Origin of the sequence: Streptomyces flaveolus, assembly GCF_000716535.1 — a bacterium.
GTDB classification, from domain to species: domain Bacteria; phylum Actinomycetota; class Actinomycetes; order Streptomycetales; family Streptomycetaceae; genus Streptomyces; species Streptomyces flaveolus_A.
In genome coordinates this window covers 1-55813 of the sequence record NZ_JNWV01000018.1, presented here as the reverse complement: position 1 = coordinate 55813, position 55813 = coordinate 1, and the positions used below count along the sequence as shown (strand labels likewise).

Annotated in this window: 55 protein-coding genes, 1 tRNA gene, 2 pseudogenes and 1 riboswitch (1 of these 59 cut by a window edge); of the genes and pseudogenes, 18 read left to right on the top strand and 40 right to left on the bottom strand. The window is 72.4% G+C overall.

The window, feature by feature from the left end:
* The 5 genes from OO52_RS20260 to OO52_RS20240 form a co-directional block, all read left to right on the top strand.
* Positions 1-87, top strand: the 3' portion of a protein-coding gene (locus tag OO52_RS20260; RefSeq protein ID WP_030646884.1) for an alpha/beta hydrolase. 723 nt of this gene lie to the left of the window's left edge; the window shows 87 of its 810 coding nt (coding positions 724-810); its start codon lies off the left edge, out of view; it ends in the stop codon at positions 85-87.
* 83 nt (positions 88-170) lie between these two features.
* Positions 171-662 (top strand): Dps family protein, encoded by a 492-nt coding sequence (locus OO52_RS20255; protein ID WP_030646881.1) that lies wholly within the window; start codon positions 171-173, stop codon positions 660-662.
* Between the two features lie 50 nt (positions 663-712).
* Positions 713-1057 carry a DUF3140 domain-containing protein gene (locus tag OO52_RS20250; protein WP_030646879.1) on the top strand — a complete coding sequence of 115 codons (345 nt, stop codon included), beginning with the start codon at positions 713-715 and terminating at the stop codon, positions 1055-1057.
* A gap of 13 nt (positions 1058-1070) precedes the next feature.
* Entirely contained in the window at positions 1071-1718 is a 648-nt protein-coding gene (locus tag OO52_RS20245; RefSeq protein WP_030646877.1) for an endonuclease, read from the top strand.
* 66 nt (positions 1719-1784) lie between these two features.
* On the top strand, positions 1785-2582 hold the full coding sequence (locus OO52_RS20240) for an SAM-dependent methyltransferase (protein ID WP_030646875.1): 798 nt from the start codon (positions 1785-1787) through the stop codon (positions 2580-2582).
* On the opposite strand, the gene OO52_RS20235 is transcribed toward OO52_RS20240, so the two are convergent.
* A complete protein-coding gene (locus tag OO52_RS20235; protein WP_030646872.1) occupies positions 2572-3456 on the bottom strand; it encodes a Cof-type HAD-IIB family hydrolase in 885 nt (294 codons plus the stop codon). The two genes, OO52_RS20240 and OO52_RS20235, sit on opposite strands and share 11 nt — an antisense overlap.
* Positions 3457-3674: 218 nt before the next feature.
* Between OO52_RS20235 and OO52_RS20230 the strand changes: the two genes are divergently transcribed.
* From OO52_RS20230 to OO52_RS20215, 4 genes are read left to right on the top strand one after another with little or no spacing between them, the layout of a single operon-like run.
* Positions 3675-4487, top strand: coding sequence for an SAM-dependent methyltransferase (locus tag OO52_RS20230; protein ID WP_030646870.1), 813 nt, complete (start codon positions 3675-3677; stop codon positions 4485-4487).
* Positions 4488-4526: 39 nt separating this feature from the next.
* Positions 4527-5930, top strand: a complete 1404-nt coding sequence (locus OO52_RS20225) for a glutamine synthetase family protein (RefSeq protein ID WP_030646868.1) — start codon at positions 4527-4529, stop codon at positions 5928-5930.
* 1 nt (position 5931) lies between these two features.
* Positions 5932-7107 (top strand): amidohydrolase family protein, encoded by a 1176-nt coding sequence (locus OO52_RS20220; RefSeq protein ID WP_030646866.1) that lies wholly within the window; start codon positions 5932-5934, stop codon positions 7105-7107.
* A 16-nt stretch (positions 7108-7123) separates the two neighbouring features.
* Positions 7124-7651, top strand: a complete 528-nt coding sequence (locus OO52_RS20215; protein ID WP_030646864.1) for an NUDIX hydrolase family protein — start codon at positions 7124-7126, stop codon at positions 7649-7651.
* A 303-nt stretch (positions 7652-7954) separates the two neighbouring features.
* Here the strand turns inward: OO52_RS20215 and OO52_RS20210 are convergent.
* Positions 7955-8028: transfer RNA gene (locus OO52_RS20210), tRNA-Pro, on the bottom strand.
* 125 nt (positions 8029-8153) lie between these two features.
* Here OO52_RS20210 and OO52_RS20205 point away from each other — a divergent pair.
* Both OO52_RS20205 and OO52_RS20200 read left to right on the top strand, forming a co-directional pair.
* Positions 8154-8861 carry a transketolase gene (locus OO52_RS20205; RefSeq protein ID WP_030646862.1) on the top strand — a complete coding sequence of 236 codons (708 nt, stop codon included), beginning with the start codon at positions 8154-8156 and terminating at the stop codon, positions 8859-8861.
* 22 nt (positions 8862-8883) lie between these two features.
* Positions 8884-9807: a transketolase family protein gene (locus OO52_RS20200; RefSeq protein ID WP_030646860.1), complete on the top strand. Its 924-nt coding sequence runs from the start codon at positions 8884-8886 to the stop codon at positions 9805-9807.
* A gap of 541 nt (positions 9808-10348) precedes the next feature.
* Here OO52_RS20200 and OO52_RS20195 read toward each other — a convergent pair.
* The 12 genes from OO52_RS20195 to OO52_RS20140 all read right to left on the bottom strand — a co-directional run bounded on the left by OO52_RS20195 (position 10349) and on the right by OO52_RS20140 (position 21335).
* Positions 10349-11641, bottom strand: a complete 1293-nt coding sequence (locus OO52_RS20195) for an MFS transporter (RefSeq protein WP_030646858.1) — start codon at positions 11639-11641, stop codon at positions 10349-10351.
* 141 nt (positions 11642-11782) lie between these two features.
* The gene (locus OO52_RS20190) at positions 11783-12142 is read right to left on the bottom strand and encodes an MmcQ/YjbR family DNA-binding protein (protein WP_030646856.1); all 360 of its coding nucleotides are present in this window, start codon (positions 12140-12142) and stop codon (positions 11783-11785) included.
* Between the two features lie 74 nt (positions 12143-12216).
* On the bottom strand, positions 12217-12762 hold the full coding sequence (locus tag OO52_RS20185) for a GNAT family N-acetyltransferase (protein ID WP_234337849.1): 546 nt from the start codon (positions 12760-12762) through the stop codon (positions 12217-12219).
* Complete coding sequence (locus OO52_RS20180) at positions 12759-13325, bottom strand: helix-turn-helix domain-containing protein (RefSeq protein WP_030646852.1); 567 nt, start codon at positions 13323-13325, stop codon at positions 12759-12761. Before OO52_RS20180 ends, OO52_RS20185 begins: the two co-directional genes overlap by 4 nt.
* A 46-nt stretch (positions 13326-13371) precedes the next feature.
* Entirely contained in the window at positions 13372-14274 is a 903-nt protein-coding gene (locus OO52_RS20175; RefSeq protein ID WP_030646850.1) for a LysR family transcriptional regulator, read from the bottom strand.
* 30 nt (positions 14275-14304) lie between these two features.
* On the bottom strand, positions 14305-15498 hold the full coding sequence (locus OO52_RS20170) for a glycine C-acetyltransferase (RefSeq protein WP_030646849.1): 1194 nt from the start codon (positions 15496-15498) through the stop codon (positions 14305-14307).
* Between the two features lie 44 nt (positions 15499-15542).
* Positions 15543-16571, bottom strand: coding sequence for an L-threonine 3-dehydrogenase (tdh, locus tag OO52_RS20165; RefSeq protein WP_030646848.1), 1029 nt, complete (start codon positions 16569-16571; stop codon positions 15543-15545).
* A 198-nt stretch (positions 16572-16769) separates the two neighbouring features.
* Positions 16770-17345, bottom strand: coding sequence for a GAF domain-containing protein (locus tag OO52_RS20160; protein ID WP_030646847.1), 576 nt, complete (start codon positions 17343-17345; stop codon positions 16770-16772).
* A 61-nt stretch (positions 17346-17406) separates the two neighbouring features.
* Complete coding sequence (locus OO52_RS20155) at positions 17407-18006, bottom strand: GTP-binding protein (protein WP_030646846.1); 600 nt, start codon at positions 18004-18006, stop codon at positions 17407-17409.
* Complete coding sequence (locus OO52_RS20150; protein ID WP_030646844.1) at positions 17984-18355, bottom strand: DUF742 domain-containing protein; 372 nt, start codon at positions 18353-18355, stop codon at positions 17984-17986. The genes OO52_RS20155 and OO52_RS20150 overlap by 23 nt, the downstream gene beginning before the upstream one ends.
* A 2-nt stretch (positions 18356-18357) precedes the next feature.
* On the bottom strand, positions 18358-18792 hold the full coding sequence (locus OO52_RS20145; RefSeq protein ID WP_030646842.1) for a roadblock/LC7 domain-containing protein: 435 nt from the start codon (positions 18790-18792) through the stop codon (positions 18358-18360).
* Between the two features lie 89 nt (positions 18793-18881).
* On the bottom strand, positions 18882-21335 hold the full coding sequence (locus OO52_RS20140; protein WP_432422517.1) for a sensor histidine kinase: 2454 nt from the start codon (positions 21333-21335) through the stop codon (positions 18882-18884).
* Positions 21336-21917: 582 nt separating this feature from the next.
* On the opposite strand from OO52_RS20140, the gene OO52_RS20135 reads away from it, so the two are divergent.
* The 3 genes from OO52_RS20135 to OO52_RS20125 are packed head-to-tail and all read left to right on the top strand — an operon-like array spanning position 21918 to position 24385.
* Positions 21918-22190 carry an ABC transporter permease gene (locus OO52_RS20135; protein ID WP_030646838.1) on the top strand — a complete coding sequence of 91 codons (273 nt, stop codon included), beginning with the start codon at positions 21918-21920 and terminating at the stop codon, positions 22188-22190.
* Between the two features lie 35 nt (positions 22191-22225).
* Positions 22226-22984 (top strand): hypothetical protein, encoded by a 759-nt coding sequence (locus OO52_RS20130; RefSeq protein WP_030646836.1) that lies wholly within the window; start codon positions 22226-22228, stop codon positions 22982-22984.
* 6 nt (positions 22985-22990) lie between these two features.
* Positions 22991-24385: a hypothetical protein gene (locus tag OO52_RS20125; RefSeq protein WP_030646833.1), complete on the top strand. Its 1395-nt coding sequence runs from the start codon at positions 22991-22993 to the stop codon at positions 24383-24385.
* A 79-nt stretch (positions 24386-24464) separates the two neighbouring features.
* Here OO52_RS20125 and OO52_RS20120 read toward each other — a convergent pair whose 3' ends face one another.
* From OO52_RS20120 to OO52_RS20105, 4 genes are all read right to left on the bottom strand, one after another.
* The gene (locus OO52_RS20120) at positions 24465-25538 is read right to left on the bottom strand and encodes a M14 family metallopeptidase (RefSeq protein WP_030646831.1); all 1074 of its coding nucleotides are present in this window, start codon (positions 25536-25538) and stop codon (positions 24465-24467) included.
* An 18-nt stretch (positions 25539-25556) separates the two neighbouring features.
* The gene (locus OO52_RS20115; protein ID WP_030646830.1) at positions 25557-25865 is read right to left on the bottom strand and encodes a hypothetical protein; all 309 of its coding nucleotides are present in this window, start codon (positions 25863-25865) and stop codon (positions 25557-25559) included.
* 126 nt (positions 25866-25991) lie between these two features.
* Positions 25992-26726, bottom strand: coding sequence for a TetR/AcrR family transcriptional regulator (locus OO52_RS20110; RefSeq protein WP_030992737.1), 735 nt, complete (start codon positions 26724-26726; stop codon positions 25992-25994).
* A 109-nt stretch (positions 26727-26835) separates the two neighbouring features.
* Complete coding sequence (locus tag OO52_RS20105; protein WP_420711399.1) at positions 26836-28044, bottom strand: MBL fold metallo-hydrolase; 1209 nt, start codon at positions 28042-28044, stop codon at positions 26836-26838.
* Positions 28045-28217: 173 nt separating this feature from the next.
* On the opposite strand from OO52_RS20105, the gene OO52_RS20100 reads away from it, so the two are divergent.
* The 3 genes and pseudogenes from OO52_RS20100 to OO52_RS54615 form a co-directional block, all read left to right on the top strand.
* Positions 28218-29396, top strand: coding sequence for a Glu/Leu/Phe/Val dehydrogenase dimerization domain-containing protein (locus OO52_RS20100; RefSeq protein WP_030646825.1), 1179 nt, complete (start codon positions 28218-28220; stop codon positions 29394-29396).
* 56 nt (positions 29397-29452) lie between these two features.
* Positions 29453-30073, top strand: coding sequence for a TetR/AcrR family transcriptional regulator (locus tag OO52_RS20095; RefSeq protein WP_106972026.1), 621 nt, complete (start codon positions 29453-29455; stop codon positions 30071-30073).
* 136 nt (positions 30074-30209) lie between these two features.
* Positions 30210-30353: pseudogene (locus tag OO52_RS54615) on the top strand (AraC family transcriptional regulator N-terminal domain-containing protein); the annotation flags it as partial.
* A gap of 317 nt (positions 30354-30670) precedes the next feature.
* On the opposite strand, the gene OO52_RS20090 reads toward OO52_RS54615, so the two are convergent.
* The 3 genes from OO52_RS20090 to OO52_RS20080 form a co-directional block, all read right to left on the bottom strand.
* Positions 30671-31456: an SGNH/GDSL hydrolase family protein gene (locus OO52_RS20090; RefSeq protein WP_030646820.1), complete on the bottom strand. Its 786-nt coding sequence runs from the start codon at positions 31454-31456 to the stop codon at positions 30671-30673.
* Positions 31457-31691: 235 nt separating this feature from the next.
* A complete protein-coding gene (locus OO52_RS20085; protein WP_030646818.1) occupies positions 31692-32603 on the bottom strand; it encodes a M23 family metallopeptidase in 912 nt (303 codons plus the stop codon).
* Between the two features lie 5 nt (positions 32604-32608).
* Positions 32609-32761, bottom strand: a riboswitch (cyclic di-AMP (ydaO/yuaA leader).
* 309 nt (positions 32762-33070) lie between these two features.
* Complete coding sequence (locus OO52_RS20080; RefSeq protein WP_030646816.1) at positions 33071-35146, bottom strand: alpha-galactosidase; 2076 nt, start codon at positions 35144-35146, stop codon at positions 33071-33073.
* 172 nt (positions 35147-35318) lie between these two features.
* Between OO52_RS20080 and OO52_RS20075 the strand changes: the two genes are divergently transcribed.
* Entirely contained in the window at positions 35319-36116 is a 798-nt protein-coding gene (locus OO52_RS20075) for a tyrosine-protein phosphatase (RefSeq protein ID WP_030646813.1), read from the top strand.
* Positions 36117-36814: 698 nt separating this feature from the next.
* Here OO52_RS20075 and OO52_RS20065 read toward each other — a convergent pair.
* The 19 genes and pseudogenes from OO52_RS20065 to OO52_RS19980 form a co-directional block, all read right to left on the bottom strand.
* Positions 36815-36937 carry a DUF6126 family protein gene (locus OO52_RS20065; protein ID WP_037629463.1) on the bottom strand — a complete coding sequence of 41 codons (123 nt, stop codon included), beginning with the start codon at positions 36935-36937 and terminating at the stop codon, positions 36815-36817.
* On the bottom strand, positions 36934-37563 hold the full coding sequence (locus tag OO52_RS20060; RefSeq protein ID WP_030646811.1) for a helix-turn-helix domain-containing protein: 630 nt from the start codon (positions 37561-37563) through the stop codon (positions 36934-36936). Before OO52_RS20060 ends, OO52_RS20065 begins: the two co-directional genes overlap by 4 nt.
* A 91-nt stretch (positions 37564-37654) precedes the next feature.
* Positions 37655-39040 carry an aspartate aminotransferase family protein gene (locus OO52_RS20055; protein WP_030646809.1) on the bottom strand — a complete coding sequence of 462 codons (1386 nt, stop codon included), beginning with the start codon at positions 39038-39040 and terminating at the stop codon, positions 37655-37657.
* A complete protein-coding gene (gene dxs, locus OO52_RS20050; protein WP_030646807.1) occupies positions 39037-40935 on the bottom strand; it encodes a 1-deoxy-D-xylulose-5-phosphate synthase in 1899 nt (632 codons plus the stop codon). Before dxs ends, OO52_RS20055 begins: the two co-directional genes overlap by 4 nt.
* A 36-nt stretch (positions 40936-40971) precedes the next feature.
* On the bottom strand, positions 40972-42099 hold the full coding sequence (gene ispG / locus OO52_RS20045) for a flavodoxin-dependent (E)-4-hydroxy-3-methylbut-2-enyl-diphosphate synthase (protein ID WP_030646805.1): 1128 nt from the start codon (positions 42097-42099) through the stop codon (positions 40972-40974).
* Between the two features lie 4 nt (positions 42100-42103).
* Positions 42104-43126 (bottom strand): adenosyl-hopene transferase HpnH, encoded by a 1023-nt coding sequence (gene hpnH, locus OO52_RS20040; protein ID WP_030646803.1) that lies wholly within the window; start codon positions 43124-43126, stop codon positions 42104-42106.
* A 5-nt stretch (positions 43127-43131) separates the two neighbouring features.
* Positions 43132-43773 (bottom strand): hypothetical protein, encoded by a 642-nt coding sequence (locus OO52_RS20035; RefSeq protein WP_030646801.1) that lies wholly within the window; start codon positions 43771-43773, stop codon positions 43132-43134.
* A 1-nt stretch (position 43774) separates the two neighbouring features.
* Positions 43775-45805 (bottom strand): squalene--hopene cyclase, encoded by a 2031-nt coding sequence (shc, locus tag OO52_RS20030; RefSeq protein ID WP_030646799.1) that lies wholly within the window; start codon positions 45803-45805, stop codon positions 43775-43777.
* Positions 45806-45924: 119 nt separating this feature from the next.
* Positions 45925-47058 (bottom strand): polyprenyl synthetase family protein, encoded by a 1134-nt coding sequence (locus OO52_RS20025; RefSeq protein ID WP_030646797.1) that lies wholly within the window; start codon positions 47056-47058, stop codon positions 45925-45927.
* Positions 47058-48485, bottom strand: a complete 1428-nt coding sequence (hpnE, locus tag OO52_RS20020) for a hydroxysqualene dehydroxylase HpnE (RefSeq protein WP_030646795.1) — start codon at positions 48483-48485, stop codon at positions 47058-47060. The genes OO52_RS20025 and hpnE overlap by 1 nt, the downstream gene beginning before the upstream one ends.
* The gene (locus tag OO52_RS54610; protein WP_356196847.1) at positions 48482-48700 is read right to left on the bottom strand and encodes a DUF6380 family protein; all 219 of its coding nucleotides are present in this window, start codon (positions 48698-48700) and stop codon (positions 48482-48484) included. The genes hpnE and OO52_RS54610 overlap by 4 nt, the downstream gene beginning before the upstream one ends.
* Positions 48701-48738: 38 nt before the next feature.
* A complete protein-coding gene (hpnD, locus tag OO52_RS20015; RefSeq protein ID WP_030646792.1) occupies positions 48739-49701 on the bottom strand; it encodes a presqualene diphosphate synthase HpnD in 963 nt (320 codons plus the stop codon).
* A complete protein-coding gene (gene hpnC / locus OO52_RS20010; RefSeq protein WP_030646790.1) occupies positions 49698-50594 on the bottom strand; it encodes a squalene synthase HpnC in 897 nt (298 codons plus the stop codon). Before hpnC ends, hpnD begins: the two co-directional genes overlap by 4 nt.
* 360 nt (positions 50595-50954) lie before the next feature.
* Positions 50955-51743, bottom strand: coding sequence for an ABC transporter ATP-binding protein (locus tag OO52_RS20005; protein ID WP_030646787.1), 789 nt, complete (start codon positions 51741-51743; stop codon positions 50955-50957).
* Positions 51736-52665 (bottom strand): ABC transporter permease, encoded by a 930-nt coding sequence (locus tag OO52_RS20000; RefSeq protein WP_030646785.1) that lies wholly within the window; start codon positions 52663-52665, stop codon positions 51736-51738. The genes OO52_RS20005 and OO52_RS20000 overlap by 8 nt, the downstream gene beginning before the upstream one ends.
* Positions 52666-52754: 89 nt before the next feature.
* A complete protein-coding gene (locus tag OO52_RS19995) occupies positions 52755-53627 on the bottom strand; it encodes a glycosyltransferase family 2 protein (protein WP_030646784.1) in 873 nt (290 codons plus the stop codon).
* Between the two features lie 8 nt (positions 53628-53635).
* Positions 53636-54415: a CDP-alcohol phosphatidyltransferase family protein gene (locus tag OO52_RS19990; RefSeq protein WP_078630061.1), complete on the bottom strand. Its 780-nt coding sequence runs from the start codon at positions 54413-54415 to the stop codon at positions 53636-53638.
* Complete coding sequence (locus tag OO52_RS19985; protein ID WP_030646779.1) at positions 54393-55454, bottom strand: iron-containing alcohol dehydrogenase family protein; 1062 nt, start codon at positions 55452-55454, stop codon at positions 54393-54395. The genes OO52_RS19990 and OO52_RS19985 overlap by 23 nt, the downstream gene beginning before the upstream one ends.
* A pseudogene (locus OO52_RS19980) lies at positions 55442-55813 on the bottom strand (phosphocholine cytidylyltransferase family protein); the annotation flags it as partial. The gene OO52_RS19985 and the pseudogene OO52_RS19980, both read right to left, overlap by 13 nt.

Sequence of the window (55813 nt, the reverse complement as noted above, 5' to 3'; positions counted from 1 at the left end):
GCGCGGCACGAGGTGTTCCACGAGACGTGCCAGGAGGACGTCTTCGCGGAACTGCTGGGCTTCCTGGACCGGGTACTGCCCCGCTGATCAGCCGGTTTGCTCCCCCACGCAGCGGGCACCCGCCCTGTCGGACATGACCGTGGAAGCTGCCGAAAGGGGATATACGGACCATGACCGTGGTCAAGAGCACGCTGCCCGAGGAGGCGCTCGGCGTCACCGGGACCGCCCTGCAGGAGACCCTCGTCGACCTGCTCGGGCTGTCGCTGATCGGCAAGCAGGCGCACTGGAACGTCGTGGGCCCGCGGTTCCGGTCGATCCACCTCCAACTGGACGAGGTGGTCGCCACGGCCCGGAGCCACTCGGACACGGTGGCCGAGCGTGCCGCCGCGCTGGGCGTGCCGCCGGACGGCCGGCCGGAGACCATCGCCGCGTCCTTCGCGCTGCCCGGCGCCAAGGACGGCTGGCTGCGCGACACCGAGGCGGTGGAGCTGATGGTGTCGGCGTTGGAGGCGGCCATCGGCCGGCTGCGCGAGCGGATCGAGGCGACCGAGAAGGCCGACCCGGTCACCCAGGACCTGCTGATCTCCGTCACCGCCGACCTGGAGAAGCAGCGCTGGATGTTCGAGGCGGAGAACCACCCGCGCGACGGCGCCGCCGACTAGTACGCCCACTCCCGCCAGTACACCCACTCCCGCACGGAAGGGGGAGACCCGTGGCCGACGCCCTGGAGATCGAGGCGCTGTGGGAGGACTTCCACCGCGTGGTGAACATGACCTCGGCGGAACTCGCGGCCTGGCTGAAGGTCCGGGACGCCGACGAGGAGACGGAACCGCTGCCGGAGGAGGCGGGCACGCCCACCGGGCAGCACGTCCTCGCCATCCTGCAGAAGCGCCGTACCGACCTCACCGACGACGACGTCCGGGTCATGCACAAGGTCGTCGACACGGTCGATGACCTGGTCGACATGGAGAACGAACCCGAGCCGGAGAGCACGCCGGAGGACACCCGGCGCCGGCACCGGCTGATGACGCTGGGCCACGACCCGCTCAAGCCCTAGCCGGAACCGCGTCATGGACCGGGACGAACGGGTCGTGCGCGAGCTGGTGTCCGAGTACGGGCGGACGTACGCCGAGGAGGCGGGCATCCGCCTGAAGGACACCCCGCAGCCGCTGTACCGGCTGCTCGTGCTGTCCCTGCTGCTCAGCGCCCGGATCCGGGCCTCCGTCGCGGTGGCCGCCGCCCGGGCCCTGCACGAGGACCACCTGGACAGCCCCCGCCGGATGGCCGAGGCCGGCTGGCAGCAGCGGGTGGACGCGCTCGGCCGGGGCGGCTACCGCCGGTACGACGAGCGCACCGCCACTCAGCTCGGGGACGGCGCCGAACTGCTGACCGAGCGCTGGGGAGGCGACCTGCGCCGGCTGCACCGGGAGGCGCACGGAGACACCGGCGAGTTGAAGCGGCTGCTCCAGGAGGAGCCGGGCATCGGCCCGGCCGGCGCCGACATCTTCCTGCGCGAGGCGCAGCGGGTGTGGCCGGACGTCGCGCCCTACCTGGACGCCAAGGCGCTGTCCGGGGCCGGGCGGCTCGGCCTGCCGAAGGACCCGGAGAAGCTGACCGAGCTGGCCGGGGACACCCAACCGGCCGTCCTGGCCGCCGCGTTGGTCCGGGCGGCGCTCGACGGACAGGTGGCCGAAGACTGTCTGCGCCGGGCCGCTTGATCGTGTCAGACTGCTCCCGCACGTCCCGGAGCGACCACCGGGACCGAACGGGTCGAGGAGCAGCACGTGACGGGGACCGGGCCGGAGACGCAGGACGTCATCGACACCACCCGGCCGCATCCGGCCCGGGTGTACGACTGGTTCCTCGGCGGCAAGGACAACTATCCGGTCGACGAGGAGCTGGGCCGGCGGATCTCGGAGATCGACGGGGGCGCCCCGAAGGCCGCCCGCGCCAACCGGGCGTTCATGCGCCGCGGCACGCGGGTGCTGGCCACGGAGTTGGGGATCCGCCAGTTCCTGGACATCGGCACCGGCATACCGACCGAGCCCAACCTGCACCAGATCGCCCAGTCCGTGGCCCCGGACGCCCGCGTGGTGTACGTCGACTACGACCCCATCGTGCTGGCTCACGCGAACGCGCTGCTGCGCGGCACCCCGGAGGGCGTGACGGAGTACGTGCAGGCGGACGCCCGGGATCCGCGCGCGATCCTCGAACAGGCCGCCCGCGTCCTGGACCTCGACCGCCCGGTGGCCCTCTCCCTCATCGCCCTGCTGCACTTCATCGCCGACGAGGACGGCGCCCACGACCTGGTGTCCAACCTGGTCGGCGCGCTGGCGCCGGGCAGTTGTCTGGTGCTGTCGACCATGACGGCCGACTTCGAACCGGAGAACGTCCAGCGGGGCATCGCGGCCTACGCGGCCGGCGGAGTCACCCTGGTGGCGCGTTCGCACGCCGAAGTGGGCACCTTCTTCGCTGGACTCCGGCTGCTGGAGCCCGGGATCGTGTCGGTGGCCGAGTGGCGGCCCGAGGGTGCGCCCGACGGGCCGGTCTCGCTGTACGGCGGGGTCGCGGTCAAGCCCTGACGCCGTCGTACGGCAGGTCCAGCACGCGGGCGACGGTCCGCAGTACGCCGTCGTCGTTGTTGGACGGGGCCAGGTGGCGGGCCCGCCGGATCACCTCGGGGTGGGCACCCTCCATGGCGAAGGACCACTCGGCGGCGTCGAGCATCTCCAGGTCGTTCAGGTAGTCCCCGAACACCATGGTCTGCGCGGGTGTGATGCCGAGCGCCCGCTGGAGGCCGCGCAGGGCGGCCCCCTTGTCGGCGGTGCGGTTCATCACGTCCACCCAGTGCTCGCCGGAGACGACGACCTGGTGGGTGGCGGCGAACGCGGCGAGGGCCGGGGCGGTGGTGTGCTCGGCGGACCCGAAGTCGAACAGCGCCACCTTGATCACCTCGTCGTCCACGGCGGTGACGTCCTCGACGATCCGGTGCTCGACGTAGTACTTGCGCACCTCCGCCAGGAACGGCTCGTCGGTCCGCTCGACGTACGCCGCCCGCTTGCCGCAGACGACCGCGCCGACGTCCGCGCCGTCCGCGCCGTCCGCGACCAGCCGCCGTACCGTCCGGGCGACCCCGGCGGCGACGGACCGGTCCAGCGGGTCGGAACTCAGCTCCACGCCGTCGCGGACCACGTACGTACCGTTCTCCGCGATGAACACCATGCCCTCGGCGACCGCCTCGAACTGCCGGAAGAGGGTGGCGTACTGGCGTCCGCTCGCCGGACTGAACAGCACTCCGCGGCGGCGCAGTTCGGCGAGCATCGGCCACAGCCCGTCGGGGATCCGCTTGGCGTCGTCCAGCAGCGTGCCGTCCATGTCGGTGACGATCAGCCGGATGTCGGCGGGGCCGGCGGGCAGTCCGGAGGCGTCGAGGAGGGGCGTGGGCGTGGCGGGCATGTCCTTCTTCCGGTCGGGGGCGGGATACCGGTCCAGTGTTCCTCATGCGCCTCGCGGGCCCGGAACCGCCCGGAGGGCCGGGGCGCACGGCTGCCCGGGACCTCCCGGGGCGGCCCGCAAGCCTGCCCGGAACCGCCCACCGTGCCCGTTTCCCGGGACAGCGCGATCACCGGGGGGCACAATGACGGCGGAGAACCGCACGTGAGAAGGGCGGACAGGTGAGCGAGGTCGACTCCCCGGGGGCCGGATCGGCACGGCTGGACACCACCGTGGCGCACAACGCCCGGGTCTGGAACTACTGGATCGGCGGCAAGGACCACTACGAGGTCGACCAGCGGGTGGGCGAACAGATCGCCGGGATGTTCCCGGTGATCCGGGCGGTGGCGCGCGCGGACCGGGAGTTCCTGGGGCGGGCGGTGCGCTTCCTGGCCGCCGAGCGGGGCATCCGGCAGTTCCTCGACATCGGCACCGGCCTGCCGACCGCCGACAACACGCACGAGATCGCGCAGCGGATCGCCCCCGAGTCCCGGATCGTGTACGTCGACAACGACCCGATCGTGCTCGTGCACGCCCGCTCGCTGCTCACCAGCTCCCCCGAGGGCGTCACGGACTACGTCGACGCCGACGCGCACGACCCGGACCGCATCCTGGAGCGGGCCGCCGAGACCCTGGACCTGACCCGGCCGGTCGCGGTGCTGATGCTGGGCATCCTCAACTTCGTGCTGGACACCGCCGAGGCCCGGGACATCGTGCGCCGGCTGCTGGCGGCGCTGCCCGCGGGCAGCCACCTGGTCCTCACCCATCCGACGTACGACCCCGACGTGGGCGGCGAGGGCAACGTGGCCGCCATGGAGTTCTGGAACGCCCACGCCACCCCGCCGATCACCGCGCGTGGCCGCGCCGAGATCGCCGGGTTCCTGGAGGGCCTGGACCTGGTGGAGCCGGGCCTGGTGCCGTGCTCGCAGTGGCGCGCCGAGTCGGCCTCCGCCGCCCCGGTGCCGCAGTTCGGCGCGGTGGCCGTGAAACCCTGACCCCGGCCGCGCGCGGGCCGGGCCCGCCGAGGAGGACGTATGACGACTTTTGCCGACCCCGTGCCCGGCGGCCGTCCCGGAGACCTGCGCCGGGTCGCCGGTCTCACCGCCGACCTGACCGCGCGGGGCGTGCACGGCGTCGTGCTGGCGTACGTGGACACCGCGGGCGTCGGCCGGGTGAAGACGATCCCCACGGCGCGGCTGGAGGCGGCCGTGTCCTGGGGCGTCGGCATGTCCCCGGTGTTCGACACCTTTCTCGCCGACGACTCGATCGTCACCACCGACGCGCTCGGCTCCCCCGACGGCGACCTCAGGCTCTACCCGGACCTGGACCGGCTGGTGCCGCTCGCCGGCCAGCCCGGCTGGGCGTGGGCGCCGGTGGACCGGATCACCCAGGAGGGCGCCCGGCACCCCGGCTGTGCCCGGACGTTCCTGCGCCGGACCGTCACGGACGCCGCCGAACGGCACGGCCTCGCCTTCAAGGCGGCGATCGAGATCGAGTGGTCCGTCGGGCTGGGCTCGGCGCCCGCCGGGGAGTTCGTACCGGCCGTCTCCGGCCCGGCGTACGGCGCGATCCGGCAGGTCGGCCTGAGCGACTACACCGCCGATCTGCTGGCCGCGTGCGCCGCGCAGGGCGTGGACGTCGACCAGCTGCACCCCGAGTACGCGCCCGGACAGTTCGAGATCTCGGTGGGCGCCCGGGATCCGGTGACGGCGGCCGACCTCAGTGTGCTGGTCCGCCAGACGATCCGGGCGGTGGCCCAGCGGCACGGCCTGCGGGTCTCGTTCGCGCCCGCGGTGTCCGCCGAGGGCGTCGGCAACGGCGGCCATCTGCACCTGTCCTGCTGGCGCGACGGCGTGAACCTGCACGCCGGCGGCGAGCGCCGGTACGGCATGACGGCCGAGGCGGAGTCCTTCGCGGCCGGGGTCCTCGCCCACCTCCCGGCCCTGACGGCGGTCACCGCCCCCAGCCCGGCCAGCTATCTCCGGCTGAAGCCCTCCCAGTGGGCCGGGGTCTTCACCGCCTGGGGCCGCGAGACCCGGGAGGCCGCCCTGCGGATGATCACGGGCACGGCGGGCCGCCACGACCAGGACGCCAACATGGAGGTCAAACCGGTCGACCTGGCCGCCAATCCGTATCTGGCCCTCGGCTGCGTGATCGCCGCGGGACTCGACGGCGTCACGGCGTCCCGCGCCCTGCCCGACGAGATCACCGGCGATCCGGCCCGCTTCGGCGCCGACGAGGCGGCGGCCCTGGGCGTACGGCGGCTGCCGCGGTCGCTGCCGGAGGCGGTCGAGGAGTTCCGCGCGGACCCGGTGCCGCGGGCCGCGCTCGGCCCGGTCCTCGCGGACGCGGTGATCGCCGTACGGCTCGGCGAGGCGGCGGCCGTCGAGGGGCTCGGCCCCGACCAGGTGGCGGCGGCCTACCGCTGGGCGTACTGAGATGGCCGCCTCCGGACCGGTCCACGAGGCCCTCGCCGCGCTGCCGCTCGTCGACCACCACTGCCACGGCGCGGTCACGGCCGACCTGAGCGGCACGGAGTTCGCGTCCCTGATCACCGAGGGCGCGGCCTGGCCGGGCGTCTCGCCCTTCGACAGCCCCGTCGGCCTGGCCGTACGCCGCCACTGCGCTCCCCTGCTGGACCTCCCCCGGCACGCGCCGCCCGCCGACTACGTGGCCCGGCGCGCGCAGCTCGGCTGGCGGGAGGTCAACCGCCGCTTCCTGACGGCGGCCGGAGCCGGGGTGTTCTGCGTGGACACCGGCTACGCCCCGCACCCGGTCACCACCCCCGCCGAGCTGGCGGCGGCGTCCGGCTCGGCCGCCCGCGAGGTCGTACGGCTGGAGCAGGTCGCCGAGTCGGTGGCGGCACGGGGCGTGGATGCGGGCGAGTACGCGGCCGTGTTCCGCGCCGCCGCCGAGGAGGCCGTACGGCGGCCGGACGTGGTGGCGGTGAAGTCGGTCGCGGCCTACCGCACGGGGTTCGCCCTGGACCCGGAGCGCCCGGCGGAGGCCGAGGTGACGGAGGCCGCCCGGCACTGGCTGGCACGGGGCGGACGCCTCACGGACCCGGTCCTGGTCCGGCACGTGCTGTGGACCGCCGTCGAACTGGGACTGCCGCTGCAACTGCACACCGGCTTCGGCGACGCGGACGTACGGCTGCACCGCGCGGACCCCGCCCTGCTCACCGACTGGCTGCACCGGACCGCCGGCACGATCCCGGTGCTGCTGCTGCACTGCTGGCCGTACCACCGCCAGGCCGCCTATCTGGCCGCGGTGTTCGAGCAGGTGTACCTGGACGTCGGACTCGCCCTGCACTACACCGGCCCGGCCCGCTGCCGGGCGGTACTGGAGGAGGCGCTGGAGATCACTCCGTTCCGCAAACTGCTGTACAGCTCCGACGCCTATGGTGTGGCCGAGTTCCACCACCTGGGTGCCCTGTGCTTCCGGCAGGGTCTCGCCGATCTGCTGCAAGAACGCGTGGACGCCGACGAGTTGAGCCTTGCCGACGCCCTGCGGATCGCATCCTGGACGGGCCGCGACAACGCCCGCCGACTGTACGGACCGTCCGTATCCGAACCGGCCCGCGATTCCAGCGGGCGCCCCACCCGGAAAGTATGATCAAGCAATGTCTGACATGACCGAAACCACGCCCGGCTGGCTGACCACGGACGAGCTGGAGATGGCCAGGGCCCGGATGCCGATCCTGTACGTCGAAGCCGTGCCCGTGCGCGTGGACGACAGCGGTGAAGTCACCAGCATCGGACTGCTGCTGCGCATCGGCCCCGACGGCACGGTCAGCCGGACCCTGGTCTCCGGCCGGGTGCTGCACCACGAGCGGGTCCGCGACGCGCTGCTGCGCCACTTGGAGAAGGACCTCGGTCCGGTCGCCCTGCCGCGCGTCCCGGCCTCGCTCCAGCCGTTCACGGTCGCGGAGTACTTCCCGACGGCGGGCATCACGCCGTATCACGACCCGCGTCAGCACGCGGTGTCCCTGGCCTACGTCGTGCCGGTGACCGGCGACTGCCGGCCCCGCCAGGACGCGCTGGACCTCGTCTGGTTCAGCCCCCAGGAGGCCGCCTCCCCGGCGGTGCAGAACGAGATGCCGGGCGGACACGGGGTCCTGCTGAAGCAGGCGCTGGCGCACGTGGGGCTGGCCTTGTGACCGGCCGTCAGCAACGCCCCGCCGCACGGGAAGAGGAAGCGGCTACTCCATAATTCCCGGGAAAGCGGACTTCCACGGCGGCCGTCACGAGGTGAGAGTGCGGCCGCCCCAGGAAATGCAGCGGATTTCCCGGGACCGTTCGAGGGGCGGAGCGCGGACCAGGTGGCCGCCGAGGCGGTGACCGCCACCCGGAACGCCGCGTCGCCGCGCATGCCGGCAAGGTCGAAAGGCGGACCGTTCGACACGATCGAGGGCCGGTTCCGGATGTCTCCGGAACCGGCCCTCACCGGCGACTCTCACAAGTCGGGACGACAGGATTTGAACCTGCGACCCCTTGACCCCCAGTCAAGTGCGCTACCAAGCTGCGCCACGTCCCGGTGCCGTCTGACCTGGGGTTTCCCCCGGCCGAACGCGCAGGGAAACAATACCGCACTCGGGTCGGTGGTCGCGCGCCCCTTTTCCTGTTGACCTCGACTTTGGTTGAGGTTGCACGATCGTCGGCATGACGCTCGCAACGGACCAGAGCCGTACGTACGGCTACGACGACCTGCCCCGGCTCATGGGGCTGATGACCGGCGACGAGAAGCACGGACCGGCCGCCACCTCGACACTCGACGCGCTGTGGGTGCTCTACGACCGGGTGCTCCGGGTCACTCCGGAGCGGCGGGACGACCCGGCCCGGGACCGCTTCCTGCTGAGCAAGGGACACGGGCCCATGGCGTACTACGCCGTGCTGGCCGCGAAGGGGTTCCTGCCCGTCGAGTGGCTGCCCGGCTTCGGCTCCTACGACTCCCCGCTCGGACACCACCCGGACCGGGTGCTGGTGCCGGGGGCCGAGATCGGCAGCGGATCGCTCGGGCACGGGCTGCCGATCGCCGTGGGCACCGCGCTGGGCCTGCGGGCACAGGGCCGGCCCGAGCCGGCGGTCTGGGTGCTGATCGGGGACGCCGAGCTGGACGAGGGCAGCAACCACGAGGCGATCGCCTTCGCGGGCCCCGCCGGGCTGGACCGGCTGCACACCGTCGTGATCGACAACTCCTCCGCCAGCCACGCGCTGCCCGGCGGTATCGCCGCCCGGTTCAAGGCCGCGGGCTGGTCCGCGGTGACCGTCGACGGGCGCGACCACGAGGCGCTGTACGCCGCGTTCACCGCTCCGCATCCCGGCCGGCCGCATGTCGTCGTGGCCCGCGTCGGGCCGAAGAACGCCTGACTTCCCGGAAAGGGTCTTTTCGATGGACACCATGCGTGACCGTTTCGCCCCCGTCGTCTCCCGGCTGCTGGACGAGGACCCCCGGGTCGCGGTCGTCCTCGCCGAGATCGGCCGGGACGGGTTCCGCGAGGCCGAACGCCGGCACCCCGACCGGGTGATCAACGTCGGCATCCGTGAACAGTTGCTGGTCGGCACGGCGGCGGGGCTGGCGCTCACCGGGCTTCGGCCGATCGTGCACACCTTCGCCAGCTTCCTCGTGGAGCGGCCGTTCGAGCAGGTCAAGCTGGATCTGGGGCATCAGGACACGGGCGCGGTGCTGGTGAGTGCCGCCGCCTCCTTCGACTGGCCGGCCGGCGGCTTCACCCACATGGCCCCCGGCGACGTGGCCCTCCTCGACACGCTGGACGGCTGGACCGTACATGTGCCCGGGCACCCGGACGAGGCCGAGACGCTGCTGCACCACGCGGCCGCGGCGGGCGACGACCGGGTGTACGTGCGGCTGTCCGTGCAGTCCAACCGGCAGGGCCGGGTGATCGACGGCCGGCACTTCGTCACGGTCCGCAAGGGCCGCTCGGGTGTGGTGCTCGCCGTGGGCCCGATGCTGGACGCGGTCCTCACGGCGACGGAGGGCCTGGACGTGACCGTGCTGTACGCGACGACCGTACGACCGTTCGACGCGGCCGGGCTGCGCCGGGCGACGGAGGCGGCGGGCACGGACGTCGTGCTGGTCGAGCCGTACCTGGCCGGGACGTCGACGGCCGCGGCGACCGAGGCACTGGCCGATGTCCCGCACCGGGTCCTCGGCCTCGGCGTCGCCCGCCGCGAACTTCGCCGCTACGGCACGATCGAGGAACATGTGGCCGCCCATGGTCTGGACGCGGCGACCTTGCGGGAGCGGATCGGCCACTTCATGGATGCGGGGCGGGTGACGGCGGGACGCGGCTGAGCGCCTGCCCTCCGGGTGGGGCGGCGGAGTGGGTCATGCCGGCACGCACGAACCAGGTCATGGGCGACGCTCCCCCGCCCAGGGTCCGGCGGAGCCGGCCCCGTCACCCCGGATCAGGTCCCCCCGCCCACGCGCACAAGGCACGGCCCGGCACGGTGGCACCGGCTCCCGCCGAATCACGCCCAGCCCTCGGCCCCCGTCTCGCGGAGGTGGTCCCGTCGCCCGGGATCACACCCGACCCTCGTAACCAGGGTCTGCCGGAACCGGTCCCCTCGTCCGGATCAGGTCACCCCCCGCCCGCGCGCACAAGACATGGCCCGGCACAGCGGCACCGGCTCCCCGGATCACGCCCGGCCCTTGCGCGCCATCACGCCCGACACTCGGCCCTCGTCTCGCGGAGCCGGTCCCCTCGTCCGGATCAGGTCACCCCCCGCCCGCGCGCACAAGGCACGGCCCGGCACGGTGGCACCGGCCCCCCGGATCACGCTCGGCCCTCGCACCCCGGGATGTTGCGGATGCGGTGCCGTCGACGCCGCCCAGGTCAGGGCGCGGTGGATGCCGTCGCGTCGGCTCGGGTCAAGTCGCGGATCGGGGGGATCGCCAGCAGGATGGCCGCCACCGCGAGGCTCACCACCGCCGCGGTCAGCAGGACGTGGTCGGCGCCCAGGGATCCGGCCGCCGGGCCCGCGAGGGCCTGGCCGACCGGCATCATGGCCAGGGAGCCGGCCACGTCGTAGGCGTGGATGCGGTTGAGGACGTCGGCCGGGACCTGGGTCTGCACGGTGGTCGCCCACATCACGCCCCAGAACGACATCCCGGCGCCCGCGACCGCGGCCCCGGCCGCCATCGCCGGTACGCCGAGGCCCGCTCCGACGGTCGCCGGGAAGCCGAAGAAGGCGAAGAGGGAGAGGGCGCCCGCGCGGAGCATGCGGCGGGGGCGCAGCCGCAGGGCGAGCAGGCCGCCGACCACCGTGCCCGCGCCGAGGGCCGAGTTGACCAGGCCGTAGGCGCCCGCGCCGTGGTGCCGGACCACCTCGGTGGCCACCAGGGGCACGGTCGGGCCCCATACGGCGATCATGTAGAGGCACCAGACGGCGATCACGCCCCACAGCCAGGCGCGGGAGCGGAACTCCCGCCAGCCGTCGACGAGATCGGCGCGGAAGGCGCGCAGGGCGGAGCCGGTGGCGGCGCGGGCGGCGACGGGGAGCGGGCGCAGCCGGAGGAGCAGCAGGCACAGCGCGCTGAGCGCGTAGGTGGCGGCGTGCGCGGCGAAGACCCCGCCGGGCGAGGCGAGGCCCACCAGGACGCCGGCCACGGCCGGACCGGCGAGCTGGGCGGCGGACTCGGCGATGCGGATGGCGCCGTTGGCGCCCTGGATGTCGGTGGCGAGGCGGGGCACGGTGCTGGCCACGCCGGGCTGGAAGACCGCGCCGGCCACGCCGTTGACGACGCCGATGGCGCAGATCTGCCACAGCACCACGTGCCCGGTGAAGAACAGGCCGGCGGCGACGGACTGGGTGCCGAGCCGGACGAGGTCGGCGCCGATCATCAGCCTGCGGGTGCTGAACCGGTCGGCGATGACCCCGCCGAAGACGACCAGCCCGGCGAACGCGGCGGCCGTGGAGGCCATGGCGAGGCCGACCGCGCCCGCGCCGTACCCGTGTTCCAGCAGGCCCGCGGCGAGGGCGACGGGCAGCATGGTGTCGCCGAGGCGGGCGACGGCCCGGGCCACGAAGAAGAGCGCGAAGTCCCGCGACCAGACCGCCGGGGCGTCGGCCGCCGCCTTCCGCACACCCTGGGCGGCGACATCCCGCCGCGCGTCCGTACCGGTCATCCCGAGTGTTCCCCTCCCCGACCCGGCCGTTCCCCCCGCCCGTGCCGTTCCCCGTCCGTACCGCTTCCCGCCCGTGCTGTGGCCGCTCGCCGCCCACCGAGGCGGGATCATGCCACCCCCCGGCCGCGCCCGCCGGGCTTTTCAGTCCCCGGCCGGACGCCCCAGCTCCGGATGGACGTCGAGGAGTCGCGTCGGGGCGGCCTGGCGCCAGGAGTCGGCCAGGATGTCCCGCAGCTCGTCCTCGTCCTCCAGGGCGGCGAGTCTCGCTCTCACCCAGGCGAACTGTGCCTCGTGGTCGGCGATCCAGAACTTCTCCGGCTCGGCCAGCACCAGTTCGTCGCGCTCCTCCTTGGGGCAGCGCACGGCGATGGACGTCTCGTCCTCGGGGAGGGTCGCGAACATCTTCCCGGCGACCCGGAACGTGGGCATGCTCCAGGCGATCTTCTCCGTGGTGTCCGGCAGGGACAAGGCGATTCGGCGTACGTCGTGTGCATCCGGCATGCCACGCACGGTAGCTCCTGCCACTGACAGTCACCCTCCGGACCGTCACCCGCCGGCCGTCATCCTCCGAGCCGTCACCCCGCGAGCCGCTTGTAGTACAGCGTCGTCGGCCGCAACAGGCCCGCCGGGCTCGCCGCGTAGTCGGGGATGGTCCCGGCCCTGGTCCAGCCGGCCGAGCGGTACAGGTGCTCGGCGGGGCTGCCCGTCTCGGTGTCGAGATGGAGCAGGGTGCGGCCGTCGGCCACGGCCGCCTGTTCGGCGGTGGTGAGGAGCCTGCGGCCGAGACCCTGTCCGCGCGCGGAGCGGTGCACCATCAGCTTGACCAGCTCGGCGCGGTGCCGGCTGTTCGGTTTGTCGGGGTAGGCCAGGCCGACCGTGCCGGTCACACGGTCCGCCCGGTCCAGGGCCGCCCAGACGGCGAGCAGGCCCGCCGCCGCGGCCTCCGCCCGCTGCCGCCACCAGGCGACCGCCGCCGCGTGGCCGAGCGGAGCGAGGAAACCGACGGAGGCGCCCGAGGCCACGGTGTCGGTCAGCAGCGCAGCCAAGTCGTCGGCACGGTCGCACACTTGGGCGCCGTCCCAGCGCTCCACCCTCGTCGCCGCGTCCTCGCGAGGCCTCATGGCCGCACCACCGCCAGCACGTACCGCGCCTCCCCCGCCCCGGCACAGCGGAAGCGGGTCGCGCCGGTCACCCGCATCCGCAGGCAGTCCCCCGCGTCGAGCCGGTGGGCCTGGTCCCCGACGGTGACCTCCAGGGCTCCCTTAAGCAGCCACAGATGCTGTTCCAGGCCCGGCACGGGCGGGCGGTCGTAGGCGATGTCCGCGCCCGGGGTGAGCCGGCCCTCGACCAGCTCGCCGCGCAGTCCGGTGTGCGGCGGGGACACGGACCGGCGGGCGAAACCCGAGGCGCGGTCCTCCCACACCTGCTGGTCGGCGGCGCGGACCAGGGGCGCCGGTGCCGCCTCCACCTCTCTGAGGAGCTGGGACATGGTGCGGCCGTACACGTGGCAGAGCCGGTTCAGGAGGGCGGCGGTGGGGCTGGTCTCCGCGCGTTCGGCGCGGGACAGGGTGGACCGGCTGACTCCGCTGCGCTCCGCCAGTTCACCGAGGGACCAGCCGTGCTGGGCGCGCAGTTCGGCGAGCCGGGCGCCGATGAGGAGATCGACCGCGTCCTCGTTTCTCATGTCCGGGACGCTATCCCGGATATGGGACGGCGGTGTTACGGAATCCTCACGCCTGCGCCGCCTCGCCGAGTGCCTCCAGCACCGGGCGGATCAGCGGGTGCTCCTCGGCGCCCCGGCGGACCGCGGCGAAGACCCGGCGGGTCGGGGCGACGCCGTCGACGGGGCGGACGACCACGCCGGTGAGGTCCATGCCGCGCAGCGCGGAGCGCGGGACGAGCGCCACCCCCGCGTCGGCCGAGGCGAGGGCGACGACGGCCCGGAAGTCGTCGGAGGAGTGTTCCAGGCGGGGCTGGAAGCCGGCGCTCTCGCAGGCGAGGACGACCACGTCGTGGCAGGGGTTGCCGGGGTACGGCCCGATCCAGGGGTCCTTGGCCAGTTCGGCGAGGGGGACCTCGAGGGCGTCCGCCAGGCGGTGCCCGAGGGGTACGACGGCGTCGAACGGCTCGGCGTAGAGCGGGACGTGGGTCAGGCGGGGGTCGTCGGCGGGCGGCGCGCCCCGGTACTCGACGGCGACCGCGACGTCGACCTGCCGGTCCAGGACCATGGGCAGGCTGGCGTCGCCCTCCGCGTCCTGCACACGGATCCTTATGCCGGGCGCGTGGTGGGCGAGGCGGGCCACGGCCGGGGCCACGACCTGGGCGATGCCGGTCGCGAAGGCCGCCACGGTGACGGTGCCCGCCTCGCCCGAGCCGTAGGCGGCCAGCTCGGCCTCGGCCCGCTCCAGTTGGGCGAGGACCGCGTTGGTGTGGCTGAGCAGGATCTCGCCCGCCGGGGTGAGCCGTACGCCCTTGGCGCCGCGCTCGACCAGTCGGTGGCCGGTCTCCTGCTCCAGGGCGGTGAGCTGCTGGGAGACGGCGGAGGGGGTGAGGTAGAGCGCGGCGGCCGCCGCGGTGACCGTGCGGTGGTCGGCCACCGCACGGAGGATGTGGAGCCGCCGTGCCTCGATCATGCCCCCATTATCCCAGGGCGTCCGCCCTGGTCAGGCCGCCAGCTCGGCACGCGCCGCGACGAACGCGTCGACCGCGCGGTTGACGTCGTCCGTGGAGTGCGCGGCGGACAGCTGGACGCGGATGCGGGCCTGGCCCTGCGGGACGACCGGGTAGGAGAAGCCGATCACGTAGACCCCGCGCTCCAGCAGCAGTTCGGCCATGCGGGCCGCCTGCGCCGCGTCACCGATCATGACGGGGGCGATGGCGTGGTCGCCGGGGAGGACGTCGAAGCCCGCCTCGGTCATCCGGCTGCGGAACAGCTTGGTGTTCTCGGCGAGTCGCAGCCGCAGGTCGTCGGCGGACTCCAGCAGGTCGAGGACCTTCAGGGAGGCGGCGGCGATCACCGGGGCGAGCGTGTTGGAGAACAGGTAGGGGCGGGAGCGCTGGCGCAGCAGGGCGACGATCTCGGCGCGGGCGGCGACGTAGCCGCCGGAGGCGCCGCCGAGGGCCTTGCCGAGGGTGCCGGTGACGATGTCGACGCGGTCCATGACGCCGTGCAGCTCGGGGGTGCCGCGGCCGGTCGGGCCGACGAAGCCGACGGCGTGCGAGTCGTCGACCATGACCATCGCGTCGTAGCGGTCGGCGAGGTCGCAGATCTCGGCGAGGGGGGCGACGTAGCCGTCCATGGAGAACACGCCGTCGGTGACGATGAGGCGGCGCCGGGCGTCGGACGCCTCCTTGAGCTTGGCCTCCAGGTCCGCGAGGTCGCGGTTGGCGTAGCGGAAGCGGCGGGCCTTGGACAGGCGGATGCCGTCGATGATGGAGGCGTGGTTGAGGGCGTCGGAGATCACCGCGTCCTCCTCGCCGAGCAGGGTCTCGAAGACACCGCCGTTGGCGTCGAAGCAGGAGGAGTACAGGATCGTGTCCTCCTGGCCGAGGAACGCCGACAGCCGGGCCTCCAGCTCCTTGTGGACCTCCTGGGTGCCGCAGATGAAGCGGACGGAGGCCATGCCGTAGCCCCAGCGGTCCAGGGCGGCGTGGGCGGCGGCGATCACGTCGGGGTGGTCGGCGAGGCCGAGGTAGTTGTTGGCGCAGAAGTTGAGGACCTCGCCGGGGCGGCCGCCGGCGGTGACGTTCACGGTCGCGGACTGCGGGGTGCCGATGACCCGCTCGGGCTTGTGCAGGCCGGCGGCGCGGATCTCGTCGAGGGTGGCGCGCAGGTCGTCGCGGACGGTGTCGAACATGAGGGTGCTCCTGAATACCTGAAAGTGCTTGCGGGTGAAGGGGGTTACGCGGTCCAGTCCAGGATGACCTTGCCGCCCTTGCCGCTCGCGGCGTCGGCGAAGGCCGCCTCGAAGTCGCGGTAGTCGTACCGGCCGGTGATCACGGGGGCGAGGTCCAGGCCGCCCTCCAGGAGCACCGACATCGCGTACCAGGTCTCGAACATCTCGCGGCCGTAGATGCCCTTGATGGTGATCATCGAGGTGACGATCCGGGCCCAGTCCACCGGGAACTCCTGGGCGGGCAGGCCGAGCATGGCGATCCGGCCGCCGTGCGTCATGTTCGCGATCATGTCGCGCATGGCCTCGGGCCGGCCGGACATCTCCAGGCCGATGTCGAAGCCCTCGCGCAGTCCGAGCTCGCGCTGTCCGTCGGCGATGGTGGACTCGGCGACGTTCAGGGCGAGGCTCACCCCTATCTTGCGGGCGATCTCCAGGCGCTCCTCGCTGACGTCGGTGACGACGACGTTGCGGGCGCCCGCGTGCCGTGCCACGGCGGCGGCCATCAGGCCGATCGGGCCCGCGCCCGTGATCAGCACGTCCTCGCCGACCAGCGGGAAGGAGAGCGCGGTGTGCACGGCGTTGCCGAACGGGTCGAAGATCGCGGCGACGTCGAGGTCGACCGGGATGCGGTGCACCCAGACGTTGGACGCGGGCAGGGCGACGTACTCGGCGAACGCGCCGTCGCGGCCGACGCCGAGGCCGACGGTGGCGCGGCACAGGTGACGGCGGCCGGCCAGGCAGTTGCGGCACTTGCCGCACACCAGGTGGCCCTCTCCGCTCACCCGGTCGCCGATGCGGATGTCGGTCACGTCCCGCCCGGTCTCGACGACCTGCCCGACGAACTCGTGGCCGAGCACGAGCGGGGTGCGGATCGCCTGCTGGGCCCAGCCGTCCCAGGACCGGATGTGCAGATCGGTGCCGCAGATACCGGTCCGCATGACCTTGATCAGGACGTCACCGGGGCCGATGGCGGGCTCCGGGACGTCCGTCAGCCAGAGTCCCGGCTCCGCCTTCTCCTTGACCAGCGCCTTCAACGCTACGGCTCCTGTGGGTGAGGCCCGGCCCGCGGGCACGCCGAAGGAGCCCGCACCGGGTCAGAGGGGTGGAATCACCCTGCAATCTGCCCTACGTGGGGGCCGGGGTCCATCGAGCTTTTCTTAACCGGCGCCTCAGCTTTCCTACACACCTCTCGAAAACGCCCGTCACACCGCGCCGAAGCGGTGTCCTACGCGTCAGAGAGGCAGACCGTCCCCCGTACTCCGTTCGAGGCGTACGACGAGATCGGCGGCGAGCGCCTTGATGGTTTCCAGGCCGGGTCTGCCCCAGGCGCGGGGCGCCGTGTCGGCCGCGCACACAGTGCCGAGCGCCATGCCGGAGCTGTCGATGAGCGGGGCGCCGAGGTAGGAGCGGATGCCGTACCCGTCGACGACCGGATTGCACGCGAACCGTGGGTAGTCGCTGACGTCCTCCAGGACGAGTGCCTTGCGGCGGACCACCACATGGGGGCAGAAACCGTGGTCGCGTGGCAGCACCCGGCCGATCCCGGCCCTGGTGCCGTCGTCCCGCACGACCGGCGAGATGGCCGGGGCGCTCAGGCCCGCGAAGAACTGGTGGTCCTCGCCGATGAAGTTGACCATGGCGTAGAGCGCGCCGGTGAGCTGCGCGAGGTGGCCGGCGAAGGCGTCGAGCGCGGGGTCGGGCCGGTCCGCCAGGCCGAGCCGGCGCAACCGGTGGACACGGGCGGGGGCCTCCTTGTCCTCGGGGGTGAGCAGCAGACCCCGGACCGGCCGGGGCGGCTCGTAGCTCATGGCCTGGCTCCGTCGCTGTGGGCGTACCTCATATAGGGGCTCCGTGGGCGGTAGGGCGGGATCACATGTGGGCGCCGTGGCTGGGCGCGGTGGCCGGGGCGTGGGCGAGGAGGTGGCGGACGAGGACGAGCAGTGTCTGGACGCCGGAGCTGGAGATACGGGCGTCGCAGCGGACCACCGGGACCTCCGGGTCGAGGTCTATGGCGGCCCGCACTTCCTCGGGGTCGTAGCGGTGGGCGCCGTCGAACTCGTTGAGGGCGACGATGAAGGCGAGCCCGCGTTCCTCGAAGAAGTCCACGGCGGCGAAGCAGTCCTGCAGCCGCCGGGTGTCGGCGAGGATGACCGCGCCGAGCGCGCCCTCGGACAGCTCGTCCCACATGAACCAGAACCGCTCCTGCCCCGGCGTGCCGAACAGGTACAGCACATGGTGCGGATCGAGGGTGATCCGGCCGAAGTCCATGGCGACGGTGGTCTCCATCTTGTTCTCGACGCCGTCGAGACTGTCCGTGCCGACACTGACCGTGGTGAGCAGCTCCTCCGTGCTGAGCGGGGCGATCTCGCTGACCGCGCCCACGAAGGTGGTCTTGCCGACGCCGAACCCGCCCGCCACCAGGATCTTGAGCGCGGTCGGGAACGGGTCAGAGCTGTCGTCGTAGTCCATCGAGCACTGCCTCCAGCAGAGACCGGTCAGTGGGAGTGTGGTGGTAGACGGGCGGCTTGGTGGTCAGCGCGCCGCAGTCGACCAGGTCCGAGAGCAGCACCTTGGTGACCACGGCGGGCAGTTTCAGCTGGGCGGCGACCTCGGCGACCGAGACGGGCGCGCGGCACAGGTCGAGCGCCTGCGCGTGTTCGGGGCCGAGGTAGCCGAGCGGGGTGACGCCGGTGGCCATCACCTGCGACATCAGGTCGAGGGCGATGCTGGGTTCGGTGCGGCCGTTGCTGACCGTGAACGGCCGCACGAGCCGTCCGGCCGCGTCGTCCAGCCAGGGCCCGTCGCCGGCTGCGGCCACGCTCAGGGCCTCGTCGCCGTGGGTCCGACGGCGTGCTGCCGGGGCGCGGTGACCAGGTAGGGACGGACGCTCTTGACCAGCATCGCCATCTCGTAACCGAGCACCGCGGCGTCGGCCTCGCGGCCCGCCAGCACGGCGAGGCAGGTGCCGGAGCCGGCGGTGGTGACGAACAGCAGGGTCGCGTCGAGTTCGACGACGACCTGGCGGACGTCCCCGCCGTCGCCGAACCGGACCCCCGCGCTGCGGCCGAGGGAGTACAGCCCGGAGGCCAGGGCCGCCATGTGGTCGGCGCTGTCGGCGTCCAGGCCGTGCACGGACTTCACCAGTCCGTCGCTGGACAGGAGCACCGCGCTGGTGGTGTGCGGTACGCGCTGCACGAGGCCGCTCAGCAGCCAGTCGAGGTCGGATGCGTGGGCGGTCGGCGCATCGCTCGCCATGGTGGATCGACTCCTTGGGGTACGAAGACCAGCGGGAGCGCTGGGGGTGGGGGTGGGGGTACGACGTGCGGGTGCGGGTGCGGGGGCGGTCATCCGGCCGGGGCGCTCCCCTCGGACCGGCCTGTTCCGCGAACGCCGTCGGCTGCGGGCGCGTGGGCGTGCGCCTGGGGTATCGGGGCCGGGGGCAGGGTGTCCTGGGCGGAGTGGCGGGGGGTGGTGCGGTCCGAGGTGGTGGGGGGCTCGGCTGTGTGGCCTGCCGGCGTGTGGTCTGGGGACATGTGGCCTGTGGACGTGTGGCCCGGCCCCATGTGGTGCGCACCCGTGTAGCCCTGGGCCGCGTGGTCCGGCCCCATGTGGTCCGCACCCGTGTGGTCCGGCCCCATGTGCTTCTGGTCCGCGTGCTCCTGACCCGTGTGCTGTGACCCCATGTGGTCCGGGCCGCCGTGCTCGGGACGGGCGCGCGTCGGCTCGGCCGATCCCGGCTCGGACGCCGCCAGGTGCGCGCCTGCGCTGTGCCCGGCATCCATGTGGCCCGAACCCATGTGCCCGTACGCCGTGTTCTCGTACTCCGGCTCCCGGAACCCCGGCTCACGGAACCCAGGCGCCTGGAACCCAGGCTGTCGGAACTCGGCCCCCCGGGGCTCCGGCGCCCGGAACTCCGGCTCCTCATGCTCGGACTCCAGGCTCTGCTGGGCCTCCGCGAGTCCGATGCCGCGCTGGAAGGCGGCCATCAGTCCGGGGTCATGGCCGGCGACGGTGTCGCTCTCCTGGCGGGGCAGCGGGCCGCCGCGCAGCTGGGGCACGATGTGCTCCTGGGCACGCCGACGGGGCAGTTGGGGCTTGTCCATGGTGCCGCGGACCGGGCCGACGCGCGGGGTGGGCAGGACGCCCGTGTGCGCATCCACCGCCGCCCGGTCCCCGGCGCTGATGCCGGGCACGGCCTCGGCGGGTGTGGGCCGTGCCTCTTGGGCGCCGCGCACGGGAAGCGGGGCCGGGGCACCGCCGTCCCGGCCGCGCGTACCGCTCTCGGTCGCACGCCGTCCCGGTCCCCGCTGGGCGTGCCGTCGCCGGCCGGTGGCCGCGGTCTGCCCGCCGCCCGTCCCGGACTCGGCCGCATCACCGGCCCGGTCCCCGCTGCCCGGCCTGGAGCCGCGCCCGCCTCCGGCGGCACTCCCCGCTCCGGCACCGTTCCCGGCACCGGGCGCGGGTACGGGTGCCGCCACCGGCACCTCCTGCGACGCCCCGGCCTCCCCCGGCATCTGCGGCTGCGGCTGCGGTACGGCTGTCCCGGCGAGCTGCGGTACGGCTGTCCCGGCGTCCGTGCCCGGCACTCCCGGCGCGTTGCCCAGCAGGGCCTGCGGCACGACCAGGACGGCCTGCACCCCGCCGTAGATGTTGGTCTGCAGCCGCACGTGGATGCTGTGCCGCCGGGCGAGCTGGGAGACGACGTAGAGCCCGATACGGCCGTCGGCCAGCAGGCTGGCGACGTTGACCTGGTCGGGGTCGGCGAGCACGGCGTTCATCCGCTCCTGCTCGGCGACGGGCATGCCCAGCCCGCGGTCCTCGACCTCCACGGCGAGGCCGGAGGTGACGAGGTTGGCGCGGAGCAGCACCTGGGTGTGCGGGGCGGAGAACACCGTGGCGTTCTCGATGAGTTCGGCGAGCAGGTGGATGACGTCGGCGACGGCGTGGCCGCGCAGTTCGCCGTCGATGGGCGGCACCAGTCTGACCCGGGAGTACTGCTCGACCTCGGCGATGGCGGAGCGCAGCACCTCGGTCATGCTGACGGGGTTGCTCCACTGCCGGCGGGAGACCGCGCCGCCGAGCACGGCGAGGTTCTCGGCGTGCCGGCGGATGCGGGTGGCCAGGTGGTCGACGTGGAAGAGCCCCTTGAGCAGATCGGGGTCCTCGATCTCGTTCTCCAGGTCGTCCAGGATCGAGATCTCCCGGTGCACCAGGGACTGGAGCCGCCGCGCGAGGTTGACGAACACCTCCAGCTTCTGCTGGCTGCCGGTCTGGCTGGAGAGCTGGGCGGCCCGGACGACGGCGGTGACGGCGCCGTCGTACGCGCGCGCCAGATCGGCGGCGAGCAGTTCGAAGTCGTCGGCGTCGGCGGGCGGCCGGCGGCGCGGGCCGCGCTGCGGCGGCGTCTCGCCCTGCCGGAGCGCGTCGACCAGGGCGTGCAGGTCGGCCTCGCCGCGCGCGGCGGTGCGGCGCAGCGCGTCGACGCGGTCGGTGACCGAGCGGGCGGCGCGGTCGGCGGCCACGGCGGCGATCAGGATGCCGGCGACGGCCACGGTGACCGCCCCGGCGAGCACGGCCCACAGGAGGGGGCCGGTGCGTGCGCCGGTGGAACGGATGCTGAACAGCACCGCGGCGGTGGCGCTGAGCGCGACCGCGAGGGGCGGCAGGACGGCGAGCCGCATCAACTGGGGCCGTATGTACGTTTCGGGCAGTGCGGGAGCGGGTCGGGCGACCGGTCGCCCGTGCCGGCCGCCCTCGCGGCGATCGGCGCGGGCGGCCGGTGCTCGGAGGTGAGACATCTGCGTCCTCGTACTGGTCCGTCGGGCCTGTGTCCTCGTGCGGTGCGCGGTGCTGGCATGCGTCGATGCGGGCATGCGTCATCGCTGCCGGCCGGCGGACCGGTGCACCCGGCCGCGCGTCGCCCGGCGGACACTCACAGTAGTTGCCTGAGCATCATGTGCGGTGGGCAGTTGACAAAGTCACCCGAGCATCGTCCCGCTCTGGTATGAGGCGTCGTACGAAAGTCCGGTGACCGCCGCTCGGCACCGGACCGATCCGAGTCAGGAGCGATCCGACCTGGTCACAAGCGGTCAGGAACGGAACAGTCGACTGATCGCCCACACCACCGTCCCTCCTCCGTGCGGCGCACGCGCGCGCGGCAGGCGCTCCCCGCGCCGCCTCCGTGGCGCTCCCTCAGGGTTCCGCCGCGCAGCGGTGTCTGCCGAGGCATCATCACTCAACGTGTTCGCTTTGGCCTTGACCGGGACAGGGCCGGAGCGGAGACTGGTGTACGTAGTACGTGTGCTGCGTAGGTGTACGGTGGCCCGATCGGTCGGCCCGTAACCCGTTTCTTTCCCCCGGCACGGAGGGGAGGCTGTCCCATGGCCTTCCACGCGCTCCACGGGCCGCGCCCGGTCCGGACGCGCTTCTGGGCGGAAGCCGGTCTGGGAACCTTGTCCGGACTGCTCTTCCTCGTCACGCTGGTCTGGCCCACCTGGATCGAACTCGCCTTCGGCGCCGATCCGGACGCCGGGAGCGGCACGCTCGAATGGCTGATCGTGGCGATCACCGCGCTGGTCACCGTCCTGTGCGTGCTCGGCGCGCGCGTCGAATGGCGCCGCACCCACCCCGCTGCCGCGCATTCCGCGCGTTAGCGGCACCTGGCTGAGGCGAAAGGGAAGGAACCGCCATGCCTGAAGACCTCAGCGAACTCGTCCGGAAGGCCCCCCTGAGCTTTCTCGGTACGGTCGTCCGGCTCGGCGACTCGCGCGTGGCGAGCGTCCCGGCCGACGACCACACGGCCGTGGTCCGGGTCGCCGAGGTGCTGCACGCGCCCGACGCCTTGAAGCGGCTCGGCGGGAGCGAGGTCACCGTTCGGCTGTCGGACGACCTCGAACCGCCGGCCGTCGGCGACGCGGCGGCGTTCTTCGCCGACGGCGCGGTCTACGGCGAGGGCCTCGCCGTCCGGGAGGTCGGGCGCCTGCCCGCGGACGCCGTACAGCCGCACGTGGCCCGCGCGGCCAGGACCGCCGACGCCATGCCGTTCACGGCGGTGGAGCGCGACATCCAGGACGCGGACATGGTCGCGCACGCCGACGAGGCGGACGCGGTCGTCGTCGGGGTCGTCGTGGGCCTGCGGGAGGCGGACCCCGGGGCGGCGGCGGACGAGCGGGTCTCGGAGCACGCCCCGGAATGGTGGCTCGCGCGGATCGACGTGGGGCATGTGGAGCAAGGGCCGGTGGCCCCGGGTCAGCTCACGGTGCTCTTCCCCAACAGCCGGGACTTCCGCTGGTTCGACGCGCCGAAGCCACAGGCCGCGCAGCAGGGCATGTGGTTCCTGCACACCACCGAGGGCGCGCTGGCCGAACTGGCCCCCTTCCAGATCCTCCACCCGGACGACTACCAGCCGGTGCAGAGGCTCGAAACACTGCAGGCAGCACGGAGGTGACCGGGCATGCCCACGCTCAAAGTCGTCAACATCACCCCCGTCGCCCTGAGCGGGGACCGCACCCAGGACGCCGAACCCAGCCTCGCCGTCAACCCCCAGCACCCCGAGGAGATCGTGGCGACCGCGTTCACCCCCGACCCGATGGGCGGAGCGCTCGCCCCCGTCTACGTGTCGACCGACGGCGGGACCACCTGGGTGATGCGCAGCATCGTCCCGGGCGGCACCGCGGAGCTGGGCACGAGCGACATCTCGGTCAGCTTCGCGTCCGAGGGGGGCGCCCTGTACGCGGGCATCCTCAACGCCGAGGCGTCCCTGCAGGACATCCTCCGCATGCAGATCCTGCGCGCGCCCGGCATCTCCTCGACGGCGCCCATGGAGCTGCTCGTCAGCCGGGACCGGGTCGACCAGCCCTGGGTCGAGGCCGGGAGCGTCCAGGTGGACGGCGGCGTCCGCGACCGCGTCTACGTCTCCAACAACGACCTGGGACGCCGCCCCAAGTCCGCCGCCGTGGACGTGTCCGGCGACGCCCGCACGGCCCCGGCGCCCGCGGGCTTCCGGCGCAACACCGTCGAACAGCGTTCCCCGTCCGGGCAGGACGGGCCGCCCGTACGCACCGCGCTGCACCCGGACGGCACGGTGTACGCCACCTTCGAGAGCTGGACGAACGCGGCCTCCGCCGGCGGCGGCGTCGTGAACGTCACCTTCGACGTCGTCGTCACCCGTGACGACAACGGCGGTGCCGGCGCGAACGCCTTCCAGGACCTCAAGGACGCCGACGACTCGGCCATCGGCCAGCGGGTGGTGGCGCAGCGGTCCGAGCGGTTCAACGCGTTCATGGGCCAGGAGCGCCTCGGCGGCGACCTCTCGATCGCGGTGGATCCCACGGACGCGGCGAGCGTCTGGGTGGCCTGGTGCGACCGCGTCGGCACGCAGATGGGCTGCACGCTGCACGTGCGGCACTCGACCGACCACGGGCAGACCTGGTCGTCGGACGTGCGTACCGTCACGGACGCCAAGAATCCGGCCCTGGCCGTCACCACCGATTCCCTGCTCGGGCTCGTCTGCCAGCAGTTCAAGCAGGGCCAGTGGGTGACGGCGCTGGAGCTGACGTCCGACGACTGGCGGAACACGCCGGAGCGGCATGTGCTGCACCAGGCGCCGGCCACGGTGCCACCGGCGCGCTTCCTGCCGTACCTGGGCGACTACATCCGGCTGATCACCGTGGGCCGGGACCTCTACGGGGTGTTCTGCGGGAACAACACACCCGACCCGGCCAACTTTCCGGAGGGCGTGACCTATCAGCGCCACGCCGACTTCGTGCACCACCAGTTGCTCGACCTCGACAACGTGACACGGGTGCCGACGTCCATCGACCCGTTCTTCTTCCACTGGGCCGCGTAGACCCGTTCATCGAGTGGAGGCGTCCGCAGGAGCGGGCGCCTCCACCGATCCCTCCGACCCCAGGCCTTCGCCGGTCCCCTCAGGTGAGTGCCGTGAGGCAGAACCGGACGAGTCCGGCGTCGACGTCCAGGATGATCCGCTCCATCTCGGCCCACGGCGGGTGGAAGCCCCCGGCCGCGTCGCCCCACTCGGCGGTGAAGCCGAGGATCTTGCCCTTCCGCTCGTCGACGATGTGCCGGGAGTAGGCGTAGTCGTCGCTGGTTCCGCAGGTCGGGTACAGGTGGTAGCCGGACATCGGACGGTAGGCACGGCCGCGCACGCCGTGCAGGGCCGCGCAGAACTGTTCGGCGAGCACGACGGCGTCGTCGGCGTCGGGCTTCGGGAGGTATTCCGCGTAGGTGTCCGCGCCACGGCCGCGCCGATGGTCGTAGACGGCGTTGAGGAAGTTCTGGGACGGGTCGTGGGACTGGTTCTCGTCGTCGCCCCAGACGGTCAGCATGTCCTCGGAGTAGCTGTGCACGTCGACGAACCAGCGGGTGCGCGGGTAGGTGTCGAACAGCCAGCGGACGTTGCGGGTCTCGGGCTCGGAGAACGGCCGGGGGCCCTGGTACACGAGGTCGCCGGGGTCGGAGGAGACGCGCGGGGCCGCGGCGGGATCGAAGGCGGTGTCGAAGTCGAACAGGAAGTCGTAGTTGCGGTTGATGTCGACGCCGATGCGGTCGGGGTCGCCGCCCGACCGGGCCGGGTTGCGGTTCTTGCGCCACATCGGTTCGACGCTCTGGCTGTAGCGCCGGCCGTCCGGGTTGACCAGCGGGAAGACGACGAGGTCCAGTTCGCTCAGGATCGTGCGCACGTCGTCGGCGGTGAAAGCGGTGCCGCCGTAGGCGAGACCGGTGCCGGCGTCGTGCGCCTCCAGCAGGTCGGCGGCGAGGTTGACCAGGATCTCGCAGCTTCCCCACTCTCGGGCGTGCACGCCGCCGACGAGTACGGCGCAGTCGTTGGTCCCGGCGGGGACGGTGCCGATCCGCAGGGCGTGGCAGGCGCGGCCCTCGACCGAGGGCTCGGGCAGGTCGATCAGCTCGCTCGCGCCCGGGAAGGCGGTGGCCAGGCTGGTCACGGCGGACTCGACCTCGGTGATGTTCAGGTACGGCATGGTGTTCCTCCCCGCGCCCTAGACCTTGTCGGCCAGCCCGTGGGGCACGGCGTCGGCGGGGGCGAAGCGGTCGCCCCGGCCGACCTCGGCCTGGCGGTCCTGACCCTTGGCGGTGACGTCCTCGATCGCCGTGACGGACACGCCCTCGCGCCGGAGCGTCTCGGCCTGGTCGGGGGTCACATAGGCCTCGATGGAGCAGCTCCCGTCGTCGGCGCGGCGAGCGAGCCCGCCGACGTCGGGGTGGGTGTCGCGCAGGAGCGCGCGCAGGGTTTCGGCATCCCGGGCGGTGACACGCACGCGCAGGATGGGCTGGGGGGTGGTGGACATGACGGCTTCTTCCGCACGGGGGACACGCGGCGAACGGCGCCGGGTCGACAGCACACGCTCCGAGCGACGAAGGCTGAGCGATTTACTGCTGTCCTGGGCTGTATGCCCGATGTGTACGTCGTATCCTCAGGGTCCTCCGTGACCGTAGAAGGCGTCAAGAGGCGCCTCGGGCATGCGGCTGAGCAGGCTGTCGAGGCCGTTCGCCAGTTCGCGTTCGTCGTCGTAGTCGGCGAAGTGCGGGACCAGGGCGCGCAGCCGCGGATAGTCGGCGGCGGACAACCGGTGCAGACCGAGGCGCAGCACGGGGTCCGGTTCCTCGGGGTTGTCCACGGCCTGGCGTTTGTCGACGAGGAGACAGCCGAGGGTCCAGGAGACGAAGGTGCGGTAGATCGTCAGCGCGGTGGGGTCGTCGAATCCGGCGCGGGCGAGGACGGCGAACATGTGCTCGGTGAGCTGGAGCCACGGCTCGGGTCGCCGGGCGACGGGCACGGCGAGCGGGCGGACGGCCACCACCGGCAGCACTTCGGGATGGGCGTGCACCACGCCGGCGAAGGCCCGCGCGATACGGCGCAGTTCGGCCCGCCAGTGCGGTTCGGTGGCCGCGTCGGCGCGGGCCTGCTCGACAGAGGTCCGCAGCCGTTCGTTGACCTCGGCGAAGAAGGCCTCCACCAAGCCGTCCAGCAGCCCTTCCTTGCCGTCCGTGTACCGGTAGAGCGCCATCGGCTCCACGCCCAGGTCCGCCGCCAGGCGGCGCATGGTCAGGGCCGCCAGCCCTTCTCGGTCCACGAGGGCGACGGCCGCGGCGAGCACCACGGGGCGGCTCAGGCGCCGCCGCCTCTCCGGTTTGTCGCGCTCTGCCATGGCCGCACTCCGCGTACGCCGCGTACATCGTACATTTCATTCACAATCGTACGTTTTATCCGCGGAAGCGGGCCCACTCGGCACGGTCGGCCCAGTCGGGTCAGTCGGCTCAGACGCCGGTGCCGCGCGCGGGCGGCTCCGCGACGAACGCCCCGACCGAGCGCCAGGTGCGCCGCACGTCCCCCGACGCGCTCCGCCACCACGCCTCCGCGGGCAGCTTGCCGGCGGGTTCGAAGGGCTCGCCCGGCCGGGGCAGGGCCACCGCCTGGCCGGCCTCCTCGGCGACCTCCTTCGTCCACTCCCCCGGCTCGGCCCAGGGGTGCGGGGCGAGGTTGAAGGTGCCCCAGTGGATCGGCAGCAGGACGCCGTGCGGCGCGCCGCCCTGGAGGTCGAGGTGGGCGCGCAGGCCCTCCGCGGGGGTCATGTGGATGTCGGGCCAGAACTCGCTGTACGCCCCGATCTGGACCATCGTGGCGTCGAACGGGCCGTGCGCGGCGCCGATGTCCTTGAAGCCGTCGAAGTAGCCGGTGTCGCCGCTGTGGTAGATCCGGTGCTCCTCGCCGGCGACGGCCCAGGACGCCCAGAGGGTGTGCTGGGTGTTGCGCAGGCCCCGGCCGCAGAAGTGGCGGGCCGGGGTGGCGGTGAGGGTGAGGCCGCCGACCCGGGTGGACTCGTGCCAGTCCAGCTCGCGCAGCCGGTCGGGGGAGACGCCCCAGTGCTCGAGGTGGGCGCCCACGCCGAGCGGCACGGCGAACACGGTGTCCGTGCCCGCCAGCGCCTTGATGGAGGGCAGGTCCAGGTGGTCGTAGTGGTCGTGCGAGATCACGACGACGTCCACCGGGCCGAGCGCGGCCAGCGGCAGCGGCACCGGGTGCAGCCGCTTGGGCCCGGCGAAGGGGAACGGGGAGCAGCGCTCGCCCCAGACCGGGTCGAACAGGACCCGGTGGCCGTCGATCTCGGCGAGCACGCTGGAGTGGCCCATCCAGGTCAGCCGCAGTCCGGTGGCGGGCGGCTTGGCCAGGTCGGCGAAGGTCGTGGGATGCACCGGGACGGTGCCCTTGGGGGCGCGCAGCGGCCGGGTGTCCTTGTCCAGGAACACCTTTGCGAGGTCCAGCGAGGAGCCGGAGGGCCGGGTGCGTGCGGGGCCGCCGGGGTTCTGGAAGACGCCGTCCTTGAAGTGCGGCGAGCGGCGGATGCGCGCCATGCGCTCACCTCCCGGGTCCGCTCCGAACGCAGCGGGCCGCAGCGCGCGGAGCCCGGAGCTCGCGGAACGCAGACCGGTCACGGTACCTCCCGGTGGAGTGGGTGAAGCCCCCATTATGGTCGGCCCCGCCGGCGGCCCGGCCACGGAGGGGTGCGTCCGCCCGCCGCTGACGAACCGTTCAGCGCGTTGACAGGGTCCGGACCGGCTCCGGATACTGACTCGCCGTTCAGGTGATCACCTCATCGCTCCCCCGAGGAAGCCCCATGACCACCCCCATGGCCACCCCCGTGACCACCCCTCTGCTGTCGCTCGTGTGGATCGATCACGTCACCGGCCGCCAGGGCTTCCTGGTCGTGGACCGGCTGGTGCGGGGCGTGGCGAGCGGCGGGCTGCGGATGCGGCCCGGCTGCACGCTGGAGGAGGTGACGGGGCTCGCCCGCGGCATGACGATGAAGGAGGCCCTGCACTACGACCCCGAGGGCCGCTACGTCCCGCTGGGCGGTGCCAAGGGCGGCATCGACTGCGATCCCCGGGACCCGGAGGCGTACGGGCTCCTCGTCCGGTACCTGCGCGCCATGCGGCCGTACGTCGAGAGCTGCTGGACCACCGGCGAGGATCTGGGCCTCACCCAGGACCTGGTGGACCGCGCGGCGGCCGAGGCGGGCCTGGTCTCCTCGGTCCAGGCGGTGTATCCGCTGCTGGACGACGAGGCGACGGCCCGCGCGCGGCTCGCGGACGCCTTCGCGGTGGAGGTGGACGGCATCGGCCTGGACGAGCTGGCGGGCGGCTGCGGGGTCGCCGAGTCGGTGCTGACGGCCCTGGACCGGGCGGCGGTGCCGTATCCGGGCACCCGGGTCGCCGTGCAGGGTCTCGGCACGATGGGCGGGGCCACCGCGCGCTTCCTCGCCCGCGCGGGCCTGACGGTCGTGGCCGTCGCCGACATCAAGGGCACGATCGCCAACCCGGCGGGGCTGGACGTCGAGACGCTGCTGGCGGCGCGGGACGGCTACGGCACCGTGGACCGCGGCGCGTTGCGCCCCGGCGACCGCGAACTGCCCGGCGACGCCTGGCTGTCCGCGGAGGCGGAGGTGCTGGTGCCGGCCGCCGTGTCGTACGCCGTCGACGGTGCGAACCAGGGGCGGGTCCGGGCGCGTTGGATCGTCGAAGCCGCCAACATGCCCGTCGTGCCCGAGGCGGAGGCGCTGCTGACCGCGCGCGGGGTGACGGTGCTGCCGGACGTGGTGGTCAACTCCGCGACGAACGCCTGGTGGTGGTGGACCCTGTTCGGTGACATCGGCGCGGACGCCGACGAGGCGTTCGGGCACATCCGGCGCTCGATGCGCGCCCTGGTCGGCCGGATGCTGGACCGTGCGGAGGCCGACGGGACGACCCCGCGCGTGGCCGCGCACGCCCTGGTGGCCGACCGGTTGCCGGAGATCGCGGAACGGTTCGGGTGGTACCGGTGACGGGCCTGCCGCGCGACGGCTTCGGCGGCGTCGGGGTCAACGACTAGGGTGACCGCGTGGCGAGAGTGCGGTTGAGCGTGGCCGAGCGGCGGGAGGAACTGCTGCGGGCGGCCATCGAGCAGATCGAGGCGCGGGGCGTGGCGGCGGTCAGGATCGCCGACGTGGCCGCGGCCCTCGGTGTGAGCAACGCGCTGGTGCTGTACCACTTCTCCACGAAGGAGAAGCTGGTCGCCGCCGCGTTCACGTACGCGGCCGAGGACGACCTCGCGCGCCTGCGCAAGCTGCTGGGCCGGCGGACCACCGCGCTGCGCCGGCTGCGGGCGGCGGTGCGCTGGTACGCGCCGACCGGGCAGGCCAAGGGCTGGCGGCTGTGGATCGAGGGCTGGGCCGTGTCCCTGCGCGAACCCGCCCTGCGGAAGGTCACCCGGGAGCTGGACGAGCAGTGGAAGGCGGCGATCGCGGGCGTCATCGCCGAGGGCGTCGCGGCCGGTGAGTTCGCGTGCGCGGACCCGACCGGCACGGCACTGCGGCTGACCGCGCTGCTGGACGGGCTGGCGGTGCAGCTCACGTCGTACCCGGGCGCGGTGCCCCGGTCCCGGGCACAGGAGTGGGTGGACGACGCTCTCGCCCGTGAACTGAGCCTGGAGCGCGAGGCGTTGACCGGCAGGCGGGGCTGACGCGCCGCCCCTCACGGCTGCAAGGACGTAGGCACCTCGCAGAGCTCCGCCCCCTGCCGGACCACCGCCGTCGATGGCGTCCTCGTCTCGAAGGCGGACCGGTCGGACCCGCCGGCGCTCTCCATGTCCGCAGTAGCTGGTCGCATCCGTCGACCCGCCCGTCACCGGGCAGTTCCTCCAGGTCGGGCCCGAGCGGCCGGTCCTCGGCTTCGGTCTCGTCCTGGAGCCGTCCACCGTCGCCGAACCGCTGCTGCGGGCAGGCCCCGGGGACACCCCGCGCGCCGGCGCAGGCACGCCGTCCGGGATCGCCGTCAGCGACGCCGAGGCCGCTGTCGGCCAGGCCGAGCCGGCGCACCGTCGCCCCCGGTCGCTCATGATCAGGCGCCCCAGGATCTCCCGCTTGACCAGCGGTGCCACCGCGGCCCGAGCCGCATCTCCCGGGCCGTGCCCTGGATCCGCGAGCACTGAGAGCTGCACGACGGGGGCTGGACCACGCAGGAGGTGCGTCCGTCTCCGGAGCGGCGAGGGCCCGCGCCGGTGGTGCCGGCGCGGGCCGTGGCGGGGTGGTGGGGCGGCCGGATCGACCGGTCGGCCGCGTCAGGCCACCGAGGCGATCCGCATCTTGATGTCGTCCGGTGACAGCGCGCCCTTGGCGGTCACGTGGTCGCCCGAGGACTCGCCGCGCAGCCGGCGGCCGATCCAGGGGACGAGGTACTCCCGGGCCCACTGGACGTCGTCGCGGCGGATCTCCAGCGTGCCCCGGGGCGGCAGCGGCGGCCACGGCTGCTCCGGGTCGGCCGGGACGTCCAGGCCGAGGACCTGTCCCGCGCGCAGCGCCACGCGCGTGTGCCCCTCGGGCGAGAGGTGCAGCCGGTCGCTGTCCCAGGCCCTGCGGTCCTGCACGGACTTGAGGGACCACAGGTCGAGGACGGGGCAGCCGTACCGGTCGGCGATGGCACGGACATGGCCGTTGTAGGTGGCGATCTTGCCGCGGAGGTGCTTCAGGAGGGGGACGCCGCGGGTGTCGAACCCGGTCGTCACCATCACCGTGCCGGCGGCCTCCGTCAGCCGGGCCACGGCGCGTTCGAAGCGTTCGGCCACCTCGTCGGGGTCGGTGCCGGGACGGATGATGTCGTTGCCGCCCGCGCAGAAGGAGATCAGGTCCGGGGCCATCTCGACGGCCTGCGGCACCTGGTCGGCCACGATCTGGTCCAGCAGCTTTCCGCGCACCGCGAGGTTGGTGTACTGGAAGTCGCCCTCGGGACGCCGGTCGGCGAGGAGCACCGCGAACCGGTCGGCCCAGCCCACGAACGCCCCGTCGGGGCCGGGGTCGCCGACGCCCTCGGTGAAGCTGTCCCCCACCGCCACGTACGACCCGATCACTGATCTGCTGTCATTCTTCGAATCGTCTGCCACGTCGGACCATGATTCACCTTCGGATGTGACCTACGCGACCGTAAGCAGGGCTTGACGAATGGTGAGATGAGCCACTCTTAAATAGTTTGCAAAGCCAGGAATAGAAGCTGCACGGTACACCGAAGGCCGGACCCGGGGATCGTGGGTCCGGCCTTCGGCAGCGTGGCGGGCAGGTGGTGCGGGGGCGCGGGGGGCGCGGGCGTCAGCCGACGGCGACGCCGTGCGAGCGGAGGTAGGCGACCGGGTCGACGTCCGAGCCGTAGTCCGGAGTGGTGCGGATCTCGAAGTGCAGGTGCGGGCCGGTCACGTTGCCGGTGGCGCCGGACAGGCCGATCTGCTGACCCGCGGTCACGGTCTGCCCGGCCGACACGGAGAGCTGGGAGAGGTGGCCGTACTGGGCGTAGTAGCCGTCGTTCAGCTTGATGACGACCTGGTTGCCGTACGCGCCGCCCCAGCCGGCGGAGACGACGGTGCCCGCGGCGACGGCCTTGAGGGGGGTGCCGGTCGGGACGACGAAGTCGACGCCGGTGTGGTAGCCGCTGGACCACATGCTGCCGGCGACGTGGTATCCGGTGCCGACGGTGGCGCCGGCCACCGGGAGGGTGTAACCGGCGGAGGCCGGCTGGGCGGCGGGCTTCGGCGCGGCCTGCCGGGTGGCCTGCGGCGCGGCGTACTCGCCGGCCTTGGGGGCAGCCGGCTCGGTGGACTCGGGGGGCGCCGGCTGCGCGGTGGCCGGCGCGGCCTTCCCGCCGATGCTGAGCTTCAGGCCCGGGTGGATGAGCCCCGGGTCGGCGCCGACGGCCTGCCGGTTGTCGTCGTAGAGCCGCTGCCAGCCGCCGCCGACATGCTGGTCCTGGGCGATCGTCGCGAGGCAGTCGCCGCTGCGCACGGTGTAGGTGCGCGCGCCCGCGTCCTGCCGCGCGGCGGTCTGCTTCACCGTGTCGGGAAGGGTCCGCACGGCCGCTCCGGGGGCGGACTGCGCGGTGGGCGCGGCGTGCGCTCCGGTGGCCCCGAGGAGGGGCAGGGCCAGGGCGGCGCCACCGGTTCCGGCGACGGCGAGGGAGCGGGAAAAACGCGGGGTCTTGGGACGTCGGTGCTTACCCTTGGCAGGCATGGCGCAATTCCTCTCCGGCGCCTGCGAGGTGAGCTGTCGGGTTCGGGCTGGAGCTGCCCGGCCGTGCGCGGCACGGCTGCACCCCTGGCCTGTCGCGGAGACCGGACAGGCAGTCGTACCTGGTGGGTCCCCCGCTCCTGCCGACGCGGGTCATGTGTGGGGAGTCCGGACGGCGGCAGGATTCGGCGTTCCGCCCGGTCGGTGGCGAACGTAAGCGAGCAGGACGCGCGGAAACAAGCAGCCGGTTCCCGTTGTTCCGGTTTTCGGTGATCGGAAACCGGAATTCACGCTCACCGAGCGTGAATTCCCGCGCCCTTCTCCCTTTCAATTCGCCTTTACGGCACCGCGATTACGTGGACATGACGCGCGACGCACGGTCACGGATATGACCCTCCTCACGCGCACTTTCCCCAGGTCCCCCCATTTCGCTGCGACTTGGAAAGAAGATGTCAATTCGGACAGAAGAGTCAGATACGGCGCAGTCGGATGACGGCCGCGTCCAGGTCTCCCTTGAGCCCGGTGCGCAGCCCGTGGTGCAGCAGTACGGCACCCCGGTGCACTTCGCCCGTTTCGCGGCATTCGTACGACGCCGTCGGGTCCAGCCCGCGCAGCCGCACCGCCGGCACCGCCTCACCGTGGCTCTGGGCCTGAAGCCAGGCAAGGACGACGGTCTCCTCCCCGCGGACGTACTGCACGGCACTCAGACCCCCGGCCGGAGGCCGCAGCCGGTACAGCTCGCCGTGCTGCACGACGGGGCGGATCTCCTTGTACAGCTCCACCCATCGCCGGGCCTCGGCCAGCTCCTCGGCGCTCCACTCCGTCAGGTCGCCGCCGACCCCGAGCACACCCGCCATGGCGCTGACGAACCGGAAGCGCAGCGAGCTGACCCGCCCGTTGAGCTGGGTGTTCGGGCTGTCGGTGACCCAGGCCGCCATCACGCGCGCCGGATGCAGCTGCGTGAAGCCGTGCTGGATGGCGAGCCGGTCCAGCGGGTCGGTGTTGTCGGAGGTCCACACCTGGTCGGTGCGGCCGAGCACGCCGAGGTCGATCCGGCCGCCGCCGCCCGAGCAGGACTCGAAGGCGACCCCCGGGTGGGCTGCCCGCAGCCGGTCCAGCAGGGCGTACAGGGCACGGACGTGGTCCACCCACAGGCGCTGCGGGTACGGCTCCCCGGGCCAGCCGGCGTCGGTGAAGCAGCGGTTGAAGTCCCACTTCACGTAGTCGATGGGGGCGCTCGACAGCAGGGCGTCCAACTGCTCCCACAGGTACTCCTGGACGTCCTCGCGCGCGAGGTTGAGAACGAGCTGATTGCGCAGTTCCGTCCGCTTCCGTCCCGGTTGGTACTGCACCCAGTCCGGGTGGGCCCGGTACAGGTCGCTGTCCGGGTTGACCATCTCGGGCTCGACCCAGATGCCGAACTGCATGCCGAGCCCGTGCACCTGGTCGGCGAGCGGCTTGAGGCCCTGGGGGAAGCGGTCGGGGTTGGGCGTCCAGTCACCGAGGCCGGCGCGGTCGCTGGTGCGGGCGCCGAACCAGCCGTCGTCGACGACGAACAGCTCGATCCCGATCTCGGCGGCCCGGCGGGCGAGGGCGAGCTGCTGCTCCTCGGAGATGTCGAAGAAGGTGGCCTCCCAGGAGTTGAACAGCACGGGCCGGTCCCGTTCGGCGTCCGGGATGACGTACGCGCGCTGGTAGGCGTGCCAGGCGCGGCTCGCGCCGCCGAAGCCGCCGTCGGTCCACAGCCCGGCGAAGACCGGTGTGGTGTACGACTCCCCGGGTGCGAGGAGCAGCAGGCCCGAGTCGTCGTAACCGGCGCCGCCGGTGATCTGCACGCGCGCGTCGGGGAGTTGGGCGACCGCGATGCGCCAGGAGCCGGACCAGCCGAGCGCGCAGCCGTAGACCTCGCCGCGCTCCTCGGTGGCGTCGGTGTCCAGGGCGACCCAGGGCAGGTGCTGGTGGCCGGTGTGGCCGCGGCGGCTGCCGATGACCTTCTCACCGTAGGTGAGGGGGGCCGTGGTCAGCCGGGACTCGGCGGCCCAGCGACCGTGCAGCTGGGACAGCCGCCAGCCCTCGCGGTCGGGCAGGGTCCAGGTGGCCGCGTCGGCCCGCAGCAGCTCCACGCGCGCGTGGCCGCCGTTCTCGACGGTCACCCAGCGCTCCACCACGTCGCCGCGCATCCGGTAGTGCAGGGTGATCCCCACGCCGTCGTCGTCGAAGCGCAGCCGCAGCTCGTCGTCCTCCGTGGCGTCGTACGACGCGAAGCGCCACTCGGTGCCGCGCCGCTCCTCGGTGCGGACGGACAGGGCGGGGCGCACGAAGCGGGGGCCGCCCTCGACGGGGTACTCCTCCCGGCCGTCCAGCGGGGACTCGAAGGGCCAGTAGCCGGGCAGCGGGCTCACCGCGAGCGCCTCGGCGTCGGCGAGGGCGATCCGTGGCCCCCAGTGCAGATGGAGCAGCTCGTCCGCGTCGGTGAGATGCAGGGCATAGCTGCTGCTGGGGCCCGACAGGAGCCAGGTACGACCGTTTTCGGCGATGTCCACCATCGAGACCTCACAGGTGCCAACAGATCCGCTCAAGTGCCAACATCATCATGGGCCGCGCACCCCTCTGACAATGCCTGTGGACAACTCATTGCCCGAGGAAATCGATGCCGTATGGTCGACGGAGCGCCCGCCGACGAGCCGCGACGGCGGGGACCGACCGGGAGGAGCCCCCGTGACGCAGCAGGTCCCGTCGACCGAGCCGGAGCTGGCCGGAGTGCGCAATTTCCGTGACGTGGGCGGGCTGCCGACCACGGACGGGCGGCGGGTGCGGTACGGCGTGCTGTTCCGCAGCGGGCACCTGGCGCACGCGACCGAGGAGGACGCGGCCTTCCTCTCCTCCCTGGGCCTGCACACGATCTTCGACTTCCGCAACGCGGCCGACCAGAAGCTGGAGGGCCCGGATGTCGAGCTGCCCGGCGTGCGGAACGTGAACCTGCCGCTGAGCGACCCGGCGGACGGCGCCGAGTTCTGGCAGATGGTCCGCGACGGCGACCTCGACCAGCTCCGCGCGATCCTGGACGACGGCAAGGGCGCGGCCCGGATGATCGCGTCCTACCGGAAGATCGTCACGGAGCGCACCGCCGAGCACGCGCGCGTGCTGCGCGATCTGGCCGGCGACAGCGTGCCCGCGCTGATGCACTGCGCGGCCGGCAAGGACCGCGCGGGCATCTCGATGGCGGTCACGCTCCTCGCTCTCGGGGTGGAGCGGGACGCGATCGTCGCGGACTACCTGGAGTCGGGTGCCGAGCACCGCCGCTACAAGGTCCGCCGCAGCGGCAGCGCGGAGACCGCGTACACCCCGGAGGTGATGGAGCTGCTCAACCCGCTCTTCGACGCCCGCGCCGAGTATCTGGAGGCGGCCTTCGCGAGCATCGAGGAGACCTGGGGCGACGTCGACACCTACCTGGCCCGGGGCCTGGGCCTCTCCCCCGACTCCCGCGAGCGCCTGCGCGCCCGCCTGCTGGACTGACGGGCCCCGCTCAGGGAGCCCACGGCAGGCGGACCGCCTCGATCCCGGCGTCGTGCAGCAGGGCCTCGACGAGCGGTGCGGGGCCCGCCACCTCGGTGGCCCACCGGCCGTAGTCGGTGCACACGGCCCACGTGCGGTCCTCGGCCCAGAGGCTGGACGGGCTGAAGTCGATCGGGGATCTCGGTCAGCCGGTTCCAGGTCTCGCGGTCCAGGCCGCCCTCGGCGGGCGGCACGATCCGCGGCGGCCGGCTCTTCCCCTTCCGCGCGGACGGGAAGCACCGGTACGTCGGCAGCAGCCCCTCGGGCACCGGCGGGTCACCGGTCCGCGCGGCGAGCTCCGCCCAGTGCAGCCGCCGCCGGCCGGGACCGGGATGCCCGGCCCGGCCCAGACCGCCCCCGGTCGCCGCCCCGACACCGGTGAGGTCGGTCCCGCCGACGGTCTCCCGTTCGGCGCCGCCCGCCACCGGGCCGGCCCGGTGGCGGTCGTCGTACGTCACGCCGGCCGGAAGCCGCTCGTGCTCGTACATGGCGCCCAGCACCCCAGGCCGCGTCGGGCAGCGGCGGTGGTATCAACCCCGGTGACGCCGCCCCCGGCTCGGACAGCCAGTCGGCCGTACGCGGCGAGGCGACGGGCCAGAGGGCGGTGACCAGGTCTGACGTCTCGGGCATCCGCACGCCCTGTCACGCGCCCCGCGGCGTCAGCTCTTGCCGCCCAACGCGAACAGCAGGTAGAGGAACGCGGCCAGGACGTGCCCGAGGGCGATGTAGATGATCAGCCGGATCCACAGGGAACGGGGGAACTTCTCCTCGAAGTTGCTCATGGCAGCTCTCCGGTCAGCGGGCCCAGGCACAGCGTGGCCGTGGGGCTCTGCAGCAGGGTGTGGACGAACAGCAGCTCCACGCCGTCGTGGTCCTCGGCGGCGAGGCGGTGCGGGGTCAGCGAGTCGAAGTGCGCGCTGTCACCGGGCCCCAGCAGGTGCGCGGTGTCGCCGAGGCGCAGGCGCAGGCGCCCCTTGAGGACGTAGAGCCACTCCTCACCGGGGTGGACGCGCACGATGTCGCCCTGCGAACCATGCGGCACCCGCACCCGCAGGGCCTGCATGCCCCGGCCCGGCGCCCCGGCCTGGACGTACGTCCACCCGCCCGCGCGGGTCGGCTCCATGTCGGCGGCCCGCACGATCGCGTCCCGGTCGCCGACCGTCTCCCCGAGCAGCTCTGAAACGGTCGTACCGTAGATACGGGCGAGCGCGAGCAGCATCGGCAGCGACGGCTGGCGCTGCCCGGTCTCCAGCCGGGAGAGGTGGGCCGGGGAGAGACCGGCGGCGCGGGCCGCGGCCTCCAGCGTGAGGCCGGCGCGCCGGCGCAGGGCGCGCAGCTGCGGCGCGACGGCGGGGAGGCCGTCGTCCGGAGCCGAGCCCGCCGCCGGCGCGGCGTCTGAGGCGTTCATGCCTCCATTCAGCCCCAGTCTTGCCCCAGAGGCAATTTTATTGCCTCAGAGGCAAAGACCGAGGGAGCTGCCGCGCCCGAGGGCGCCACCGTCAGCGGTTGGCCACCGCCTGCTTGATCAAGGTCTTGCCGAAGTCCCACATCAGGCCGCCACCGCTGTGCGCGTCGTCCATGACCGCGGTGAAGGCGTCCACGAACCGGTCCACGTCGGCCTCGTCGACGACCAGCGGCGGAATCAGCTTGATCACCTCCAGGTGGTCGCCGGAGACCTGGGTGAGGATGCGGTGCTTCTGCAGCAGTGGTACGACGACCATCTGGGCGAACAGCCCCTTGCGGGCCGCCTGGAGCATGGTCCAGCGGCCGCGCAGCTTCAGTGAGGACGGCTTGCCGAACTCGATGCCGATCATCAGGCCCCGGCCCCGGACGTCGGCGAGCAGCTCGTACGTGTCGATCAGGGCGGTGAGCCGGGACTTCAGCAGTTCGCCCGTCCGGCGCACACCGGCGACGATCTGCTCGTTCTCCATGACCGAGAGCACCGCGAGCCCGCACGCCATCGCCTGGGCGTTGGAGCCGAAGCTCGCCGAGTGCACCAGCACCCGGTCCATGGACGAGTAGACCTTCTTGAAGATCCACTCCTTGCCGAGGGTGGCGCCGACGGGCACGTAGCCGCCGGAGAGGGCCTTGGCCACGCACACCAGGTCGGGTTCGACGCCGTCCTCGTGCTGGTAGGCGTAGAAGTCGCCGGTGCGGCCGAGGCCGGTCTGCACCTCGTCGGCGATCAGCAGCGCCTTGTGCCGGTGCAGCAGCTCCTGCGCGGCCCGCAGATAGCCGGGCGGCGCCTCGTGCACGCCCTTGCCCTGGATCGGCTCCACGATCAGCGCGGCGACGTCGCCCTTGTGCAACTCCCGCGCCAGGGCGTCGAGATCGCCGAGCGGTACGGCGGTGTCGGGCAGCAGCGGGGCGAAGCCGTCGCGGAAGCCGCTCTCGCCGTTGACCGAGAGGGAGCCGGTGGTCAGGCCGTGGAAGGCGTGGTCGCAGTAGAGGACGCGCGGCTTGCCGGTGGCGTACCGGGCGAACTTCAAGGCCGTCTCGACCGCCTCGGTGCCGCTGTTGCCGAAGAACACCCGGTCCAGGTGCGGGCTGTGGGCCAGCAGCCGCTCGGCGAGCAGGCCGGGCAGCGGCTGGCAGTCGAAGCGGGTGAGGTCGGCGAGGTCCAGGTCCAGGACGTCGTGCAGCGCCTTGCGGACGACCGGGTGGTGGCGGCCGAGGCCCATCACACCGAACCCGGCCAGCATGTCCAGGTAGTCGTTGCCCTCCGCGTCGAAGAAGTGCGCTCCCTCGGCACGCTCGTAGACCTTGTCGAAGCCGATGGTGTGCAGCATGCGCGGGAGCTGCGGATTGAGGTGCTTCGCGTGCAGCTCGTAGCGCTCGGCTCCGCGCTCGGCGAGCAGGGCGCCGAGGTCGAACTCGGTGGTCATTCACTCTCCTTGACTGCGCCGCCGACGTCCTTGACGGCCAGGCTCGCGCTGATCCGCCCGGCGATCTCGACGGGCGTGAGACCGATGTCGGCCAGCACCTCGCTGCGTTTGGCGTGCGCGAGGAACTGCTCCGGGATGCCGAACCGCCGTACCGGCACGTCGACGTCGGCGTCGCCGAGGGCCAGTGCCACCGCCGAACCGACGCCCGCCGCCCGGCTGTTGTCCTCCACGACGGCCACCAGGCGGTGCCCGGCCGCGAGGCCCGGCAGCGCGGGGTCGACCGGCTTGACCCAGCGCGGGTCCACCACCGTGCAGCCGATCCCGCGGGCTTCGAGCAGCTCGGCGGCCTGGAGGCACACGGGAGCCATCACGCCGACGGCCACCAGCAGCACCTCGGGCTCGTCGGCGCGGTGCAGGACGTCCATGCCGCCGACCCGGTCGAGCGCCGGGAGGGACGGGCCGACGGACTCCTTCGGGAAGCGGACCAGGGTGGTCGCGTCGTCCACGGCGACCGCTTCGCGCAGCTGGGCGCGCAGCTGGTCGGCGTCGCGGGGGGCGGCGATCCTGAGGCCCGGGACGACCTGGAGGACGGACATGTCCCACATGCCGTTGTGGGAGGGTCCGTCGACGCCGGTGACGCCGGCCCGGTCCAGGACGAAGGTGACCCCGCAGCGGTGCAGGGCGACGTCCATCAGGAGCTGGTCGAAGGCCCGGTTGAGGAAGGTGGCGTAGACGGCGACGACCGGGTGCAGCCCACCGGTGGCGAGGCCGGCCGCGGAGACGGCCGCGTGCTGCTCGGCGATGCCCACGTCCCACACCCGGTCCGGGAAGCGCTCGGCGAACTTCCCGAGGCCGACCGGGTGCAGCATGGCCGCCGTGATCGCCACGACGTCCTCGCGCTCCTCCCCGATCTTCACGATCTCCTCGCCGAACACCGAGGTCCACGAGGGACCGCCCGCCGGGGCGAGCGGTACGCAGGTGAGCGGGTCCATCACGCCGACGGTGTGGAAGTGGTCCTCCTCGTGCGCGAGGGCGGGCTCGTAGCCGCGGCCCTTCACGGTGAGGCAGTGGACCAGGACCGGGCCGTGGAAGCGTTTCGCGCGGCGCAGCGCGGACTCGACGGCGCTGATGTCGTGGCCGTCGATCGGGCCGAGGTACTTCAGGCCCAGGTCCTCGAACATGCCCTGCGGGGCGAAGGCGTCCTTGAAGCCCTTCTTCGCACCGTGCAGGGACTCGTAGAGCGTGGTGCCGACGACCGGGGTGCGCTGGAGCACCTCCTTGCCCCAGGCGAGGACCCTCTCGTAGCCGTCGGTGGTGCGCAGGGTGGCCAGGTGGTTGGCGAGGCCGCCGATGGTCGGGGAGTACGACCGCTCGTTGTCGTTGACGACGATGATCAGCGGCCGGTCCTTGGCCGCGGCGATGTTGTTGAGCGCCTCCCAGGCCATGCCGCCGGTCAGCGCGCCGTCGCCGATGACCGCGACCACATGGCCCTTCTCCCCCAGCACCTGGTGGGCCTTGGCGAGCCCGTCGGCCCAGCCGAGCGCGGTCGAGGCGTGGCTGTTCTCGATGACGTCGTGCTCGGACTCCTCGCGCGAGGGGTAGCCGGACAGTCCGCCCTTGCCGCGCAGCTTGGAGAAGTCCTGACGGCCGGTCAGGAGCTTGTGCACGTAGCTCTGGTGGCCGGTGTCCCACAGGATGCGGTCGACCGGTGACTCGAAGACCCGGTGGAGCGCGATGGACAGTTCCACCACCCCCAGGTTGGGGCCGAGGTGACCGCCGGTCCTCGACACCGCGTGCACCAGGAACTCACGTATCTCTTCGGACAGTTCACCGAGTTCCGCCTCGGACAGCGCCTTCAGGTCGCGTGGTCCCCGGATGTTCTCCAGCATGGTCACGCTAGGGCCCCCTCTCGGTCCGTGCCTTGCCTCAACTCAACTGTCTGCGGGGCTCGTCCGCTCGGCGAGCTTCATGGCCTCCTCGATGAGGGTCTCCACGATCCTGGACTCGGGGACGGTCTTGACGACCTCGCCCTTGACGAAGATCTGACCCTTGCCGTTGCCCGAGGCAACTCCGAGGTCGGCCTCCCGGGCCTCGCCCGGACCGTTGACCACACACCCCATCACCGCGACCCTGAGCGGCACTTCCATGCCGTCGAGCCCAGCGGTGACCTCCTCGGCGAGCTTGTACACGTCCACCTGCGCCCGGCCGCAGGACGGGCAGGAGACGATCTCCAGGCGCCGTTGCCGGAGCCCCAGCGACTGGAGGATCTGGATGCCGACCTTGACCTCCTCGACGGGCGGCGCGCTCAGCGACACCCGGATGGTGTCCCCGATGCCCCGGGACAGCAACGCCCCGAAGGCCACCGCCGACTTGATCGTGCCCTGGAAGGCGGGACCGGCCTCCGTGACGCCCAGGTGCAGCGGGTAGTCGCACTGCTCGGCGAGCTGCCGGTAGGCCTCGATCATCACGACCGGGTCGTTGTGCTTGACCGAGATCTTGATGTCGCGGAAGTCGTGCTCCTCGAAGAGCGACGCCTCCCACAGCGCCGACTCGACCAGGGCCTCCGGGGTCGCCTTGCCGTACTTCCGGAGCAGCCGGCGGTCCAGCGAACCGGCGTTGACTCCGATCCGGATCGGCGTGCCGTGGTCCTTGGCGGCCCGCGCGATCTCCTTCACCTGGTCGTCGAACTTCTTGATGTTGCCGGGGTTCACGCGCACCGCCGCACAGCCGGCCTCGATGGCCGCGAACACGTACTTCGGCTGGAAGTGGATGTCCGCGATCACCGGGATCTGCGACTTGCGGGCGATGGTCGCGAGGGCGTCCGCGTCGTCCTGCGTGGGGCAGGCGACGCGGACGATCTGACAGCCGGACGCGGTGAGTTCGGCTATCTGCTGGAGGGTGGCGCCGATGTCCGACGTGCGGGTCGTCGTCATGGACTGCACCGACACCGGGGCTCCGCCCCCGACCGCCACCGGCCCGACGTGGATCCGCCGCGACTGCCGTCGCGGCGCGACCGGACGGGCCGGTACCCCGGGAACGCCCAAGGGAACGGCGGTCATCGCGTCACTCCCGGTTTCCCGAGACGGTCTCCCGCATCGCCCGCAGGGACTCCTTCAGGGAGCCCATGGTGGCGAGGACGGCGGTCGGCTCGTAGCCGCAGTGCGCCATGCAGTTGTCGCAGCGCGGGTCCTTGCCGCGGCCGTACTTGTCCCAGTCGGTCTTCTCGATGAGTTCGCGGTACGTCGGCACGTACCCGTCGCTCATCAGGTAGCAGGGGCGCTGCCAGCCGAAGAGCGAGTAGTTCGGGATCGCCCACGCGGTGCACGGGAAGTCGACCTTGCCCTCCAGGAAGTCCAGGAAGAGCGGGGAGTGGTTCAGCCGCCACTTCTTGCGGTTGCCGCCCGCGAAGGCCTTCCTGAACAGCTCGCGGGTCTGCTCCACGCCGAGGAAGTGGTCCTGGTCGGGGGCCTTCTCGTAGGCGTAGGCGGGCGAGATCATCATCTCGTCGACCTTGAGGTCGTCGTTGAGGAAGTTGAGCACCTCGATGATGGTCTGCGGGGTGTCGGTGTTGAAGAAGGTGGAGTTGGTGGTCACCCGGAAGCCGCGTCGCTTGGCCTCCTTGATGGCCTCGACCGCCTCGTCGAAGACGCCTTCCTTCGCGACGGACTCGTCGTGCCGCTCCCGCAGTCCGTCGATGTGCACGGCGAAGGCGAAGTAGGGCGAGGGCTTGAATTTGTCCATCTTCTTGCGCAGCAGCATCGCGTTGGTGCACAGGAAGACGTATTTCCGCTTCGCCACCAACTGCCGCACGATCTCGTCGATCTGAGGGTGCATCAAGGGCTCGCCGCCGGCGATGGACACCATCGGCGCACCGGACTCCAGTACCGCGCCCACGGCCTGGGCGACCGGCATGCGCTGCTTGAGCACACCGGCCGGGTGCTGGATCTTGCCGCAGCCCTCGCACTTCAGATTGCAGGCGAACAGTGGTTCCAGCTCGACAATGAGCGGGAACTTGTCCCGCTTGCGGAGCTTCTGTTCAGCCAGGTATGTCGCGACCTTGATGGACTGGCGCAACGGCATGGCCATCTGGCTCACCTCCGGGGGAGCAGCAAAGAACGGTGCCATTCAAAAAATGAGGGAAGGATGGAACGAAGCACGCGGAAGGCTGATATCCCACCGCGCACCGTGCCGATCCGGACGAGTTCGTGTTCCGGTGCGTCCACGACCACCCGGACGGCCGCGACCGGGCGCTCGCCGGTGCGGACGGCCGTACGGAGCGTGGCCGCCGACTCCATGTCGACCGCGATCGCGCCGGTGGCGAGCAGATCGGATCGCTCGGACCCCCGCACGACGTGGTCGGAGCCGGTGAGCGGGCCGGTGTGGACCGTGCGCACGGGCAGCAGGCGCACGAGTTCCTTGACCAGCAGGTCGGTGCCCACGCACGGGACGGTCCCGTGCGAGTCCCGGGTCTCCTCGGCGACGACCAGGTCGCCGGGGTGCATGCCGGGGGCGAGCCCGGCACAGAAACCGGTGGCCAGCACGGCCGTGCCGGCCGCCGCCGGGCCGGCGAGGTGCCGGCCGACGGAGCGTTCCGCCGCCCTCGGGCCCATGCCCGTACGGACGACGGTGTACGGCCCGTCCGCCCCGCTCCTGTCGCCGGTGCGCAGGGCGAGGTGCTCGATGCCGAGCGCGCAGGCGATCAGCAGCGGGGCCGGGGCGGGCTGGTTGCTCAAGTCAGCTCCCCGTCGCCCGTGACGCTGCCGTCCCGGCCTTGGCGAGCAGGTTCCGCTCGAAGGGGTCGCCGTGCAGGTAGCGACCGAGCGCGGTGAGCGGGAACACCTGCCGGTACAGGTGGTAGTTGATGGAGAAGTCCCACGGGAAGCCGGTGCCGGTGAAGTACGGCTCGTCCCAGGTGCCGTCCTCGCGCTGGGTCCCGGCCAGCCACTGGATGCCGCGCTCGACGGCCTTGGAGTCCTTCTCCCCCGCCGCGAGCAGTGCCATCAGCGCCCACGCGGTCTGCGAGGCGGTCGAGGCGCCCCGGCCGCTCCACTCCTTGGCGTACTTGTAGGAGCGCAGGTCCTCGCCCCAGCCGCCGTCGTCGTTCTGGACGCTCTCCAGCCAGGTCACGGCCCGCCGGATCGCCGGGTGCGAGCCGGGCAGTCCGGCCGCGGTCAGCGCGGGCACGACCGAGCCGGTGCCGTAGATGTAGTTGACGCCCCAGCGGCCGAACCACGAGCCGTTCGGCTCCTGTTCGGCGAGCAGCCAGTCGATGCCGCGCCGGGTGCGCGGGTCGTGGGCGAGGCCCTCGGCGGCGAGCATCTCCACGACGTGCGCGGTGACGTCCGCGGACGGCGGGTCGATGACCTCGCCGAAGTCGCAGAACGGCAGCCGGTTGGGGAACGGGCTGGTGTTGTCGACGTCGAACGCGCCCCAGGCGCCGTTCTTGGACTGCATGCCGAGGTTCCAGCGCACGGCCCGGCCGATCGCCTTGTCGACGCGCTCGGGGTCGTGGTGCCGGACCCGGCGCAGCGCGAGAGCGACCTCGGCGGTGTCGTCGATGTCCGGGTAGTTGTCGTTGTGGAACTCGAACGCCCAGCCGCCCGGCGGCAGTCCGGGACGCTTCACGGCCCAGTCGCCGGGCCGGACGATCTCCTCGCCGAGCATCCAGTCGGCCGCCTTGACCAGTTGGGGGTGGTCGACGGGCAGACCGGCGTCCACGAGGGCGATGGTGGCCAGGCAGGTGTCCCAGACCGGGGACTGGCAGGCCTCGATCATCCGGGCGCCGTCCTCGCGCCAGACCGCGAAACGGTCCAGCGAGGCGAGGCCCTCACGCATCACGGGGTGCTGGAGGTCGTAGCCGAGCAGGTGGAGGGCGATGATCGAGTACACGGCCGGGGGCTGGATGCCGCCCCAGCAGCCGTCGTTCTCCTGCCGCTCGATGATCCAGCGGGCCGCCGCGTTCATCGCGGCCTTGCGCAGCCTGCGCGGGGCGACCTTGCGGAACTGGTGCAGCGCCTTGTCGATGCGCTGGAAGGCGCCGTCCCAACTGGCCAGCGGGGCCAGGGGCCTGGCCGGGTTGGGCCGGGCCGGGTCGGTGTGCAGTTCGTCCAGCGGGAAGGGCGCGGGGCGCACCGGACGCTTGGCCGAGACGATGGTGAGCGGGACGATGGTCTGCCGGGCCCAGCATCCGAAGTCGTAGATGTTGAGCGGCATCCAGGTGGGGAACCAGATCAGCTCCGGGGGAAGTTCGGGCAGGTCCTCCCACTTCCACCAGCCGAACAGGGCGAGCCAGATCCGGGTGAAGACGCGGGAGGCGGCGATGCCGCCCCGTTCGCGGATCCAGGCGGACGCCTTGGCCATGTGCGGGGCGTCGGGCGCGTCGCCGGCCAGACGCAGGGCGACGTACGCCTCGACGGTGGTGGACAGTTCGCCGGGGCCGCCGTAGAAGGTGGCCCAGGTGCCGTCCTCACGCTGCTCGCCGCGGATGAACTTCGCGGCGGCCTGCGTGGTCTCCTCGTCCCGGATGCCCAGGAACTGTCGGAGCAGCAGGTCCTCGGCGTCCATGGTGACGTTGGTCTCCAGGTCGCCCTTCCACCAGCCCTGGGAGTCCTGCCGGGAGAGCAGGAAGTCGGTGGCGCGTCGTGCGGCGCGCGCGGCGGCTTCTTGTACCCCGACCGCCTCGGGGGTGGTGAGGGTGGTGTCGCTGGCCGCGGCAGCCCGGGACGGCAAGGTCGCCCCGGTGCTTCCGTCGGTCGTCGCTGTCATGGCTTCCCCTTCGTGCAGTCGTGCGAGTCGTGCTGCTGTGGGTCCGCCGTCGGCCGGTCTCCTTCGAGGTGGGGAGAGACCGGCCGGCGACTACGCGAGGCTCGTCAGGCCAATAGTGATCATCTCTTCCGTACGACGACGAAGTCCGCGAGCGCCGTGAAGGATTCCCGCACCCGGTCGGGCATGTCGACGGCGTCGAGGGCTTCGATGGCGATGGTGTGCTGACGGCGTGCCTCCGCCGCCGTCCACTCGCGGCCGCCGGCCTCCTCGATGAGGGCCGCACGGGCCGCGAACTCCTTTTCGGAGAAGTTCTCGAAGTCGCTGCTCTTGGCGTCGGCGGCGAGGATCTCGCCGAGCTGCTCGGAGGCGGGGCCGCCGGCCGCGAGCGCGGCCACCACGGGCAGGGACTTCTTGCGCTGGCGCAGGTCGCTCCAGGTCTGCTTGCCGGTGGCCTCCGGGTCGCCCCAGATGCCGAGCAGGTCGTCCACGGCCTGGAAGGCGAGGCCGAGGTGGTAGCCGTACCGTTCCAGCGCGTCGGCGGTGGCGTCGTCCGCGCCGCCGAGGACCGCTCCGATGGAGGAGGCGCAGGCGAGCAGGGCGCCGGTCTTGTTGCCCTCCATCTCCAGGCACTCCTCGACGCTGACCCGGTCGCGGTGCTCGTAGGAGATGTCCTGCGCCTGACCGTCGATCAGGGCACGGGTGGCGGTGGTCAGCCGGCGGGCGGCGCGGCCGGCCTCGACCGTGCCGAGTTCCAGCAGTACCTCGCCCGCGAGGGCGAACAGGGCGTCGCCGACCAGGATGGCCTGGGCGGGGCCGTGCACCTTCCAGACGGTGTCGCGGTGCCGGCGCTGCTCGTCGCCGTCCATCAGGTCGTCGTGCAGCAGCGAGAAGTTGTGCACGAGTTCGACGGCGACCGCGCCCGGGACGCCCGCCTCCGGTGCGGCGCCGGTGACCTCGGCGGAGAGCACGGCGAGCGCGGGGCGGACGGCCTTGCCGCCGTCGCCGTCGGCGGGGTTGCCGGCGGCGTCGATCCAGCCGAAGTGGTAGGCGGCGACGGTGTCCATGGGAGGCGCCAGGCGGTCGACGGCCGCGCGCAGCACCGGTGTGGCCAGGTTCCGCCCGCGCTCCAGCAGCGCGGTCACGTCCACCGCGGCCCGTGGAGCGGGCGTCGAGGCCGGGGGCACAGTGGGCACAGTCTCTCCTCTTGTTGCGGTACCGGGGGTGCGGGGACCGGCCGCCTGCTGATCGGGCATCAGGCCGCCTCCTCGAACTCGAAGAGGTGGCGGGGGCGGGGCCGGCCCAGGGCGCTGAGCGCGGCGTCGGCCGCGCTCACTCCGCTGCGGACCGCACTCTCCATGGTCGCGGGCCACCCGGTGGCGGTCCACGCTCCGGCCAGGTACAGGCCGGGGGCTTTGGTGCGGGCGCCGGGCCGCAGCCGCCCGACGCCGGGGGTGGGTGCGAACGTCGCCGTCCGCTCCCGGGTCACGAAGAAGTCCAGCACCTCGGCCGCGCGCGTACCCGGAATCAGTCGTTCCAACTCGGGCAGGTAGCGCTCGCGGAGTTCCGCGACCGGGGTGTCGATCTCGTCCTGCGCGGCCGACTGGGACAGCGCCAGGTACTGCCCCGTGCGCAGCCCGGAGGCGTGGGTCCGGTCGAACACCCACTGCACGGGGGTGCCGAGCGCGGCGAAGAAGGGCCGGGCGAGCACCTTGCGGTCGTACACCACGTGGACGTTGAGGATCGGCGCGGTGCCGATCTCCAGCAGCCGCTCGGGCGCGTCGAGGGCTCCGGGCGGCAGCAGCTCGTGGGCCTCGCGCTGGGGTACGGCGAGGACGACGGCGTCGGTGTCGATCAGCTCGCCGGGAACCTGAACGCTCCACGTCCCGTTCTCGTTGAGAGAGACGGAGGTGACGCGTGTACGGACCTCGGTGCGCACGCCCGCGGAGTCGAGCGCCTTGCGGGCCAGCCGGTCGTGCAGTTCGCCCAGCGGGACGTGGGCCCAGCCGATGTCGGCCGCGCCCGGGTCGGACAGCAGACCGGTTTTGAACACCATCGCGGCGAGCCCCAGCGAGGCGTCGCCCGCAACCGCGTTGAGGGTGGCGACCCCGACCAGGTCCCACAGGGCCTCGATGGCGCGTGCCGACTGACCGTGCGCGGCCAGCCAGCTGCCGAAGTCCTGGGTGTCCAGGGTCGGATCGGCGAGGTCGAGCCCCTTCAGCGCGAGCGCGGCCCGCCCGACGGCCGCGCGCTCGGTGAGCGAGAGGTGCGGATAGGCGGCCAGGCTGCGCCCCAGGTGGAGGGGGACGGACAGCGGGTCGCGCCGCAGTCTGCCGAGCCGCCGCCCCTCGGGCTTGGCGACGTCGACGACGGGCACGTCCAGGCGGTCCTGCAGCGGTGCCAGCGCCGCGCCCTCGATCCGGTCGAGGAACCAGCGGTAGGCGGTGCAGCAGCGCAGGTACACGTGCTGGCCGTTGTCGACGGTCAGTTCGCCCCGCTGGAAGGAGAAGGCGAGGCCGCCCAGCCTGGGCCTGCCTTCGAGCAGGGTGACCCGGACGCCCGCGTCGGCGAGGGCGAGCGCCGCGGTGATCCCGGCGAGGCCGCCGCCGACCACGACCGCGCTGCGGCCTGCCGTCCGCGCGGTGCCGGCCCGGTCCGGTGCGGGGGGTGCGCCGTCGCTCATCGTGCGTCCTTCCGTGCGAGCGCTCCGCGGGCTGGGCCGCTACGGCTCGCCTTTCGTCCGCGGCTTCGTCGTGGCTGGTCGTGCCCACGCGGCGGTAGCCGCAGGTCCGACAGAGCCCCGCGCCCCTGCGGGGCGCGAGTGCGCTGGTTGAACGGTGCACGCTCCGCCGTCGCCGTCAGGGACGCCACGCCGCACGGGAGGGTTGCCTGTCGCATGCCGTCCGGTTCGGCCGGTTCCGGTTCGGTGCGCCGCATCAGGCGCGCCTCCGGACGGAGCGCCTGGAGACATGGCGGGTCACGTGCCGGGTGTCGAGCCCGGACAGGCCGCGCACGGCGACGTAGGCCTTCTCGTGTCCGGGCAGCGAGACGCGGCCGCGCAGCACGGCCTCCGGGTCGCGCTCGATGCGGTCCAGCAGCCGGCGGTAGATGCCGGCCATCGCAGCCACGCAGGCGCCGCTGCGGCGGTCGAGCATGGGCAGCAGCCGGTAACCCTCGGCGAACAGGGCGCGGGCTCGCCGCACTTCGAAGTGCACGAGGCCCGCGAAGTCGGAGCCCTCCGGCGGGGTCGGTCCGTTGAACCCGGCCGAGCAGCCGAACTTGGCGAGGTCGTCGGCGGGCAGGTAGGTACGGCCGCCGGCCGCGTCCTCGCGGACGTCGCGCAGGATGTTGGTGAGCTGGAGGGCGAGGCCCAGCGTGTCGGCGTACTCGGATGCGCGCTCGGCGCCGCGCGCGCCCGGTTCGGTGCCGAAGACGCCGAGCGAGAGGCGGCCGATGGCACCGGCGACACACCGGCAGTAGACCTTCAGATCGTCCCAGGTCTCGTAGGTCTCCCCGCGTACGTCCATCTGGACGCCGTCGATCAGCTCGTCCAGACCGCCGAGCGGGATCGGGAAGGCGCCCGCGGCGTGGCTGAGGGCGACGGCCACCGGGTCGGTGTCGTCCTCCTCGACCTCGCCCCCGCGGATCCGGGCGAGCAGTGCCCGGGTCTCCTCCAGCCGCGCCAGCTTGACCTCGTCGGCCAGTTCGCCGTCGCCGATGTCGTCCACGCGCCGGGAGAACGCGTACAGCGCCGACATGGCGCGGCGCTTGGCCGTCGGCAGCAGCCGGATGCCGTAGGCGAAGTTACGGGCCTGCTGCCCGGTGACGGTCTCGCAGTAGCTGTAGGCGGCGAGTACCGGTGCGGACACGTGCGGCGGAGAATCCACGGTCCGGATCACCCCTCTCCTCGCAGGATCACGCCCGCCTCACGCAGCAACTGGACCTTGCCGGGTCGGGGCGGGCCGGGAAGTACGTCGTATTCGGCGGCGGCGATCGCCCTGATCGCCGCCCTTCCTCCCGCCACGAACCCTGCGAGCAGCAGCTTGAGCCTGCCGTGGACGCTACCCACCAGGGGGGCGCCTTCATTCAGCAGTTCGCGGGCGCGTTGTGCTTCGTATGCAACCAGGGCGCGCACCGATGCGCCCGTGGTTTTCGCGGCGAGGTCCGCTTCCTGGACGTGAAAACGCTTCATGTCCGCGGCGGGGAGATAGATCCGGTCGCGGCCGAGGTCCTCGGCGACGTCCTGGAGGTGCTCGACGATCTGGAGCGCCGTGCAGATCGCGTCGGACAGGCGGATCCGCTCGGGGGTGGAGGTGCCGGTGACGGCGAGGACGAGGCGGCCGACCGGGTTGGCGGAGAGTTCGCAGTAGGCGAGGAGGTCGTCGTAGGTTTCGTACCGGGTGACGAGCTGGTCCTGGCGGTTCGCGGCGATCAGCCCGAGGAACGGCTCGGGGGTGAGGCCGCGACGGCGGACGGTGGGCTGCAGGCGGCGCAGCAGCGGGTGGTGCGGGGTGCCGTCGAAGACGCGGCGCAGGTCGGCCTCGAAGGCGTCGAGGAGGACCAGGCGGTCGGTGGCCTCGGCGGGCGACACGCCGAGCAGCCGGGCGTCGGCGCCGCCGGGGGCGAGGTCGCCGTCGCCGATGTCGTCCACCAGACGGGCGAAGCCGTAGACGGCCATGAGGTCGGCGCGCCAGTCCCGGGGCAGGAAGAAGGGGGCCACCGGAAAGTTCTCGCTCGCGGCCTTGTCCAGGGTGGCGCGTTCCAGGTCGGGCGCCTCGGCGGTGGCCGTCATCGGACGCTGCCCGGGGCGTGGACGGCACATGCTCCGCTGAGCAGGGGAGTTTCCGTAGCCATTGCCGTCACATCTCCCGTTCTACACTGCCGATCCGATACACACTATTTCGGACACGCCGCCCCGCTCCGCGCAGGCGTGCCCACCGCAGGCGGGCGCGCATTATCGCCCCACTTGCCGGTTTCCGACGCCGGTACAGCTTACGTTGTACAACGCGGCGTGGCGCGGCAGGGTGTCCTGCACATCACAACAACACACCGATTGCCTTCAAGATTCCTAACGTCGGGCGGAGTTGACGTTTCCTTTGCAGACGGGAGGGCCCCGCCGGAGGAATTCCGGCGGGGCCCTGACCGAAACGGGTTACTTGCCCGTGAATTTCTCGTACTCCTTGAGGACCTCTTCGGTGGGTCCGTCCATGCGCAGCTCGCCGCGCTCCAGCCACAGCACCCGGTTGCAGGTGTCACGGATGGACTTGTTGTTGTGACTGACCAGGAAGACCGTGCCGGCCTCCTTTCGCAGCTCCCGGATGCGCTCCTCCGAGCGCTTCTGGAACTTGCGGTCACCGGTGGCCAGCGCTTCGTCGATCATGAGGACGTCGTGGTCCTTGGCGGCGGCGATGGAGAAGCGCAGGCGCGCCGCCATGCCGGAGGAGTAGGTGCGCATCGGCAGGGTGATGAAGTCGCCCTTTTCGTTGATGCCCGAGAAGTCCACGATGTCCTGGTAGCGCTCCTTGATCTGCTCCCGGGACATCCCCATGGCGAGCCCGCCCAGAATGACGTTCCGCTCACCGGTCAGATCGTTCATCAGGGCCGCGTTCACACCCAGCAGGGACGGCTGGCCATCGGTGTAGACCTTGCCCTTCTCCGCGGGCAGCAGGCCGGCGATGGCCCGCAGCAGCGTCGACTTGCCGGAGCCGTTGGAACCGATAAGACCGATGGCCTCGCCGCGGTAGGCGACGAAGGACACGCCGCGCACGGCGTGCACCTTGCGCACCCCGCGCGCCGCGTCGTCGGAGCCGCGCCGCAGGATCCGGCTCAGGGCCGCCGTGGCGCTGCCCTTGCCGCTCTTGGCGCCGTTGACCCGGTAGACGATGTGCAGGTCGTCCGCGATCACCGTCGGGCGACGGTCCTGGGTGTTCTGCTCAGCCACGGCCGTACCGCTCCTCAGCCTTCCAGAAGTACACGAAGCCGCCCACGGCGAAGAGCACGGCCCAGCAGCCGGCCGCCGCCCACACATGGGCGGGCAGGTTCTCGGAACCGTAGCCGTCGATCAGGGCGAAGCGCATCAGATCCATGTAGATGGCGGCCGGGTTCCACTGCAGGACCGTCGCGATCCAGTGCGGCTTGTCCTCCAGCATGATCGGGATGGAGAACATCACGCCGGAGGCGTACATCCACGTCCGCATCACGAACGGCATGAGCTGGGCCAGGTCCGGGGTCTTGGCTCCCGCACGGGCCATGATCAGCGCGAGACCGGTGTTGAAGAGGAACTGCAGGGCGAGGACCGGCACGATCAGCAGCCAGGACATGTCCGGATAGCTGCCGAAGCCGATCGCCACGAGGAACAGCACGATCATCGAGAACAGCAGCTGCTGGAGCTGCTGGAGCGAGAAGGAGACGGGCAGCGAGGCGCGTGGGAAGTGCAGGGCGCGCACCAGGCCGAGGTTGCCGGAGATCGCGCGGACGCCCGACATCACCGAACTCTGCGTGAAGGTGAACACGAAGACGCCGGTGACCAGGAACGGGATGTACACGTCCTGCGACATGCCGCGGCTGGCGTGCAGGATCAGCCCGAAGATGAAGAAGTACACGGCCGCGTTCAGCAGCGGCGTGGCCACCTGCCAGAGCTGGCCGAGTTTGGCCTGGCTGTACTGCGCGGTCAGCTTCGCGTGGGAGAAGGCGAGGATGAAGTGGCGGCGCCCCCAGAGCTGACGGACGTACTCCACGAGCGAGGGCCGGGCGCCGCTCACGGCGAGCCCGTACTTGGCGGCCAGCTGGGCCGCCGTCAGCCCCTCGTCGGGCGGCGCGGCCTCGGTCACGGCGACCGTGCCGTCGTGCGTGGTCTCACTCACAGGTGGATACTTTCGTCTTCGGATTCGCGTTCGAGTTCGTCTCCCCGGCGCCCGCCCACGGACGCCCGGGCACTCCAGGGACGAGCTTGTCAGATGACCGGCGGACGGCCCAGTCGGGTGAGTCGCCACACCGTACGCCAGCGCATCGGGCGGCGCGGGCCGCAGGGCGTGGACCAGCCTTCCCGGAAGCCGCCGAACCATGCTTTCAGGGCCGGCCGCGAGGGGCGGCGCAGCAGCGTGAGCAGCAGCCAGACGCCGAGGTACACCGGGACCAGGAGCGCGGGGAGGTTGCGGCGGGCGAGCCAGACGCGGTTGCGGGCGACCATGCGGTGGTAGACCGCGTGCCGCGAGGGCGCGGTCGTCGGGTGGTAGAGCACCATGTCGGACCGGTAGTCGATCATCCACCCCGCGTCGAGGGCCCGCCAGGCCAGGTCGGTCTCCTCGTGCGCGTAGAAGAAGGCGTCCGGGAGCCCGCCGACCTCGGCGAAGACACGGGTGCGGACGGCGTTGGCGCCGCCGAGGAAGGTGGTGACCCGGGAGGAGCGCATCGGGTCGGAGGCGCGCAGCCGGGGCACGTGCCGGCGCTGGGTCTCGCCGGTGTCGGGGTCGGCGATGCGGAAGCTGATGATGCCCAGCTCCGGGTCGGCCGCGAAGGCCTCGCGGCACAGCTCCGCGGTGTCGTGGCGGGCGAGCAGGCCGTCGTCGTCGAGGAAGAGCAATATGTCGACATCTCGCCCCCCGGGCCCGAAGGCCTCGATGCCGACGTTGCGCCCGCCGGGGATGCCCAGGTTCTCGGGCAGCTCGACGGTCCGCACGCCCTCGGGCACGTCCGGGACGGGTGAGCCGTTGCCGACGACGACCACCTGGACCGGGTCACCGTCCTGCTTGGCGACGGAGTCGAGCAGGGCCCGCAGCTCCTCGGGCCGGTTGCCCATGGTGATGATGACGGCACCGACCTTCATGGGCGCGCTCACTTCAGCCTGCTGGAGGCGAGGATGGACACCAGGTGCAGCAGCGTCTGGAGCACGGCGATGCCGGCGAGGACGGCCGTGCCGAGGCGGGTGAAGAACAGGTCGCCGCGGGCCTGGTCCACGATCGCGAGGACGACGATGAGCAGCGAGGCCTCGATGCCGAGGATCAGCCGGTGGAACTTCAGCGCCGAGGCGGCCCGGCGGGCCAGCGCCATGCCGGAGGAGCGCGGCTCCGAGGCGGCTTCCTTGACCGGGGGCTTGCCGGTCTGGTGCCGTGCCACGCCCACCAGGTCGGTCTCGGCCTTGATCAGGATGGCGCCGAGTGCGGCGAGGGTGCCGAGGAAGGCCCACAGCCAGTCGATCCGGCCGCTGCCCCACAGGTCGGCGGCGCGCAGGCCGAGGCCGACCAGGACGGCCGCGTCGGTGAGGTAGGCGCCGACGCGGTCCAGGTAGACCCCGCCGAGCGAGTACTGCTTCCTCCAACGGGCGATCTCGCCGTCGACGCAGTCCAGCAGCAGGTAGAGCTGGGTGGCGACCACGCCGAGCACGGCGCCCGGGATCCCCGGCACCAGCAGGGCCGGGGCCGCGAGCACGCCGCAGACGGTCATCAGGTACGTGAGCTGGTTGGGCGTGACCCTGGTGTTCACCAGGTAGCGGTCGACGCGCAGGGACACCTCACGCATGTAGAGGCGTCCCGCCCAGTGCTCACCGCTGCGCCGGTCCTTCACCCCCGCGGGGTGGACGACCGGACGGAGTTCAGCTACCGATGGCCTTGACATAGTCGGCGTAGGTGTCCTTGATCTGGTTCGTCTTGAGGTCGAGGTGTTCGAGGATCGTGTAGCGGCCGGGCCGGGTCTCGGGGGCGAACTCCACCGCGCGGACGAACTCGTCCACCGTGAAACCGATCTCCTCCGGCAGCACCGGAAGCCCGTGCCGGCGCAGCACCTCGGCCATGTACGCCGACTCCTCGTGGGCGCCGCGCAGGTACATCGCGAAGGCGGCGCCGAGGCCGCACTGCTCGCCGTGGGCCGCGGCGCGCTGGGGGTAGAGCAGGTCGAAGGCGTGGTTGATCTCGTGGCAGGAGCCCGAGGCGGGCCGGGAGTCACCGGAGATGGACATCGCGACACCGGTGAGGACCAGCGCCTCGGCGAGCACCTGGAGGAAGTCGTTGTCCCCGATGCCGCCCGGGTGCCGGAGCACCGCCTCACCGGCCTGCCGGGCCATGGCGGCGGCCAGGCCGTCGATCTGCTCGCCCTTGATCCGGTTCGCCAGCTCCCAGTCCGCGACCGCGTTGATGTTGGAGACGGCGTCACCGATGCCGGCGCGCACGAAGCGGGCCGGGGCCTCGCGGATGACGTCCAGGTCGATCACGGCCGCGATCGGGTTGGGGACGCCGTAGGAGCCGCGGCCCGCGTCGTTGTCGAGGGTGGCGACCGGTGAGCACAGGCCGTCGTGCGCGAGGTTCGTCGGTACGGCGACCAGGGGCAGGCCGACGCGTGCCGCGGCGAACTTGGCGCAGTCGATGATCTTGCCGCCGCCGAGGCCGACGACCGCGTCGTAGTGGTCGGCCTTCATCTCGCCGGCCAGCCGGATCGCGTCGTCCAGGGTGCCGCCGCCCACCTCGTACCAGATCGCCCCGGGCAGGGACGGCGTGAGGCGCTCGCGCAGCCGGGCGCCGGAGCCACCGCTGACGGCGACGGCGAGCCGCCCGGAGTGCGAGATGCGCTGGTCGGCGAGGACGCAGGCCAGGTCGTCCAGAGCACCAGGGCGGATGTCGACGACGACCGGCGAGGGGATGAGCCGGGTCAGTACTGGCACGCGATCACCCGTCCACGGGCGAGGTCGTCGTGGTTGTCGATCTCGACCCACTCGACCTCGCCGATCGGCGCCACGTCGATGCGGAAGCCGCGGTTGACCAGTTCCTGGTAGCCGTGCTCGTAGAACTGCTGCGGGTCGGTCTCCCAGACCACCTTCAGCGCGTCGGCCAGCTCGGGAGCGGCGTCGCCCTCGATCAGGGTGACGCCGATGTACTCGCCGGTGGCCTCGGCCGGGTCCATCAGCTTGGTGATCCGCGTCATGCCCTTCTCGGGGTCCACGACGACCTTCATCTCCTCGTCGGCCAGGTTCTTCACCGTGTCCAGGGCGAGGATGATCTTCTTGCCGTCGCCGCGCGCGGC

Excerpts from the sequence above, each read along its gene's own strand:
- hpnC (WP_030646790.1), bottom strand. The coding sequence starts at position 50,594 with ATGACGGCCACCGCCGAGGCGCCCGACCTGGAACGCGCCACCCTGGAC.
- shc (WP_030646799.1), bottom strand. The coding sequence starts at position 45,805 with ATGACAGCGACGACCGACGGAAGCACCGGGGCGACCTTGCCGTCCCGG.
- hpnE (WP_030646795.1), bottom strand. The coding sequence starts at position 48,485 with ATGAGCGACGGCGCACCCCCCGCACCGGACCGGGCCGGCACCGCGCGG.
- OO52_RS20255 (WP_030646881.1), top strand. The coding sequence starts at position 171 with ATGACCGTGGTCAAGAGCACGCTGCCCGAGGAGGCGCTCGGCGTCACC.
- ispG (WP_030646805.1), bottom strand. The coding sequence starts at position 42,099 with ATGACCGCCGTTCCCTTGGGCGTTCCCGGGGTACCGGCCCGTCCGGTC.
- OO52_RS20180 (WP_030646852.1), bottom strand. The coding sequence starts at position 13,325 with ATGAGAAACGAGGACGCGGTCGATCTCCTCATCGGCGCCCGGCTCGCC.
- OO52_RS54610 (WP_356196847.1), bottom strand. The coding sequence starts at position 48,700 with ATGCGACAGGCAACCCTCCCGTGCGGCGTGGCGTCCCTGACGGCGACG.
- hpnH (WP_030646803.1), bottom strand. The coding sequence starts at position 43,126 with ATGGCCATGCCGTTGCGCCAGTCCATCAAGGTCGCGACATACCTGGCT.
- OO52_RS20175 (WP_030646850.1), bottom strand. The coding sequence starts at position 14,274 with ATGATCGAGGCACGGCGGCTCCACATCCTCCGTGCGGTGGCCGACCAC.
- OO52_RS20195 (WP_030646858.1), bottom strand. The coding sequence starts at position 11,641 with ATGACCGGTACGGACGCGCGGCGGGATGTCGCCGCCCAGGGTGTGCGG.
- OO52_RS20130 (WP_030646836.1), top strand. The coding sequence starts at position 22,226 with ATGCCTGAAGACCTCAGCGAACTCGTCCGGAAGGCCCCCCTGAGCTTT.
- OO52_RS20065 (WP_037629463.1), bottom strand. The coding sequence starts at position 36,937 with ATGAGCAACTTCGAGGAGAAGTTCCCCCGTTCCCTGTGGATCCGGCTG.
- OO52_RS20200 (WP_030646860.1), top strand. The coding sequence starts at position 8,884 with ATGGACACCATGCGTGACCGTTTCGCCCCCGTCGTCTCCCGGCTGCTG.
- OO52_RS20225 (WP_030646868.1), top strand. The coding sequence starts at position 4,527 with ATGACGACTTTTGCCGACCCCGTGCCCGGCGGCCGTCCCGGAGACCTG.
- OO52_RS20120 (WP_030646831.1), bottom strand. The coding sequence starts at position 25,538 with ATGCCGTACCTGAACATCACCGAGGTCGAGTCCGCCGTGACCAGCCTG.
- OO52_RS20060 (WP_030646811.1), bottom strand. The coding sequence starts at position 37,563 with ATGAACGCCTCAGACGCCGCGCCGGCGGCGGGCTCGGCTCCGGACGAC.
- OO52_RS20170 (WP_030646849.1), bottom strand. The coding sequence starts at position 15,498 with ATGTTCGACACCGTCCGCGACGACCTGCGCGCCACCCTCGACGAGATC.
- OO52_RS20115 (WP_030646830.1), bottom strand. The coding sequence starts at position 25,865 with ATGTCCACCACCCCCCAGCCCATCCTGCGCGTGCGTGTCACCGCCCGG.
- OO52_RS20205 (WP_030646862.1), top strand. The coding sequence starts at position 8,154 with ATGACGCTCGCAACGGACCAGAGCCGTACGTACGGCTACGACGACCTG.
- OO52_RS20055 (WP_030646809.1), bottom strand. The coding sequence starts at position 39,040 with ATGACCACCGAGTTCGACCTCGGCGCCCTGCTCGCCGAGCGCGGAGCC.
- OO52_RS20185 (WP_234337849.1), bottom strand. The coding sequence starts at position 12,762 with ATGAGGCCTCGCGAGGACGCGGCGACGAGGGTGGAGCGCTGGGACGGC.
- OO52_RS20235 (WP_030646872.1), bottom strand. The coding sequence starts at position 3,456 with ATGCCCGCCACGCCCACGCCCCTCCTCGACGCCTCCGGACTGCCCGCC.
- OO52_RS20135 (WP_030646838.1), top strand. The coding sequence starts at position 21,918 with ATGGCCTTCCACGCGCTCCACGGGCCGCGCCCGGTCCGGACGCGCTTC.
- OO52_RS20220 (WP_030646866.1), top strand. The coding sequence starts at position 5,932 with ATGGCCGCCTCCGGACCGGTCCACGAGGCCCTCGCCGCGCTGCCGCTC.
- OO52_RS20105 (WP_420711399.1), bottom strand. The coding sequence starts at position 28,044 with ATGGGGGCTTCACCCACTCCACCGGGAGGTACCGTGACCGGTCTGCGT.
- OO52_RS20215 (WP_030646864.1), top strand. The coding sequence starts at position 7,124 with ATGACCGAAACCACGCCCGGCTGGCTGACCACGGACGAGCTGGAGATG.
- OO52_RS19990 (WP_078630061.1), bottom strand. The coding sequence starts at position 54,415 with ATGTCAAGGCCATCGGTAGCTGAACTCCGTCCGGTCGTCCACCCCGCG.
- OO52_RS20025 (WP_030646797.1), bottom strand. The coding sequence starts at position 47,058 with ATGCCCGATCAGCAGGCGGCCGGTCCCCGCACCCCCGGTACCGCAACA.
- OO52_RS20140 (WP_432422517.1), bottom strand. The coding sequence starts at position 21,335 with ATGTCTCACCTCCGAGCACCGGCCGCCCGCGCCGATCGCCGCGAGGGC.
- OO52_RS20085 (WP_030646818.1), bottom strand. The coding sequence starts at position 32,603 with ATGCCTGCCAAGGGTAAGCACCGACGTCCCAAGACCCCGCGTTTTTCC.
- OO52_RS20190 (WP_030646856.1), bottom strand. The coding sequence starts at position 12,142 with ATGCCGGATGCACACGACGTACGCCGAATCGCCTTGTCCCTGCCGGAC.
- OO52_RS20245 (WP_030646877.1), top strand. The coding sequence starts at position 1,071 with ATGGACCGGGACGAACGGGTCGTGCGCGAGCTGGTGTCCGAGTACGGG.
- OO52_RS20155 (WP_030646846.1), bottom strand. The coding sequence starts at position 18,006 with ATGGACTACGACGACAGCTCTGACCCGTTCCCGACCGCGCTCAAGATC.
- OO52_RS20145 (WP_030646842.1), bottom strand. The coding sequence starts at position 18,792 with ATGGCGAGCGATGCGCCGACCGCCCACGCATCCGACCTCGACTGGCTG.
- OO52_RS20110 (WP_030992737.1), bottom strand. The coding sequence starts at position 26,726 with ATGGCAGAGCGCGACAAACCGGAGAGGCGGCGGCGCCTGAGCCGCCCC.
- OO52_RS20160 (WP_030646847.1), bottom strand. The coding sequence starts at position 17,345 with ATGAGCTACGAGCCGCCCCGGCCGGTCCGGGGTCTGCTGCTCACCCCC.
- OO52_RS20080 (WP_030646816.1), bottom strand. The coding sequence starts at position 35,146 with ATGGTGGACATCGCCGAAAACGGTCGTACCTGGCTCCTGTCGGGCCCC.
- OO52_RS20125 (WP_030646833.1), top strand. The coding sequence starts at position 22,991 with ATGCCCACGCTCAAAGTCGTCAACATCACCCCCGTCGCCCTGAGCGGG.
- OO52_RS19995 (WP_030646784.1), bottom strand. The coding sequence starts at position 53,627 with ATGAAGGTCGGTGCCGTCATCATCACCATGGGCAACCGGCCCGAGGAG.